The sequence below is a fragment of the Flavobacterium sp. FlaQc-48 genome (genome assembly GCF_044007335.1).
GTDB lineage: Bacteria > Bacteroidota > Bacteroidia > Flavobacteriales > Flavobacteriaceae > Flavobacterium.
The window spans coordinates 57,672-115,342 of record NZ_JBIPCR010000020.1 but is presented as its reverse complement, the minus strand read 5'-3'; the positions used below and the strand labels follow the sequence as shown (position 1 = coordinate 115,342).

At 36.7% G+C, this 57,671-nt stretch carries 49 protein-coding genes (2 of these 49 cut by a window edge); 35 read left to right on the top strand and 14 right to left on the bottom strand.

What is annotated here, in order from left to right:
- From ACHRWY_RS23625 to ACHRWY_RS23595, 7 genes are all read left to right on the top strand, one after another.
- Nucleotides 1–128, top strand: the end of a protein-coding gene (locus ACHRWY_RS23625) for a hypothetical protein (protein WP_395357847.1). It extends 850 nt beyond the left edge of the window; only the last 128 of its 978 coding nucleotides appear in the window; the start codon falls outside the window, past its left edge; it ends in the stop codon at nucleotides 126–128.
- 128 nt (nucleotides 129–256) lie between these two features.
- Entirely contained in the window at nucleotides 257–1,267 is a 1,011-nt protein-coding gene (locus tag ACHRWY_RS23620; protein ID WP_395357846.1) for a hypothetical protein, read from the top strand.
- A 127-nt stretch (nucleotides 1,268–1,394) separates the two neighbouring features.
- Nucleotides 1,395–2,363, top strand: a complete 969-nt coding sequence (locus ACHRWY_RS23615) for a hypothetical protein (protein WP_395357845.1) — start codon at nucleotides 1,395–1,397, stop codon at nucleotides 2,361–2,363.
- A 12-nt stretch (nucleotides 2,364–2,375) separates the two neighbouring features.
- The gene (locus tag ACHRWY_RS23610; RefSeq protein WP_395357844.1) at nucleotides 2,376–3,395 is read left to right on the top strand and encodes a hypothetical protein; all 1,020 of its coding nucleotides are present in this window, start codon (nucleotides 2,376–2,378) and stop codon (nucleotides 3,393–3,395) included.
- 127 nt (nucleotides 3,396–3,522) lie between these two features.
- The gene (locus ACHRWY_RS23605; protein ID WP_395357843.1) at nucleotides 3,523–4,545 is read left to right on the top strand and encodes a hypothetical protein; all 1,023 of its coding nucleotides are present in this window, start codon (nucleotides 3,523–3,525) and stop codon (nucleotides 4,543–4,545) included.
- A 247-nt stretch (nucleotides 4,546–4,792) separates the two neighbouring features.
- Nucleotides 4,793–4,936, top strand: a complete 144-nt coding sequence (locus tag ACHRWY_RS23600; protein WP_395357842.1) for an HNH/endonuclease VII fold toxin-2 domain-containing protein — start codon at nucleotides 4,793–4,795, stop codon at nucleotides 4,934–4,936.
- Between the two features lie 234 nt (nucleotides 4,937–5,170).
- Nucleotides 5,171–6,205 (top strand): WD40/YVTN/BNR-like repeat-containing protein, encoded by a 1,035-nt coding sequence (locus tag ACHRWY_RS23595; RefSeq protein ID WP_395357841.1) that lies wholly within the window; start codon nucleotides 5,171–5,173, stop codon nucleotides 6,203–6,205.
- A 743-nt stretch (nucleotides 6,206–6,948) separates the two neighbouring features.
- Here the strand turns inward: ACHRWY_RS23595 and ACHRWY_RS23590 are convergent.
- The 4 genes from ACHRWY_RS23590 to ACHRWY_RS23575 all read right to left on the bottom strand — a co-directional run bounded on the left by ACHRWY_RS23590 (nucleotide 6,949) and on the right by ACHRWY_RS23575 (nucleotide 13,852).
- Nucleotides 6,949–9,219 (bottom strand): ATP-binding protein, encoded by a 2,271-nt coding sequence (locus tag ACHRWY_RS23590; RefSeq protein ID WP_395357840.1) that lies wholly within the window; start codon nucleotides 9,217–9,219, stop codon nucleotides 6,949–6,951.
- Nucleotides 9,209–9,820, bottom strand: a complete 612-nt coding sequence (locus ACHRWY_RS23585; protein WP_395357839.1) for a biliverdin-producing heme oxygenase — start codon at nucleotides 9,818–9,820, stop codon at nucleotides 9,209–9,211. The genes ACHRWY_RS23590 and ACHRWY_RS23585 overlap by 11 nt, the downstream gene beginning before the upstream one ends.
- Nucleotides 9,821–9,967: 147 nt before the next feature.
- Nucleotides 9,968–13,333: a CheR family methyltransferase gene (locus tag ACHRWY_RS23580; protein ID WP_395357838.1), complete on the bottom strand. Its 3,366-nt coding sequence runs from the start codon at nucleotides 13,331–13,333 to the stop codon at nucleotides 9,968–9,970.
- Nucleotides 13,334–13,399: 66 nt separating this feature from the next.
- Entirely contained in the window at nucleotides 13,400–13,852 is a 453-nt protein-coding gene (locus tag ACHRWY_RS23575) for a response regulator (protein ID WP_395357837.1), read from the bottom strand.
- Nucleotides 13,853–14,255: 403 nt separating this feature from the next.
- Here ACHRWY_RS23575 and ACHRWY_RS23570 point away from each other — a divergent pair, with 403 nt between their 5' ends.
- The 4 genes from ACHRWY_RS23570 (at nucleotide 14,256) to ACHRWY_RS23555 (ending at nucleotide 17,602) form a co-directional block, all read left to right on the top strand.
- Nucleotides 14,256–15,215, top strand: coding sequence for a GlxA family transcriptional regulator (locus ACHRWY_RS23570; RefSeq protein WP_395357836.1), 960 nt, complete (start codon nucleotides 14,256–14,258; stop codon nucleotides 15,213–15,215).
- Between the two features lie 75 nt (nucleotides 15,216–15,290).
- The gene (locus tag ACHRWY_RS23565) at nucleotides 15,291–15,857 is read left to right on the top strand and encodes a cysteine hydrolase family protein (RefSeq protein WP_395357858.1); all 567 of its coding nucleotides are present in this window, start codon (nucleotides 15,291–15,293) and stop codon (nucleotides 15,855–15,857) included.
- Between the two features lie 264 nt (nucleotides 15,858–16,121).
- On the top strand, nucleotides 16,122–16,787 hold the full coding sequence (gene ribB / locus ACHRWY_RS23560) for a 3,4-dihydroxy-2-butanone-4-phosphate synthase (RefSeq protein ID WP_395357835.1): 666 nt from the start codon (nucleotides 16,122–16,124) through the stop codon (nucleotides 16,785–16,787).
- A 221-nt stretch (nucleotides 16,788–17,008) separates the two neighbouring features.
- Nucleotides 17,009–17,602: a Crp/Fnr family transcriptional regulator gene (locus tag ACHRWY_RS23555; RefSeq protein ID WP_395357834.1), complete on the top strand. Its 594-nt coding sequence runs from the start codon at nucleotides 17,009–17,011 to the stop codon at nucleotides 17,600–17,602.
- Between the two features lie 50 nt (nucleotides 17,603–17,652).
- Here ACHRWY_RS23555 and ACHRWY_RS23550 read toward each other — a convergent pair whose 3' ends face one another.
- Nucleotides 17,653–19,350, bottom strand: coding sequence for a ribonucleoside-diphosphate reductase subunit alpha (locus ACHRWY_RS23550; RefSeq protein ID WP_395357833.1), 1,698 nt, complete (start codon nucleotides 19,348–19,350; stop codon nucleotides 17,653–17,655).
- A 17-nt stretch (nucleotides 19,351–19,367) separates the two neighbouring features.
- Nucleotides 19,368–20,342 (bottom strand): ribonucleotide-diphosphate reductase subunit beta, encoded by a 975-nt coding sequence (locus ACHRWY_RS23545; RefSeq protein ID WP_395357832.1) that lies wholly within the window; start codon nucleotides 20,340–20,342, stop codon nucleotides 19,368–19,370.
- Nucleotides 20,343–20,944: 602 nt separating this feature from the next.
- Between ACHRWY_RS23545 and ACHRWY_RS23540 the strand changes: the two genes are divergently transcribed.
- The 16 genes from ACHRWY_RS23540 to ACHRWY_RS23465 all read left to right on the top strand — a co-directional run bounded on the left by ACHRWY_RS23540 (nucleotide 20,945) and on the right by ACHRWY_RS23465 (nucleotide 41,353).
- Nucleotides 20,945–21,499, top strand: coding sequence for a GNAT family N-acetyltransferase (locus ACHRWY_RS23540; RefSeq protein WP_395357831.1), 555 nt, complete (start codon nucleotides 20,945–20,947; stop codon nucleotides 21,497–21,499).
- A 523-nt stretch (nucleotides 21,500–22,022) separates the two neighbouring features.
- Nucleotides 22,023–23,585, top strand: a complete 1,563-nt coding sequence (locus tag ACHRWY_RS23535) for a sensor histidine kinase (protein WP_395357830.1) — start codon at nucleotides 22,023–22,025, stop codon at nucleotides 23,583–23,585.
- A gap of 105 nt (nucleotides 23,586–23,690) precedes the next feature.
- Entirely contained in the window at nucleotides 23,691–26,291 is a 2,601-nt protein-coding gene (locus ACHRWY_RS23530; protein WP_395357829.1) for a zinc-dependent metalloprotease, read from the top strand.
- Between the two features lie 25 nt (nucleotides 26,292–26,316).
- The gene (locus tag ACHRWY_RS23525; protein ID WP_395357828.1) at nucleotides 26,317–29,661 is read left to right on the top strand and encodes a SusC/RagA family TonB-linked outer membrane protein; all 3,345 of its coding nucleotides are present in this window, start codon (nucleotides 26,317–26,319) and stop codon (nucleotides 29,659–29,661) included.
- A gap of 11 nt (nucleotides 29,662–29,672) precedes the next feature.
- On the top strand, nucleotides 29,673–30,992 hold the full coding sequence (locus ACHRWY_RS23520) for a RagB/SusD family nutrient uptake outer membrane protein (protein WP_395357827.1): 1,320 nt from the start codon (nucleotides 29,673–29,675) through the stop codon (nucleotides 30,990–30,992).
- A 59-nt stretch (nucleotides 30,993–31,051) separates the two neighbouring features.
- A complete protein-coding gene (locus ACHRWY_RS23515) occupies nucleotides 31,052–31,810 on the top strand; it encodes a LytR/AlgR family response regulator transcription factor (RefSeq protein WP_395357826.1) in 759 nt (252 codons plus the stop codon).
- A 170-nt stretch (nucleotides 31,811–31,980) separates the two neighbouring features.
- Nucleotides 31,981–32,625 (top strand): hypothetical protein, encoded by a 645-nt coding sequence (locus tag ACHRWY_RS23510; protein ID WP_395357825.1) that lies wholly within the window; start codon nucleotides 31,981–31,983, stop codon nucleotides 32,623–32,625.
- Nucleotides 32,626–32,714: 89 nt separating this feature from the next.
- A complete protein-coding gene (locus tag ACHRWY_RS23505; RefSeq protein WP_395357824.1) occupies nucleotides 32,715–32,921 on the top strand; it encodes a hypothetical protein in 207 nt (68 codons plus the stop codon).
- Nucleotides 32,922–33,245: 324 nt separating this feature from the next.
- On the top strand, nucleotides 33,246–34,919 hold the full coding sequence (gene kaiC, locus ACHRWY_RS23500; RefSeq protein ID WP_395357823.1) for a circadian clock protein KaiC: 1,674 nt from the start codon (nucleotides 33,246–33,248) through the stop codon (nucleotides 34,917–34,919).
- A 6-nt stretch (nucleotides 34,920–34,925) separates the two neighbouring features.
- Nucleotides 34,926–35,222: a circadian clock KaiB family protein gene (locus tag ACHRWY_RS23495; protein WP_055092894.1), complete on the top strand. Its 297-nt coding sequence runs from the start codon at nucleotides 34,926–34,928 to the stop codon at nucleotides 35,220–35,222.
- 5 nt (nucleotides 35,223–35,227) lie between these two features.
- Nucleotides 35,228–35,527 (top strand): circadian clock KaiB family protein, encoded by a 300-nt coding sequence (locus ACHRWY_RS23490; RefSeq protein ID WP_395357822.1) that lies wholly within the window; start codon nucleotides 35,228–35,230, stop codon nucleotides 35,525–35,527.
- A 1-nt stretch (nucleotide 35,528) separates the two neighbouring features.
- Entirely contained in the window at nucleotides 35,529–36,785 is a 1,257-nt protein-coding gene (locus ACHRWY_RS23485; RefSeq protein ID WP_395357821.1) for an ATP-binding protein, read from the top strand.
- Nucleotide 36,786: 1 nt separating this feature from the next.
- A complete protein-coding gene (locus ACHRWY_RS23480) occupies nucleotides 36,787–37,185 on the top strand; it encodes a response regulator (RefSeq protein ID WP_395357820.1) in 399 nt (132 codons plus the stop codon).
- A gap of 534 nt (nucleotides 37,186–37,719) precedes the next feature.
- Nucleotides 37,720–37,935 carry a hypothetical protein gene (locus ACHRWY_RS23475; RefSeq protein WP_395357819.1) on the top strand — a complete coding sequence of 72 codons (216 nt, stop codon included), beginning with the start codon at nucleotides 37,720–37,722 and terminating at the stop codon, nucleotides 37,933–37,935.
- 79 nt (nucleotides 37,936–38,014) lie between these two features.
- Nucleotides 38,015–39,814, top strand: a complete 1,800-nt coding sequence (locus tag ACHRWY_RS23470) for a T9SS type A sorting domain-containing protein (protein ID WP_395357818.1) — start codon at nucleotides 38,015–38,017, stop codon at nucleotides 39,812–39,814.
- Between the two features lie 48 nt (nucleotides 39,815–39,862).
- Complete coding sequence (locus tag ACHRWY_RS23465) at nucleotides 39,863–41,353, top strand: hypothetical protein (RefSeq protein ID WP_395357817.1); 1,491 nt, start codon at nucleotides 39,863–39,865, stop codon at nucleotides 41,351–41,353.
- Nucleotides 41,354–41,459: 106 nt separating this feature from the next.
- Here the strand turns inward: ACHRWY_RS23465 and ACHRWY_RS23460 are convergent, their stop codons facing one another.
- From ACHRWY_RS23460 to ACHRWY_RS23445, 4 genes are all read right to left on the bottom strand, one after another.
- Nucleotides 41,460–41,852: a hypothetical protein gene (locus ACHRWY_RS23460; protein WP_395357816.1), complete on the bottom strand. Its 393-nt coding sequence runs from the start codon at nucleotides 41,850–41,852 to the stop codon at nucleotides 41,460–41,462.
- A 138-nt stretch (nucleotides 41,853–41,990) separates the two neighbouring features.
- The gene (locus ACHRWY_RS23455; RefSeq protein ID WP_395357815.1) at nucleotides 41,991–43,913 is read right to left on the bottom strand and encodes a tetratricopeptide repeat protein; all 1,923 of its coding nucleotides are present in this window, start codon (nucleotides 43,911–43,913) and stop codon (nucleotides 41,991–41,993) included.
- Nucleotides 43,914–43,916: 3 nt separating this feature from the next.
- Entirely contained in the window at nucleotides 43,917–44,522 is a 606-nt protein-coding gene (locus tag ACHRWY_RS23450; protein ID WP_395357814.1) for a hypothetical protein, read from the bottom strand.
- Nucleotides 44,523–44,766: 244 nt separating this feature from the next.
- Nucleotides 44,767–45,780, bottom strand: a complete 1,014-nt coding sequence (locus ACHRWY_RS23445) for a zinc-binding alcohol dehydrogenase family protein (RefSeq protein ID WP_395357813.1) — start codon at nucleotides 45,778–45,780, stop codon at nucleotides 44,767–44,769.
- A gap of 264 nt (nucleotides 45,781–46,044) precedes the next feature.
- On the opposite strand from ACHRWY_RS23445, the gene ACHRWY_RS23440 reads away from it, so the two are divergent.
- The 3 genes from ACHRWY_RS23440 to ACHRWY_RS23430 all read left to right on the top strand — a co-directional run bounded on the left by ACHRWY_RS23440 (nucleotide 46,045) and on the right by ACHRWY_RS23430 (nucleotide 48,603).
- A complete protein-coding gene (locus ACHRWY_RS23440) occupies nucleotides 46,045–46,650 on the top strand; it encodes a porin family protein (RefSeq protein WP_395357812.1) in 606 nt (201 codons plus the stop codon).
- A gap of 146 nt (nucleotides 46,651–46,796) precedes the next feature.
- A complete protein-coding gene (locus ACHRWY_RS23435) occupies nucleotides 46,797–47,858 on the top strand; it encodes a sensor histidine kinase (protein ID WP_395357811.1) in 1,062 nt (353 codons plus the stop codon).
- A complete protein-coding gene (locus tag ACHRWY_RS23430; protein WP_395357810.1) occupies nucleotides 47,839–48,603 on the top strand; it encodes a LytR/AlgR family response regulator transcription factor in 765 nt (254 codons plus the stop codon). Before ACHRWY_RS23435 ends, ACHRWY_RS23430 begins: the two co-directional genes overlap by 20 nt.
- Before the next feature lie 64 nt (nucleotides 48,604–48,667).
- On the opposite strand, the gene ACHRWY_RS23425 is transcribed toward ACHRWY_RS23430, so the two are convergent.
- A complete protein-coding gene (locus ACHRWY_RS23425; RefSeq protein WP_395357809.1) occupies nucleotides 48,668–49,546 on the bottom strand; it encodes an NAD(P)H-binding protein in 879 nt (292 codons plus the stop codon).
- A gap of 84 nt (nucleotides 49,547–49,630) precedes the next feature.
- Between ACHRWY_RS23425 and ACHRWY_RS23420 the strand changes: the two genes are divergently transcribed.
- The 4 genes from ACHRWY_RS23420 to ACHRWY_RS23405 all read left to right on the top strand — a co-directional run bounded on the left by ACHRWY_RS23420 (nucleotide 49,631) and on the right by ACHRWY_RS23405 (nucleotide 52,288).
- Nucleotides 49,631–49,999 (top strand): winged helix-turn-helix transcriptional regulator, encoded by a 369-nt coding sequence (locus ACHRWY_RS23420; protein ID WP_395357808.1) that lies wholly within the window; start codon nucleotides 49,631–49,633, stop codon nucleotides 49,997–49,999.
- A gap of 102 nt (nucleotides 50,000–50,101) precedes the next feature.
- Nucleotides 50,102–50,533: a DoxX family protein gene (locus tag ACHRWY_RS23415; protein ID WP_395357807.1), complete on the top strand. Its 432-nt coding sequence runs from the start codon at nucleotides 50,102–50,104 to the stop codon at nucleotides 50,531–50,533.
- A gap of 524 nt (nucleotides 50,534–51,057) precedes the next feature.
- The gene (locus ACHRWY_RS23410) at nucleotides 51,058–51,894 is read left to right on the top strand and encodes a sulfite exporter TauE/SafE family protein (protein WP_395357806.1); all 837 of its coding nucleotides are present in this window, start codon (nucleotides 51,058–51,060) and stop codon (nucleotides 51,892–51,894) included.
- Between the two features lie 4 nt (nucleotides 51,895–51,898).
- Nucleotides 51,899–52,288 (top strand): DUF1634 domain-containing protein, encoded by a 390-nt coding sequence (locus ACHRWY_RS23405; protein ID WP_395357805.1) that lies wholly within the window; start codon nucleotides 51,899–51,901, stop codon nucleotides 52,286–52,288.
- Nucleotides 52,289–52,543: 255 nt separating this feature from the next.
- Here the strand turns inward: ACHRWY_RS23405 and ACHRWY_RS23400 are convergent, their stop codons facing one another.
- Complete coding sequence (locus ACHRWY_RS23400) at nucleotides 52,544–53,959, bottom strand: PLP-dependent aminotransferase family protein (protein ID WP_395357804.1); 1,416 nt, start codon at nucleotides 53,957–53,959, stop codon at nucleotides 52,544–52,546.
- Nucleotides 53,960–54,014: 55 nt separating this feature from the next.
- On the bottom strand, nucleotides 54,015–54,407 hold the full coding sequence (locus tag ACHRWY_RS23395) for a hypothetical protein (RefSeq protein WP_395357803.1): 393 nt from the start codon (nucleotides 54,405–54,407) through the stop codon (nucleotides 54,015–54,017).
- A 162-nt stretch (nucleotides 54,408–54,569) separates the two neighbouring features.
- On the opposite strand from ACHRWY_RS23395, the gene ACHRWY_RS23390 reads away from it, so the two are divergent.
- Nucleotides 54,570–55,592 carry an LLM class flavin-dependent oxidoreductase gene (locus ACHRWY_RS23390; protein WP_395357857.1) on the top strand — a complete coding sequence of 341 codons (1,023 nt, stop codon included), beginning with the start codon at nucleotides 54,570–54,572 and terminating at the stop codon, nucleotides 55,590–55,592.
- Between the two features lie 139 nt (nucleotides 55,593–55,731).
- Here ACHRWY_RS23390 and ACHRWY_RS23385 read toward each other — a convergent pair whose 3' ends face one another.
- A protein-coding gene (locus ACHRWY_RS23385) for a TonB-dependent siderophore receptor (RefSeq protein WP_395357802.1) crosses the window boundary here: on the bottom strand, nucleotides 55,732–57,671 show its 3' portion. Its footprint extends 457 nt past the window's final position; only the last 1,940 of its 2,397 coding nucleotides appear in the window; its start codon lies off the right edge, out of view; the stop codon is at nucleotides 55,732–55,734.

The following is a 57,671-nucleotide window of genomic DNA, read 5'->3' as shown; positions in this document are numbered from 1 at the left end:
GCAAACCCGTACCTGCCTATGGTCATATGGATGCACATGATGGATTGTTGGTTGTTGCGGGGCCTGAGTTTGTTTATGGGTTTGATGGAAAAACCTGGAAGCTTATTGTTGCGCCTTATTTGGACTAAATATTTACACAACAATGATAGCGACTCTTCCCTCCGCTCTGCGAAGTTTCCTGACTTCGCAGAGACAATGCTGGTCAAAAAGGGCTTAATTAGTCAAAAGTTCAGAAGATAAAAAAAGAAATATTGTAATGGTTACGAAATCGGGAAACTTAACACAGCAGGGATATATGAAGCCATTTTTAGCCAAAAAAGATTGGCACCAAACTTTTTATCAAAACGTCATCATTGATTGTGCTGTCCGCGATAGAAATATTATCTATTTTGGGGTCAAGGAAAAAATACCACCTGAAAAAGCGTCATTAATGTTCGATCACGAGATTCCATCAAAAATTATTGCTGTTTATCTGGACGAGCCTGATGGTAGCAATTGGAGTTGTCAAAAATTATCCGGTATGAATTTGCCTTTAATCGGTGTTTCCCGAAGTCCTTTTTCAAGACCTTCTGGATTAATTGCTGCTAGAAATGATGATGGTGATGTTTGGCCCATGGGGAATGGTGATGGGCCTATGGAACATATTGCGAATGGACAAAGACCATTTGCAAATAGACTCAAGTGCATCAACAGCTATACCTATGCTGTATGCAGTGGTCGCAGAATTTACAAAAGAATCCAAGTTGCAAAATGGGAGCCTTTTGCCGAACTTCCAAAAGTCCCTGAACATTTGCACATGGGCTTTAACGACCTCGATGCTTTTTCCGAGAGTGATATGTACGCAGTTGGTGGCTGCGGTGACATCTGGCATTTTGACGGAAAGAATTGGAAACAGTTAGGTTTTCCATCCAACGCGCAGCTAAGCACTGTGACATGTGCTCCTGACGGAAACGTATATGTTTCAGGAGAAGGTGGTAGTTTATGGGTTGGCAGAGGTGATACTTGGAAAAGAATATACGAAGGAAGTTCTCCTGTTCTTTGGAATGATGCATTTTGGTTTGATGGAAAATTGTGGTTAGCCTCGGATTACCAATTGCGCCTATGGGATGGGAGCGAACTCAAAGTCGTAGAAGAAAATGGTAAGCCTGTGTCTGCCTATGGTCATATGGATGCATATGATGGATTACTGGTTGTTGCGGGTCCTGAATTTGTTTATGGCTTTGACGGAAAAACCTGGAAGCTTATTGTTGCGCCTTATTTGGACTAAATATTTACACAACAATGATAGCGACTGTTCCCTCCGCTCTGCGAAGTCTCCTGACTTCGCCGCGATAATACTGGTCAAAAAGAGCTTAATTAGTCAAAAGTTCAGAAGTTAAAAAAGAAATATCGAAATGGATTATTTTATTAATAAAAAAGGGTGGCTTAAATGGTTTAAAGGATGGTTAATTATAGATTGCGCTATTCGTGACAAAAATATTGTATACCTATGTCTTCGAAAGGATTTGTCTCCAGAAGCTGCTTCATCAGTGTTCGAGCATGATATCCCATCTGAACTGGTAAGTATTTTTCTGGATGAAGAGCGTTTAGATTTTCGTTATGGAGGCGTAGGCGTTACGGGATTTAATAAACCTACGCTGGGAGTTTCTAGAATTCCCAAAGGGCAGGGATTGCTCACTGCGCGTAATAGTGACGGGCAAACATATGTAGTAGGTAGTGGATCATCATGGCCTAATGAGTATATTGATAAAGATAGTTGGCCAATTATCCAACGAATTAAATGTATTAACAATTATGCCTATGCTGTAGGATTAGGACGAAAAGTATATAAACGGTCTGATATTGGAGTATGGGTGAAACATGAAAAAGGGTTTCCCAAAGTAGATTCATCTATTGAGCAAGGCTTCAAAGATATTGATGCTTTTTCAGAGACTGATATGTATGCTGTTGGTGGCCATGGCGATATTTGGCATTTTGATGGTACTCAATGGCGCGCCATAGTCTTTCCTACTAATGTGCAATTAAATACAGTGGTTTGCGCTCCTGATGGTCAAGTCTATATTGGTGCAGAGAGGGGAGATTTGTGGTCTGGGCGTAACACTAGCTGGAAGAGAGTTTATGAGGGTAACTCTTCATTACTATGGAACGATATAGTCTGGTTCTCCAATAAACTGTGGCTAAGTTCGGATTATGAGTTTTGTGTATGGGATGGCAAAAGCTTATTGCCCGTAGAGCACGATGGTCAACCTATTCCTATTACAGGTCATTTGGATGCTTACGATGGTTTGCTAATAATTGCAAACCAGACAGAAGTATGGTCGTTCAATGGTAGTGCTTGGCAAACTATTGCAGCACCTTATTAAAATAGTATAAAAATGATTTTTGATAAAAAGACATGGAATGAAATAGGTAAAGGATTTGGTATTTGTGATGCTACCTTTGGTCCTTTTGATGGGACATATGGATTCCTTCTATCCGAAGATATAAATAGCACGCATCCAGATCCATTACCTCGTAAAAGATTTTTGTTTGCAAATTTAGAAAAACCATTGGAAAGTAGGTTTTTTTTAGCAACTTTTGAGAATTTTTTATATGCAACTATTAGCGCTACACAAGTACCAAATAAAAATGAATTTGTAATAGTAGAGACTAATTGCCTTGTTTTTGGTTGTGAGATTAAAGGACATCATAATATTGAACAACCAATTAACAATTCATTATTCAATACGGACTTAGTCAGTAGCATATCAAAAGTAGTTAGAATAAATAATTCAATATATGCCATAGGAAATCCGGTTAGGGTATATAGAAGAATCCAAAAAGACACATGGGAAGATTTTTCAGGAACGATACCTATTTCTGATGATTTTATTTCAAAAAATAATTTAAATTACAGCCTTCGTGATATGGCTGGATTTTCAGAAAAAGATATCTATGCCGTGGGAGAAGCTGGGGTCGTTTGGCATTTCAATGGAAAGAATTGGCAGCAGATAGTTTTTCCAACCAATCAAGATTTATACACTGTAGTATGTGCTGAGGATGGCTACGTCTATATCACTAGCCGTAAAGGGCATGTATGGATTGGAAGGAATTCGACGTGGAATATCCTGACCGACAAAAAAATGCCGCTGAGATTCCTTGATAGTGTTTGGTTTGATGATCGGCTATGGTGCACTAATGATTATGGCGTTTGGGTGCTTGAAGATGGTGAACTGGTTAGAGCGGATAAGTTAAAACAAAAGCCGATTCCTGAATATATTCAGAAAGGATTGTGTGGCCGTATCGACGTGTCTTTTGATAAACAGAAGTTACTAATATGTGGTAATGATGGCGCAGCTCTTTATGATGGTCAAACTTGGAGCGTTCTTTTTGATCGTAAACAGTTGGAAAGTTAAGGTATAATTTTCGACGATATAACAAAGAACAAATTTTTAGATGGATATTTTATTTTTGACCGCGTGTGTGGATTTAACGAAAATAAATACGCATTTATTCTTATAGAAAATAATAATAATAATAAATATGATTTTCGACGATATAACAAAGAACAAATTTTTAGATGGATATTTTATTTTTGACGGCGTGTGTGGATTTAACGAAAATAAATACGCATTTATTCTTATAGAAAATAATAATAATAAATTACAGTACCGTGACCCAAAGCCAAAAACAAAATTCTTATTTATTAGTCTTGAGCGCCCTATAGAAAAAAGATTTTATGCTGTTACAACAGAGTATTTTGACTTTTCAACAATTGCCACGGTTATGATACCCGGAAAAGAGGACTATGTTTCTGTGGATGTCGATCTATTCGTATTTAGTTGGGACAATAACTTTGAAGATCATATTGACGGTACTCTGCCAGGAGTAAAAAGGGTCAGTACAATCTCTAAAATAGTAAGAGTTGGGCAAAATGTTTACGCATTAGGCGGAGCTTTACGAATATATAAGCGTTTAGGAAAAGACCATTGGAAAAATAATCTTTCCACATTGCCAATTCCTAATGAGATGATCAGTGGTGACTATAGCCACTCATTTCATTTTCGTGATATGGCGGGTTTTTCAGAAGCTGACATGTATGCAGTAGGAGATGTAGGCACTGTTTATCATTTTAATGGTAATGCATGGACACAAATTGTTTTCCCAACAAACATTGAATTATCAACTGTGACATGTGCTGACGATGGTAATGTGTATATTTCTGATAAGGACTGTTCTATTTGGTTAGGTCGAAATTCCACCTGGAAAAAAATAATAGAGAATTCGGAATTTTTGCCCTTTTTCGATAGCGCCTGGTTCGATGGCCGAGTGTGGTTTGCCAATGACTACGGTATCTGGGTATTGGAAAACGACCAATTGGTATTAGCCAAGGATTCCAAGCACAAGCCTATCCCCGAAGATGTCGCTGTACTTTGCGGTCGGATTGATATTTCTCCTGACAATAAACGCATGCTGGTATGTGGTCAAAGAGGCGCTGCGGTGTACGACGGCGAACGCTGGGAAACCTTGTTTACTTGTGACCTCCCTATTGAAGACGAAGCATAAAAACCAGAGACTATTGGTGGAACATCGAATCATCCCTCTCTCCCGCTCTGCGAAGTCTCCTCACTTCGCAGCGACAATGCTGGTCAAAAAGAGCTTAATTAGTCAAAAGTTCAGAAGTTAAAAAAGAAATATTGTAATGGGTACGAAATCGGGAAACTTCACACAGCGGGAAACTAATTTTCCAGAATATCTATCCGGGCAAGGTTGCTGCCCATGGCAAAGTGGGCACCATATATTGTCTGATGAGATGACGAAAGATGGTAATTGTCCTGGATATAAAAAAGGAGATGCTCCAACAGTTTGCGTTGAAGGTACTAACAACAGTAATGGTACTCATGGACTGATGCACGATAATCTGCTGAAACACATCAATGAACATCGTGCTAAATAGTTTGGCGGTAGGGACACCATAAGCTATGAGAAAGCTCGCGACTTAGGAATCAAAGGGGTTCGCACGGTATTTCCAGAATCCAACTGTAGTAAAGATTGTCTCAAAGCACGGCTTGATAATTACTACAAAACGAAATGTATCAAGGACATGCCTGCGGTTGCCGGGAAGAAGAAAAGTGGAACCACCCAAGGCGAAGGCGGCAATAAATAAGTAAAGATTAATAAGGAAGAAAAAATGTTAATTACACTGAATCAGTTTAAAGAAAAATTGCACGGTTACTCCATAACCGACTGTGCTGTGAGAAATAAACAATATTTTCATTTTTCTGCCCGCAATCAAAAAGAAAGTGAAAATGCAGGTGTGTTAAGTGAGCATACTGTCAGTAAGCGAGAGGTCGGTTTTTACTTAGATGAACCTCTAGAAAAAAGATTAGGCAGTACCAAAGTAAATAATTTTGAAAGGATGCAAATTGGTGCAACGCTAGAAGCAAAATGGAATCAGGTCGTATGCGTCGATCTTGACGGGCAAGTCTATGCCCGAGGTAACGGCGAGGATAAAGTAGAAAAACGAATACCCAAAAGCATGGAAGGCCCCATGCGCAGTGCCGTCGTAGGCATTAAAACCATTCAGGGGCGACTATATGCCGTAGGCGGCTCCAACTCGGTTTGTTATCGCGTGGGGCCGGATCAATGGCAGTCGCTGTGTCTAAACCTGCCAATGGTCAAATCAGAAAAGGAATATACCGTTGATTGGGCCAGCAAAAATACCTTCCGGGATATTGACGGGTTCTCGTTTGATGACCTATACGTCGTAGGCGGAGAAGGACATGTCTTCCATTTCGATGGTAAGCAATGGCAGCAAATTGCCTTTCCTTCCAACATGTATCTTCACGCTGTTTGTTGTGGTGGTGACGGATATGTTTATATCGGAGCACAATCTGGAGCCCTTTTCAAAGGTCGAGGCGATACCTGGAAGAAAATCGACAACGGCGGATTCTCGTTACCATATAAAGACATGGTGTGGTTCAAAAATCAGCTCTGGTGCACATCGGATTACGGTTTATGGGTATTGGATGAGAAAGGCAAGATCATTGATGCGCCAATTCCTGATGAAATCAAAATATGCTCTGGCAATCTCTCTGTTGGCGATGATGTAATGCTGATGGCTGGTTTAGGTGGTGCTGCTTACCACGATGGGCAGCAATGGCATTTAATTTTCAATGCGCTGAAGATGAGTGAGCAAGTGGAAAAGCAAAGCAAACATGGGTAACAGATGGCACACATAATTGGACCATTAATCCAGCAACATGCCCGAGAAGCTGCTTTCTATTGGTCACAAATCGACTCCAATCGATTTCCCCCTCTGCGAAGTCAGGATACTGCGCAGCAACAATGCTGGTCAAAAAGGGCTTAATTAGTCAAAAGTTCAGAAGTTAAAAAAGAAATATTATAATGGGTACGAAATCGGAAAACTTAACACAGCGGGCAAATCTTTTCCCATGCTGGCACAAGCGGGACGCCAAAAGTGTTCGAAACCTTAAAAAATAGGCTGAAAGCCTAACAAGCAATAGCGTAGTGCAACGCACTACGAACTAAATTAGGCTCTATCATTGCCCTGAAAGGGCTAAAGCAAATAGACAATAAATTCAAAAAAAGAAAAGGTAATTTTCATAGAAAATACCACTTAACATATGATAAATGTTTGAGATTAGTCTTTCGCCCCTACAGGGCTAAAACAACAATCTTTTTCTATTCATAGTGCTTCGCACCATGCTATTGCTAAGACTCTTTCAGAGCAAGAACTTTACAAAGGCAAAATATTGATTTTGATAACGTCTTTTGATTTAAAACAGTAATTCCCTCTTAAACCGGAACTACAATACGTAATTTTACCTCTGTATCTTCTTTGGCTTTTGAGAAAGTGATGCCTTTTGGTTCTTTATTATATTCTTCATCCGGCCAATACCAATTCTGGGCATAACATACATTCTTTATCTATTTTTTTAGTTTCTATCAGGTCAATGAATCCGAAGGATCACATGGGAAATAAATCGTGATTTCTGTGCCTTTATTGAGTTCTCCTACGGCGCGGATATTGCCGTTGCAGGTTTGCATTATTTTTTTGCAGAGTGCCAACCCAACGCCTGAACCATCGTATTTTTCCAGAGTGTGCAGTCTTGTAAATATTTTAAAGATCGACTCGGCGTATTCTTGTTCGAAGCCTATTCCGTTGTCTGAAAAAGTAACCCAATGGCAATAGACTTTATTCGAGTATTCGTTTATTTCGGGTGCTTTTGAACTTGTTATGGTAATAACGGGCAATCGTTCCAGCGACGCGTATTTAAGTGAATTGTGCAGGATATTAGAAAAAAGCTGTTTCATTAAAAACGGAATAGCATGCACATCCGGCAGGCTATCGCAGTCAAAAACGGCTTTGTTCTCGATGATGATTTCTTTCATTTCCTGCAAGGTTTCCTCTAAAATATAATTGAGGCTCACCTTTTGAACAGATTCTTTTGTGTGTTTTATTCGGGTGTATTTGAGAATATCGATTAGTAGATTTTGCATTCGATTGGCCGATTTGGTCACGCGCTGCAAAGAGTCAATAATCGCTACCGAGGGAATTTCGGTAGTATCTGAAAGCACTTTTGAGGTTATAAACTGAATTTTGCGCAAAGGTTCCTGTAAGTCGTGCGTGCTGATCCAGTTGATGTTTTCAAGCTCTGAATTGGTTTCTTTCAGCACTTCACTCAGACTGCGGTATTTTTCTTCTTCCTCGCTTAGCAGCAACATAATAATCTGGTTGTGCAGGGCGTGGGCATAACTTGCGGCGGCATTAATTTCGGGCTGTAGCCAGATGCTGCTTTGATTTTTTACAATCTGTTTCCATAAGTGAAACGAATTTCTGGGATGCAGCCCTTTACTGTCTTTAACAATCGCTTTCTCGGGATCTCCTGCCCAGCTTATTTCGGCCACTGTTTCAGGTTTATACCAGATAATAGTGTTGCCATTGCCCAGCGAATGGTAAATAATACCCGAAACGTCTTCGTAACCGTCTAAATCCGAAACAAAATCACTGAGTTTACTGGTGCTGAATGTTCGTGTATACTCATAAACCTTCATGCCTGAAATGATTTTTTTTATTTTTTTATCAGATGGGGTGAGTCCGCTTTTGTACAGTTTATCTCCCATGCAAATCGAAACTCCGGCGGCATTACAAAGTTTTAGTAAATCAGGGTTTTCGCAGATAATTTGAAAAGAACGCTGTTCGAGCGGAAGGTTTAAGGCCGTTAACCGTTCGAGTGCCCTGCTGGTTTTACGGGCAATTTCGTATTCGTCATTAGATTGCCGCAAATCGATCTGAGAGGTAATAAACTGCCCCTGAAGTTTGGCTGCCAGCTTAATTTCGGGCGCTATATTTTTTGGCGAATAATGGTGGCAGGCAATCAGTCCCCATAAACGATTGTGGTGAATGAGCGAAATGGTTAAAGTAGCGCCAACACCCATATTTTTTAAATATTCTACATGAATGGGCGACGTACTTCTAAGAACAGAAAGGCTTAAATCGAGGTTTTTGTTTTCCTGATCATCAATCGTAAAAATAGGAACGGGCTGATAACCAATATCAGCTATTAACCGTATCTGGTTTTTCATGTACAATTCCCTTGCCTGACTCGGAATATCCGTATGCGGATAATGAAGCCCCAGAAAAGGTTCGAGATCATCCCTTTTGTTTTCGGCATAAATTTCACCGTTGTAATCGGCATCAAATCTGTAAATCATGACACGGTCGTAGCCGGTTATGGTACGGGTTGCCTCGGCAACAAGAGCACACAGATCTTTCAGGGTTCGGGTATTGTTCATATCAGACACAAACTGAATCGTTTGCGCATATATATTGGCCAATTGCTCTTTTCCTGAGGATTGTGGTTCAGCCTCGAGAATATAAATCGTGTCACTTTTATGAATCGTTACCTGAAAATGGCGGCCCATAAGTGTTAATTCGAGAGGAAAAACAAGCGGCACTTTACTATCATTGATGTACTCATTTAATTCTTTTTGGGCATTTATTCCAAAAATGGTATCAAATTTTTCTCCAAGTATCTGATCAAATGTCAAATCCAGAAAATCTGAAATATTGGGGGTACAAAAATCAATTTTCCAATACGAGGTTATGCCAAGCAAAAAGCCATGCGGCTGAATGCTTCCCGGAATATGTATGGGTTCGTGCTCACAATTGATTAAGGTGACTACATCGCGGTTGACAATATCTTTAATTTTCATTTTTAGCCGTATTCAGAAAATGATTGTGAATACGATCAAAAGCATACACAGCGCCTTTAATAATTTCGTCTTCGACATTATGCTCCTGTTGATAATTGGTAAGTACACTTAAAAACTGTTTCCAGTAACTGCCTGTTTTATTACCATATCCTGTAAAATAAGAAATACCGCCCTGGTTACTTAAAACCGGAACGGTTTCAAGGTTTTTAAGAATAAACCTCCCGCCAAGCGAAGATCCTTCTACCACATATAAGATCCCGAGTGCAAACGGAATGGTTAGATTTTGATGGTTAAAAACGGGAGCTGACTTTGTAATTTTATGGTTCAGAAAATCGAGGTCGTTTTCGATTAAATGCATTTTTTTTCGTTCTTCCAAATCAGGGAAAATGGCTGATAATAAGGGAAAAACATGCTCCTGTGTGCTTTTATGCACCTCATACATTAGCGCCAGATAATGGCAGTAATCGTCTATTTGAAGATCAGGAGAAAGTATCGAGGCAGAAACGGATAATTGTTCCAGATTTTTGTGCGCGGCGGCGGTTTTGTTTTTTAGATTATCTAAAAAGTCAGTGGCTGTAGGAGAGCCTAAATTTGTCGTCATAATAAGAAATAATTTTATATTGGGCTATATAAACCACTTATTTGCATGAGATTACTACATGTTAAAAAACAGATCCTGTAACTTTAGGATTTCGGTTATCTCATATTCGCAATCAGTTTATTTGTTTTTTTAGTGAGCTAAAATACATTACATGGGTATTATGATATGAAATGCCGCACCAACACCTTCTTCGGCTTTTGAGAAGATAATGCCTTTATGGTTTTCTACAATTTTCTTCCCAATGGCAAGGCCTATTCCGGTTCCGGTATAAACTTCGTTGTTGTGTAATCGCTGAAAAATGGTGAAAATTTTATTCTCATATTGTTTGTTAAAGCCAATACCGTTGTCTTGTATGATAATTTCGCAATAGGTTAAAGCAGGATTTAAAGCCGGATATTTTTTTACATGGCTGATTGTCAATTTATGGCAGCTAATCCCGACTTTAGAAATCGACCCGTCATTTTTATAAAACTTAAGCGCATTGCTGATTAAATTATAAAAAAGCTGGTTCATTTGCAGGGGAATTGCGATAATAACAGGTAAATTGCCTACTGTTATTTCTACATCACGTTCTTCGATCATTAACTCAAAATCGACCAGAATATCGCCTATAATAACGTTTAAATCTGTTTTTACAAATTGCCTGTCGGGATTGTTAAGATACGAATAGGCCAGTAAATCTTTGATGAGTGTGTTCATTCTTATCGAAGATTTACTGATTTTTTGGACTAAAACCAATGCTTCGGGAGAAAAATCTTCATTCATTTCCAGAAGTCGGCTGATGAACATTAATATTTTGCGCAATGGTTCCTGCAAATCATGGCTCGCTACATACGCATATTCCTGTAGCTGAATATTGGCAAGGTTTAGATTTTTTACAGAACTTTCGAGTTCTTTGTTTGCCGTTAGTAAATCGGTAGTACGTTCGGCTACTTTTGATTCAAAGCCACTTGACAGTACCTGTAGCCTTTTTTCGATAATGATACGTTCTGTTATATCTTCAATGGCCAGTAGAATCAATTGTTCTTTGCTGTCTTCATTGGTTACCTGTCTGGCGTTAAGCAGCATGATACTTTCGCCGTAAGGCAAAAGATTGACTGAGATCTGGTAATCATCAAGTTGTGTTTTTTCGGGCAATATTTTCTCCAGCATGGAGCGCATGGGATTGTTATCGAACAGATGGTTCTGAATCTCGTAAATCAGCTTTCCTGTCGCTTCTTCCTTGGCAATATTGTATTTTTTAGAGAAAGCCCTGTTGATGTTTTTTATTCTTAAATTAGTGTCTAAAACTACAATAGGTTCTCTAAGAGTGGCTACAATGGCTTCGGTATAATTTTTTGAAATATTAATTTGTTGCTGCTTGTTTAATAGTTCCTGATTGATTTGAAGAAGCTCTTCGTTACTGGATTGTAACTCTTCTTTAGAGGTTTCGAGTTCTTCATTCAGGCTTTGCAGTTCCTCGCTCCCACTCAGTAATTCTTCATTGGCGCTTTGCAGTTCTTCATTCGATGCTTCCTGCTCTTCGCTAATCGCATTTACATCGTCGTGTATTTTGGCGAGTTCTTTTTCGAGTTGTGCAATCTTTCTCAGACTGGCATTTTCCCTAATTTCTTCTACTGTGAATTCACTTGAAACAACATCTTCTTTTCTAATGATGCTTTTATAAAAGACCACCAGAAAATAAGGCTCGGAAGTATCTTCAAGCGGACGAATTTCGATCGTAATTTCGCTAATCGTTCCTCTGTTTTTAACCTGAATTCCTTCTTTTTTTACAAGGGCATTGGCTTCTTTGGCTTTATGCCAGGTATTTCTAAGCTCAAAAGCCAGGCCTTCGCGTGCCATTTTAAGGAGATTAAATGTCGGTTTTCCGGTCGAAAGTTCAATAAATTCGGCTATCGATCCGTTAATGTGTACAATGTCCATTTGTTCGTTTACAATGACACTGGCGGGCGTATAACTGGAAAGCAAAATTGACTCGGCACTTTTTCTAAAATCTTCTTTGATAATTTCTTTTCTTTGAATGTCTGTTTTTAAACGATTTAATTTATCATTGCCTCCCATACCGGAATGTATAAACCTGCCTGAAACCTGTTTCCGGGTATAAATTTTTCCTGCTTTTTCAAAAGGCTGAAAAAGCTCTGCGGCCGGAACGGCAGTTTCTGATTTTCCTAAAAGTAAAAAACCGTTTTCTTTCAGGGCATAATGAAAAGTGGTCAGGGATTTTTTCTGCAAAAACGAGTCCATGTAAATAAATACATTTCTACAGGTAATCAGGTCCATTTTGGCAAAAGGCGGATCAGTTAAAAAATTATGTACGGCAAAAATGCATAAATCCCTTATTTGCCGCTTGATCTTGTAACCGTTTGTATTGGCTGTGAAATATTTGGTCAGGATGGTTTCAGAAACATTTCGCATTTGAGACTTTCTGTAAAACCCAATCCTGGCTTTGGCTATAGCCACTTCTGAAATATCTGAAGCAAAAATCTGAATTTCTTTTCCTTCGAGGTTTTCGCCTAAGTATTCGTGAAGTGCAATGGCGAGTGTATAGGCTTCTTCGCCGGTAGAACAGCCTGCAATCCAGATACGTATGGCATTCCCTTCGGTTATTCTGTTGGTTAATAAGGGAAAAACTCTTTCTCTCATGATCTGAAAGATCTTGGTATCTCTAAAAAATTCAGTCACGGGAATCAGTAGATCGTTGAACAAATCCCCAGGTGCCAGTTTATCGCCCTGAAGTACTTTTAGGTAATCTTTTAAACTTACAATTTTACTCAGGGCCATTCTTCTGGCAATGCGCCTGCGTATCGTAGTTTGTTTGTAATAGGTAAAATCTACCCCGCTGTGATGACGTAAAATTTTAATAATCTCCTGAAATACCACTTCATCATTTGGATCATCTTCTTCGGTAAAAGTTTCTTTTTCTTTCGAAAGCTCAATGAGTTTCTGCACGATCTCGGCTGGCGATAATACATAATCTACCACTCCGGCATTGATGGCGTTTTGTGGCATTTCGTTATTGGCAGCCTCAATGTCCTGCGCAAAAGTAACGCCTCCGTGTTTTTTGATGGCTTTAAGTCCAATAGTGCCGTCAGAACCGTTTCCGGAAAGCAATACACCATAAGCCAGATCAAGATGAACTTCGGCCAGGGAATTGAAGAAAACGTCTATGGCCTGATTTTTAGTGTCTTTTGCACGAGGGCTTAATTTTAAAACGCCATCAAAAGAAGTAAGCATTTTATTCTCGGGAATGACATAAATGGTATTGGGGGCCAAATGAATATCATCGGTAATTTCGTTTATTGGAATTTTTGCAACACGCGAAAGAAGCTCTGTCAGCATGCTGTCATGCAGTGGATGTAAATGCTGCACAATGACATACGCCATTTCAGAATCAGCAGGAATAGCTTCTATAAATTGCTTAAAAGCCTCCAGTCCTCCTGCCGAAGCACCAATACCTACAATAGGAAAATCCTGGCGTGTAGCCTTTGGTAAACTGTTTTTTTGCGTATGCATGATTTCAATTTTTAGGTATTAAGGAATAGCATTATAAACACTATTCCATATCATTTTTCTTGAAATCTATACTGTAATGATATAAGATTCAATTTTTGCATGATGTAATCTTTCTTTCCAGTCGGTCTCGATTACCTTTTTTAATAATTTTTTTAAATCACTAAAAGCAATGGGTTTTACGATATAGGCATTGGCACCTAACCCGAAAGTATTTTGCACGCCATCAATCGTTGCCGAAGTCGAATAAATAGCAATTACCGGAATATCTTTAAATTTAGCATCTTCCCGAATTTGCTGCAAAGTTTCGAAACCCGACAATATAGGCATGTTAAGGTCTAAGAAAATGATATCCGGAATCCCTAAAGCCGTATCATAAAGACGGTCGATTAATTCTACACCGCTTTTACAAAATTCAACCGGATTTTTAAGATGCAGTTCTTCTATTGCTTCAGCAAAAAACTCTCTGTCGTCTTCATCATCATCCGTAAGTAAGATCTTTATGTTCTCTTTAATATTCATTTTTGAATAGGGGTTTATCTCAAATATACACTTAAATAAGCAGGAATAAGAAAAACACAGTATTTTACTTAAAATTAAAAAAATAAGATTATTTCTTTATTTTAAAATGGGGTGCTAAGCCCCCTATTTCATTAGGAAATATAATTTTAAAACAGATTCTGAATCTTTTATGAATGTCAATTTTAAATAGTCTTTTAGCTACATAAATATCAAAAATTAGTAAGGGTTATAAATTCATCCTGAGTCTCTGTTTGTAAATAATAATCGATTGTATATATTTACCTTTTGGTCTGCTTTTTTTTTAGCAATACGACTACTACATCACTTTAGTACGATGAAAGTATTTCAGAATTTACCACCCATTGTCCATTAATTGCAACACACGTTTTAAGACAGACGAAAAATGAAAACAACAGCAACGGTTTATTTTTACATTCCGCAACAGGTGACGCTTCTTGACCTTAGCGGCGTTTTGGAGGTTTTTCAGGAAGCGATACGGTTAGGGTTTCCTTATCAGTTAAAATTTATCAGCAGTCAGTCGTCTGTTATTTGCTCTTCGGGATTAGAATTGGCGGCACTCACCCATTTTTCGAAAACAAATCCGCAGCAAAATGATCTGGTTTTTATTGCCGGTTTCAGCACCTGCCAAATTGATCTGGAATTAGAAGAGGCTTCTTTTTTTAAATGGCTTCAGAAAGTACATCTCCATCAAACCACGCTTTGCAGTATTTGTTCGGGAGCATTTCTTTTGGCGAAAGCCGGACTTTTAGACCATAAAGAATGTACGACACACTGGAAACTGGTTGAAAAACTAAAAAAAGACTTTCCGCTTGCCCTAACGCAAAACAATACTTTATTTACCCAATCGGGAAATATTTTTACCAGCGCCGGAATCATTACCGGAATCGATCTTGCTTTGCATATTATAGAAGAACGCCACGGCAAAGAAACTGCGGCTGCCATTGCCAAAGAACTGGTTGTTTATAAAAGAAGAAACGGAAATGAAGAACAGGAAAGTGTTTATTTGCAGAACAGAAACCATCATGATGAAAAGGTCCACATCATTCAGGACTGGATTATTTCTAATTTGGATAAAACCTCCACGATTGATTTTTTAGCCGAATTGGTGCACCTGGGCCCGCGAAACCTTACCCGGATTTTTAAAAAACAAACCGGAATTACCATAGCAGAATATCGTACCAAATTAAGGATCGAAAAAGCCAAAAGCCTGCTCACAAATTCAGATTATAAAATTGAACATATTGCGCATTTATGCGGTTACAAAACCTCGAAACAATTGCGGGTGGTGCTTGAAACTTATCTGGACGCTTTGCCTACAGCAATTCAAAAACGTTTGTCTTAAAACGACTATCTTTTGTCCTTTTCTGCTCCTGAATACAAAGGTATATTTGCACCTTACAATCTAATTTATAAAATGATGAAGCTTAGAGACCAAAATACAGCCTTAATTTTAATTGATGTTCAGCAAGGTTTTAATGAAGAGGATTATTGGGGTGGCCATAGAAACAATAAAGATGCTGAATCCAAAATGGCACAAATCCTGGAACAATGGCGAACGTTTAAATTACCCGTTTTTCATATCGTTCATAGTTCTTTGCAGCCCAATTCAAAATTACACCCTTCGCATCCCGGATTCGAAATCAAAAACGAAGTAAAACCCATTGCAGGTGAACCTGTTATTTCAAAAAATGTCAACAGCGCCTTTATAGGAACTGATTTAAAAGAAAGATTAGACGATGCCGGAATTCGAAAAATTGTTATTGCAGGGCTTACCACCAATCATTGTGTTTCTACAACGGCCAGAATGGCGGGGAATTTTGGGTTTGAGGTTTATTTAATTTCAGACGCTACGGCCACTTTTGACCGCATTGGCATTAACGGAGAAAAATACGATTCGGAATTAGTACACCAAATCTCGCTGGCAAGTCTGCATCACGAATTTGCTGAAGTTATGGATACTAAAACACTTCTTGAACTGGTTTAATATTTTTGTTTGCCCGGAATGGTAATAATTAATACCCATTATTTTTTATCCCGTGTTTAGACCAAGGTTACCACAAATGGTACAGATTAAAAAGATTCAAAATATTTTTCATGCGCAATCCTAAGAAAAATAATTCGTGATAATCTTTTTTTCCAAATCTGCGACTGTCTAAAAACTACTTGTTTTATTGATCTACATCAAACTTTTGCATGTTAAACAACTTTAGATTTGCTGCTTATTAATTTCAGAAAAATTCAAAGTAAAATGATCAGCACCGTACTATATCCCTTAGAAAAATTTGGTTTAACCAGCGTAAACCGTGTAGAAAAGGCTTTACAACATTTACAAAACGGAAAAGGAATTTTACTAATCGATGATGAAGACCGTGAGAATGAAGGCGACCTGATTTTTTCGGCACAACACATGAGCGTACAGGATATGGCGCTGATGATACGTGAATGCAGCGGAATTGTTTGCCTTTGCCTGACCAACGAAAAAGCCGATGAACTTGAATTGCCTTATATGGTAAAAGAAAATACCAGTAGTTTTCAGACGCCTTTTACGATTACTATTGAGGCCAAAGAGGGCGTTACAACAGGGGTTTCGGCTGCAGACCGCATTACGACTATTCAGGCTGCCTGTGCCGTAAATGCAAAACCTTCAGACCTTGCAAGACCCGGACATATTTTTCCGTTGCGGGCTAAAAACAACGGAGTTCTCGAACGCAACGGACACACCGAAGGCAGCGTTGATTTAATGAAATTAGCCGGTTTACAGCCGGAAGCCGTTTTGTGCGAGTTAATGAATGAAGACGGCAGTATGGCTAAACTTGACAAAATCATTAGCTTTGCAGTAGAACACGATTTGGTAGTGTTGTCTATAGAAGATATTGTTTATTACCGAAAATTCGTGAGAGATTATAGCGCTTAATGTTGGATAGTTGGATATTAGATGGTTAGATGTTAGATTGTTAGATGTTAGATTGTTGGATATTAGATTGTTGGATGTTTGATAGTTGGATACTAGAGCTGGATGTTAGATAATTAGATATTAGATGGTTGGATTTTGGATATTGGATAGTTGGATTTTGAATATTTGGATATTGGATAGATGTTGAATGTTAGGTTTGAGATATTAGATGTGAAATACGAATGTTAGATTTGAAATGTGAAGTGTTATACGGGCAACTTGCTGATTATATAAAAAATCGTATTGAGGTCTCTGATGAAAACCTCAATACGATTTTGTCTTATTTTAAGCCTTTAAAACAAGGTAAAAACGAACTCTTGCTTGCTGCAGGACAAACGAGTCAGAATACCTATTTTGTGGCTAAAGGCTGTTTGAGAATCTATTATATCAATGAAGAAGGAAAAGATGTTACCCGTTATATTGCTTTCGAAAACCAAATTGCCACAGCATTGGTGAGTTTTATTACCAAAATACCTTCAACAGAATATATTCAGGTGATCGAAAAATCAGAGCTTTTGTATATCAGCCATGAGGATTTTAATCACTTAATCAAAACCATACCGGAATGGATGCTGTTTTATTGTGCATACTTAGAAAGAGCTTATGTCAATAATACCAACAGACTGATGTCGTTTACCACTATGGATGCTCTCGAACGATACCAGCTCCTGCTTAAAATAAATCCGGCTATTGTAAAACGCTTACCCAACAAAATTGTGGCTTCGTATATTAATGTTTCGCAGGAAACTTTGAGCAGGCTGAAATCTAAGGTTTGACACAAAATTTTGATATAAAAAAGGCTGTCTAATCTAGACAGCCTTTACTTTTATGATTCGCAACTGCTGCAGGTAACTAAACTGGTAACCAATTCTTTAGACACACTTTGGCTGCGTTGGTAATACAAACTTTTGATGCCGAGCTGCCAGGCTTCTATTAGCAAACGGTTTACTTCTTTTATTGGTAAATCAGAAGGGATATTCAGGTTGATGCTTTGACCCTGATCTACATATTTCTGGCGGATTGAGGCTTGCTGTACAATCTCTAACTGACTGATTTCTTTAAAGGTTTTAAAGACATCTTTTTCGTTTTGGCTCAATTGGCTCATGTGTTGCACGCTTCCGCCATTGAGCATGATTTCTCTCCAGACTTCTTCGTTATCCAGTCCTTTTTCTTCTAATAAGGCTTTAAGGTATTTGTTTTTACGCATGAAGTTTCCTTTGCTCAATCCCGCTTTATAATAATTGCTGCTAAAAGGTTCAATTCCAGGTGAAGTTTGCCCTAAAATAGCTGATGATGAAGTGGTTGGCGCAATTGCCATTGTGGTGGTATTACGTCTTCCGTATCCTTTTAGTAATTCCGGTTCGCCATAAATCCGGGCCAGATCCTGAGTGGCTTTATCGGCTTTGTCACTGATATGTTTGAAAATTTCTGTGGTTTTCATTTTGGCTTCCAGACCTTCAAACGGAATCATATTTTTTTGCAAATACGAATGCCATCCTAGTACTCCAAGTCCAAGTGCACGGTGTCTTTTGGCGAAACGGTTTGCTGCTGCCAGGTAATAATTCCCCTCTGTTTTTTCGATGAATTCCTGTAAAACGGCATCCAGGAAAAAGATCGCCAATTTTACGGCTTCAGTATCTTTCCATTCTTCGTAAAGTTCCAGGTTCATTGATGAAAGACAGCAAATAAACGATTCGTCAAGGCTTGATGGCAACATGATTTCGCTGCACAAATTACTGGCATTAATACGCAGGTTTTTATCTTTATAAACTTGTGGTTTGTTCTTATTTACGTTGTCACTAAAAAAGATATAAGGCAATCCTTTTTGCTGACGGCTTTCCAGAACTTTCGCCCAAATTTGTCTTTTATCGGCATCGCCATCAATCATTTCCTGCATCCAGTAATCCGGAACACAAATTCCTGTAAACAAGTTCTGAATTGGATTTCCGATGCTTTTAATCTTCAAGAATTCCTCGATATCCGGATGATCTACATCTAAGTATGCGGCAAAAGCACCACGGCGTACCCCACCTTGCGAAATGGTATCCATTGTAGTATCAAAAAGTTTCATAAAACTTACTGCCCCGCTGCTCTTTCCGTTATCGGTTACGGCGCTTCCTCTTTCGCGCAATTCTCCAAAATAACCTGAGGTTCCTCCGCCAATTTTGGTCTGCATGATTACTTCACCTAATTTATGTGTAATTCCTTCGATTTCATCCGGAACGTGAACATTAAAACAAGAAATTGGCAAACCGCGTTCTGTTCCCATATTGGCCCAAACAGGCGAACTGATACTCATCCAGCCGCGTTCGATCATTTCTACAAAAGACTCTTTTAACTCGGGTTTGTATAATCTTTTTGCTGCAGCGGTACAGATTCTGTCTATTGCCCCTTCTACAGTTTCACCTTTTAAAAGATATCCACGATTTAAAATTTGCTCACTTTCAGAGTTTTTCCACCACATTTTATTGTCTGCTTCGCTTAGCGGAGCGCTGTTTCCTGAAATTGTATCTATTGTATTCATAATTGTAATTTGCTGTTTTAGAAAAGGTCGTTTGCCGTAATACTTTTGTCGTGTTTGGTATATTCTACCGGTCTTTTCGCAAAGAAATCATCAAGGCTGTTGGCAAAAACTTCTTCTTCAAACCATGCCATTGCTTTATAATCATCGGCAGGAACATTAAATATGGTTGGAATATTGATTTGAGTTAAACTTTCGTCTAATCTGAATTTCATAAAGTTTACCAAATCTGCTTTCTTGATTGTTTCAATTTCACCATCTTCAAAAATCCAGTCTAATATGTCTGCTTCTACGTTGATTGAGTCCTTAACTGTTTCCCTGATAAGCGTTAAAGTTTCTTCATCGAAATAATCCGGGAATTCTTCGCGTATTTTGTTTACAATATAAATTCCGCCATTAGCATGAATTTGTTCGTCGATAGAAGTCCACGCAATAATGTTGCTCACATTTTTCATGTATCCTTTAAATCTTGTAAACGACAATAAAATCGCAAACTGGCTAAAAAGCGATACATTTTCGATCAAAATACTAAACAAAATCAACGAAACCACATATTTTTTATTGTCCTGGGATTTGGTGTCTTTTAATACATTCGACAAATAATCGACACGTTTGCGGATTACCGGAATCTCCATCAGTTTTTCGAACTCATCATTATATCCCAAAACTTCCAGAAGACGCGAATAGGCTTCAGAATGTCTGAATTCACATTCTGCAAACGTACTTCCCAAACCATTGAATTCCGGTTTTGGAAAGTGCTCGTAGATGTTTCCCCAAAAACTTTTTACCGCTACCTCAATTTGTGCAATGGCCAGTAAACTATTTTTGATTGCCGTTTTTTCAGCTCCGTTCAGATGCGAATGAAAGTCCTGTGTATCAGCTGTAAAATCGACTTCGGTATGAACCCAGTACGCTTTGTTGATGGCTTCTGTAAACTGCAATACCTCTGGATACTCAAAAGGTTTATAATTGATTCTTTTATCGAAAATAGACATATATATAGTATTTAATGGTGACTTACCCCGAATAAAAATGAATTGTTTTATTGGGGGTTTAAACGTCATTTTTATTATTACAAAATTAAACCACAGTTCTTCTTTCAGCCTACTTTTGATGTTAAAAATCGATCCAATTATCAACAGTTTTGAACACGCTGAAAAGGGGTAAAAAAGTACTTTTTATTAACAGTAACATAATATTGGCTAATCCCCGATACGTCAGCTATTTATAACTTTTCTAAATAGACTTATCAACATAAAAAGGCAGCTCTGTCCGGAGCATTATCCGGATCAGTTATCAACAATAAACTTCTAAAAAATAGCTTTTATACTACAAAAAATAGAAATTTTCAAAAATATTTTGATCCGGAATGTACCCTCGGGAATGAATCTTAATTTTTCCTCTGCCTGAATTTCACAGCCCGACAAAACCAATTAAACAATTGATTTTCAATGAATTAATTTAATAATAAAAAGTATTGCATCTCATTTTATTTTATCAAAAATTCAAAAAACACCAGCTGTTTTAGCATTAAATTTCTAAAAAACGCTAATATTTAAAAGTTACTGTAATTTTGTACCATTCTAAAAGAAAAAATATGATCATTAGAAAAGCAACTTTAGACGATTCTGAATCTTTGGCCCAACTTTTATTGTTAGCAATGGAGGAAATTATCTATAAATTTATTGAGCTTAAAGATTATAAAACAGCCTATTATTTTCTGCTTCATTTTGTCGCATCAGAAAACAATCAGTACTCGTATCAAAATTGTTTTGTGGCCGAAGAGGAAAACGAAATTGTTGCAGCTGTTTCAGTTTATGACGGAGGAAAATTGCACGAGCTGCGAAAACCAATTATTGATTATGTCCGCTTAAACTTTAATCCGGATTTTGATCCTGAAGATGAAACACAAAGGGGCGAATTTTATATTGATTCATTAGGCGTAAATCCAAAATGCCAGGGAAAAGGCATTGGATCAAAACTATTGCAATTTCTTATTGAGGAATTTGTTACCAAAAATCACGAAACTTTAGGTTTATTGGTCGAAGAGGAAAATCCGGGAGCCAAAAAACTGTATTTAAAATTAGGTTTTAAAGTTGTTGGAGTGAAAACTTTGGTAGGGAAAACTTTAGAACATTTACAGGTTTCTTAAATTTGTTTGTTTCGGGTTTCAGGTTTCAGGTTTCAGGTTTGAAATGAGCTTAGAATTTCTTTGTCATTTTTTACCGCAAAGAACGCAAAGGTTTACGCAAAGTTCGCAAAGTTTAAGTTCAAAGCTTTGCGAACTTTGCGTTTTTATAAAACCTTGCTTGGTAAAAAAACTTTGCGCGCTTTGCGGTTAAATCTACGCAACCAGAAATACCAACCTTTAAACACAAAGCTTTGCGAACTTTGCGTTTTTATAAAACCTTGCTTAGTAAAAAATCTTTGCGCTCTTTGCGGTTAAATCTACGCAACCAGAAATAGCAAACTTTAAACCTGAAACCTAAAACCTGAAACAATTTTAAACACTTTTCCCTCTTAACAGGATTTTTACTAAACGACTTGCCGAAATATGTGTTAAGATTTCATAACTAAAAGTGTATCAGACAAAAAGTTCTATATTTGCACACGAAAAAAATAATACCACATTGCAATAAGGGCTGAAATATTCTCTTATTTTTTAATCATTACTTTTGAAATTTACTTTAAAAAATACCTTTTCCGGGAGGAACTTCTTTCTTTTAGGAATCATTTTTATTATTCTGACACTGCTTTCTATTTACATTTTAAGCGGGTTAATTACGCAAATAGCCGAAAAATCTAATGCAGAAAGCACACATCGCGGTTTTTTGCAAAAACAGGAAATCGTTGCCAAAGAATTTTCCCGTTTTTTAGATACCCAAAAGGAAATTGCGCGCATTATCGAAATCAGTACTTCAGAGAATTTATCGGACCACCTAAAAGTACTTAGTACAATTCATGCCAATGACAGCCTGGTTAAGAACAACTGGTTTCAGATCAACAATCAAAAAATAGAATTTACGACTTCTAAAAGTGATGCAAACTTAGAGAAATCAATAAAAGATTTAATTGCAAAAAACGGCACAAATGATCAGTTCAATACTATTGTCGAAGATCATCAGCACTTTTTTTGGCGCATTTACTTTAAATGCAGTGCTAAAAACGGAAACATCGTTCGATACGGATATGATATTGACCTGCCGTCGTTACAAGTTTATTTTTCGACTATTGATCAAAAAACATCCAATTATGTTTTTGTATTTGATAAAAAGGGAACTATAATTTATCATCCGGAAATCAAACTTTTAAAAAAGAACATTTTTAAAATTGCCAATTTTCCTGCACGCGATACGGTTTTTATTAACAACAATGGTTTTAGTAAAAGAATAGCACTTTCAGAATATTTGAAATTAGATATTGTCAGATATACCAAACGACTGAATATAAAAGGGACCACCTGGTATGTATGTGTAAACTTTGCCAGGGAAATCGCCAATGAAGACGTAAGTGCTGTAAAAAAGTACGCTTCTTTAATTTACCTTATTACAACCGCAATCCTGATTTTGTTCTTTTATTTATTTACCCTTTTTAACCGAAGGAACTTTCGTGAAAAAGAAATTTTATCTCAGGAAAAAAATAAGCTCCTTTTAGAAAATGAAAAGATCAATAAAGAAAAAGCTTTAATTCAGTTACATCAGTTAAAAGAGCAGATCAATCCGCACTTTTTGTTCAATTCCCTGAATTCACTTTATATGCTTATTGAAGGCAATACGGGCGTAGCACGCAAGTTTACGCTGAACCTTTCTAAGATTTACCGATACCTGATCAATCCTCCCGTTAATAATATCGTAACGGTTCAGGAAGAATTGCTTTTTATTGAAAAATACATCTTTTTGCAACAAACGCGTTTTACGGAAGAATTTGTCTTTACCATTACAATAGAAGACGAAAGCATACTGGCAAAAAAAGTGCCTTACCTGGCTTTTCAGATCGCAGTCGAAAATGCTATCAAGCATAACATTGCATCTGAAGAAAGTCCTTTAAAAATCACTATTGACATTAAAGAAAATGTAGTAATTATTACCAATAACTTAAACGAAAAGCAAAACTTCGGGAAAGAATCTAAGTTTGGTCACAAATACTTAGAAAGTATCTATAATTACTATAATAAAAACGATTTTAAAGCCTTCAGAAAAGAGGGAGATTTTACTTGCATTTTACCTTTAATTGGATAAAAAAAAACATTCACTCCCGAAAAAAAGCCACTCACTCCTTTTTGTTTTTTTTAACGTTACCCATGCAATATTTTTAGCCAAAAATTAACCTAAACTTAACTTTCTATGAGAGAAAAGGCATTGTTGAGGAATCTAAAAAATATCGCTTTAGCGTTGTTAGTATTGAATACCGGTACTATGATTGCTCAAAAAAAGAATAAAAAGAGTAAAGAAGACAAAACAGAACAAGTTAAAGATTCATTAAAAAATTCGAAAGGACAAAAATATGATGATCTTATAAAAAAAGGAACTTTCAAGAAAGGATTGTTCAATACGATTCAGGTAAAAACAGATTTATATTTAGAGATCAGCGATTCGCTTTTTCAGAGAGAATTTTTAGTAGTCAATAAAATTTCAAATGTCCCTTTACCGATTAATGATGCAGGTTTAAATAAAGGAATGAATTATGAAAATAAGATCATCACTTTTCATAAAGATTTAGTAGCAAAAAAAGTCTGGGTCAAATCATCCGTACCTAAAGTTTCATCTCCGGTTGGAGATGCTATTACACAATCTGTCAACAGCAATTTCTCAGAATCGATTATTGAAGTTTTTGATATCGAAACCAAAAACAACGATTCTACATCAGTCGTTATTAAAGCAAACAAGGTTTTTGACGGGAAACAAAAAAGTTTCAACGATGTTTTAAGTAACATTGGCTTTGGAGGATCTGTAAAATCTGAACTTTCGTATATAGAAAGTGTGAAAACTTTCCCTAAAAATATTGTGGTTAAATCGCAGCTTACTACTTCTGTAAGCGAAGGCGGCCCTGCCCTTTCGGTTACGCTTGGGGTAACTTCTAATATTATTTTATTGGATAAAGTGCCAATGCAGGCTCGTTTTGCTGATAAACGTATTGGGTATTTCTCTGAAAAGCACTGGTATTTCAGCGACAGCCAACACGCCATGCTGGAGAAAGAACTGATCACGCGCTGGAGATTAGAACCTAAAAAAGAAGATATCGAAAAATACAAAAAAGGGGAATTGGTAGAACCTAAAAAACCTATAGTGTATTATATCGATCCATCGACCCCAAAACAATGGCGTTCTTATATTATTGAAGGTGTTCGCGACTGGCAGGCTGCTTTTGAAAAAGCAGGTTTTAAAAATGCGGTGATTGCAAAAGAGCCTACCGAAGAAGATACTGATTTTGATATTGATGATGTACGTTACTCGGTTATTACTTATGTGGCATCTCAAAAATCGAATGCGATGGGACCTGCGGTTGTAGACCCCAGAAGTGGAGAAATTATAGAATCTGATATTATCTGGTGGCACAATGTAATGACATCATTACAAAGCTGGATGCGTATTCAGACCGGAGCAATTGATCCAAAAGCAAGAGGAAATAAATTTAGTGATGAGCATATGGGAGAAGCAATTCGTTTTGTATCATCTCACGAGGTTGGTCATACTTTTGGTCTGAAACACAATATGGGCGCTTCATTTGCTTATCCGGTAGAATCACTTCGATCTAAGGATTTTACAGCAAAAATGGGCGGCACAGCTCCGTCGATTATGGATTATGCCCGTTACAATTATATTGCACAACCGGAAGATAACGTAGAAGCCATTACGCCTAAAATTGGGGAATACGATAAATATGCTGTCGAATGGGGTTACAGATGGTATGCTGACCAAACAGAAGAACACAATGCTTTGAACGCACTGATCTCAAAACACCAGAATGATCCTGTTTATTTCTACGGGGAACAACAAGATGGCGACTCGACAATAGATCCTCGTTCGCAATCTGAAGATTTGGGGGATGATGCTATGAAAGCCAGTGAATACGGACTTAAAAACTTAAAAAGAGTTGTGGGTAAAATCCTGGAATGGACGTATGATAAAGATGCTTCTTACTACGAGACCGGTAAACTTTATATTGGCACAATTGGTCAATGGAATTTGTATAACTATCACGTATTAGCGAATGTTGGAGGTATTTACCTGAATACAACAGTTCATGGTGATAACAAACCAAGTTATGTTGCGGTTCCGGCGGCAATCCAGAAAAGAGCGGTTTCGTACTTATTAAACAATAGTATTAAACTTCCGGAGTGGTTGTTTTTTAATCCGATTTTGGATAAGACAAATCCACTGAAAGATTCTCCTCTTGGACCGTATGAGTATACACCATATACCCTTGCAAGAGAATTACAATACGGAATTCTGTACAATTTATTAAGCGATGACCGTTTGTTGCGAATTACAGAAAATGAGTTGTTTCAGCGTAATGAAGCTAAGGAAAATATATATACGGTAACACAATTATTCAAAACCATTCACCAAAGCATTTTTGCCCCTACAATCCAAAACAAATCACTTACGATCATGGAACGTATGACCCAGAAAAATTACGTAGATGTATTGATTGTTTCTACCAATAAGCTTTTTGAAAAAACAGATGTTAAGAAAACTATTCAGTTAGAAGAAACATTAAGCATGCCTCATTTATGCGATTATTTAGAGGAATCTAAAATGGCACGTAACATCAATCAGTCTTCGCTGAAAAGAGTTTCTGAAGTTACTTCTGATAAAAAAGGAGAATTAAATCAGATCCTTCAATTATTGAAAACGAAACGAAATATTGGAAATCAGGAAACCAAAAACCATTATTTCGACCTGATCCAACGTATTGAAAAAGCATTAAACAACACACTATAATTTAACACAATCCAAAAACAACCCAATGAAGAATTTATTTTACATGCTGAGTTTCCTTCTTACCCTATCCGGGTATGCGCAGGAAAGGACTATTAAAGGAAAAGTACTTGATGCCAAAGACGGACTGCCGATACCGGGAGTTACTGTTTTTGTCGAGAATACTTCTATATCCAACAACACACAACAAAAAGGCGTTATTCAAAGTGCCAGCCTTGGAACCGTAACCGATTTTGATGGTACATTTGAATTTAAAATCAACAGTAATATGAAAAGTTTAAGAGTAACTTATGTTGGTTACCAACCTTACACGATTGATATTACCTCACAAAACAACTACACCATTTCTTTAAAATCTGACGTAGCCGAATTAAAAGAAATTGTAGTTACGGGTTACCAAAAAATTGAGAAACGAAAACTGACTTCAGCTGTTGCAAAAGTTGAAATGGCAGATATCAAACAAGCGGGTGTGGCGAGTTTGGATCAAATGTTAATTGGTCAGGTTGCGGGTGTTGCCGTAACACAACAAACGGGAGCTCCGGGAACAATCTCAAAAATCAGAATTCGTGGTACTGCATCTCTTAATGGTGCACAGGATCCGTTATGGGTATTAGATGGTTTGCCACTTGAAGGAAATGATGTTCCTCAAAATTATGACAAAGACAATATTGATGTATTAAGCAACTTTTCGATCGCAGGTTTAAACCCTGAAGATATCAAAGATATTACCATATTAAAAGATGCTGCTGCAACTGCCATTTACGGGGCAAGAGCTGCAAACGGAGTTATCGTGGTAACAACTAAAAAAGGAAGAAAAGGAAGCATGAAGGTAGACTTTAACGTTAATACTTTCGTGACGCAAAAACCTGATTTTTCTAAATTAAACCTTTTAAATTCTTCTCAAAAAGTAGATTTTGAACTTTCGCTGGCTTCAAGAGAGGATTTGACTTACAGAGACACAAACGGAGAAATTTCCCGTATTCTAACTCAGGCTAATGAATTAGGAGCCTATAGATCGGGAGGTTTTTCGTCTCTAAGTCCAACAACGCAAAACTCAATCAACGCTTTAAGAAACAACAATACCAATTGGGGTGATTTATTGTACAGAAGTGCTATCAACAAACAATATACATTAAGTTTATCCGGTGGTGGAGAAAAATCAGATTACTATTTCTCTTTAGGGGCTTATAACGAAGAAGGTGCTACTATAGGAACTGGTTTTGACCGATACAACCTTACCTTAAAAAATAACTTCGATGTAACTGATAAATTGCATGTTGGAGTTGGAATTTTTGGTACGCAAAGCAAGAAATCATCTTACATTTCAGATTCAGACACTTTTACAAATCCTGCTAATTACTCGAGAAACGTAAACCCATATCTGACTCCGTTTAAGGCTGACGTAAGCTACAATTATGATAAAGATATGAGCGGATATGGAAATGGAAGTGTATATATTCCTTTTAATTACTTAGAAGAAAGAGAAAATACCAATTACGAATTGACAACAAGATCTGTAAAAGCATTACTTGATGTTGATTATGCGATTACAAAAGGATTAAAAGCAAGTACACAAATTGGTTTACAGTTTGATAATAATGCTTCTGAAAAATATGCCGGTAAAGACACTTATTTCACCCGAAAAGAAAGAGAAAAATCACGTGTATTTGTAAACGGAGCTGATACTTATTTCCTTCCTGTTGGCGGAATTATTCAAAATTCAAATACAGACTTTTTTCAGTACAACTGGAAAACGATGGTGAACTACAGTACTACTCTTGGCGGAAAACATGAGTTAGAATTTATGGTGGGTAATGAATTAAGAAAAAACAAAAGCACTGCTATCAATACAAAAGGTTTTGGTTTCGACCCTAAAACATTAACTACAACTCAAATTGTTTTTCCAACTCCAAACTCTGCTGCAAATGCAAACTGGAGAACGTATTTGAAAAATGAAAATGAGAATGCATTTGCATCCTTTTTTGCAACAGCATCTTATACCTATGACAGAAAATATACTTTCTTTGGAAGTGTTCGTTACGACGGTTCAGATTTATTTGGTGTAGACCCTAAATACAAATATTTACCTTTATGGGCTGTTTCGGGTTCCTGGGCAGTATCTGAAGAAAACTTCTTAAAAGACAGTGATGTAATTTCTAATTTAAGATTACGTGCTTCTTACGGTTTACAAGGAAATATCGATAAAAATACTTCTCCATATGTAGTTGGAATTACCCAAACAACGGTTATTTTACCGGGACAAACAGAACCTGTTATTACTATAACTTCTCCTCCAAATGATAAATTAAGATGGGAAAAGACAGCGAATACCAACTTCGGGATGGATCTTGGTTTATTCAACAATCGTATTAGCATTGTAACTGATGTTTACGGAAGAAAAAGTACTGATTTAATTGGTTTACAATCGCTTCCTGTTGAAAACGGTTTTGAGTTTACAAACGCTAACTGGGCTCAGGTAACGAATAAAGGATACGAGATTGCTTTGTCTACAAGAAACATTGATCGCCCGAACTTTAAATGGAATACGACTATTAACTTTGCTCATAATAAAAGCAATGTTGATCGTATCCAGACAAGATCTAACACTTATTTACCTTCAAGACAAGGACTTCCTGTTAATGCTGTATTTGCATTAAAAACTGCAGGAATTGATGAAAATGGTTACCCATTATTTATAAACAAAAAGGGAGAAACTGTAAACACACAAACTCTTTTTGGCCTTTTTGACCCTTATGCAGATTTTTTCCCGGGAGTTTTATCTCAGTCAAGACTTACAGATGAAGAAACAAGAGATTTGTTTAGTTATGTTGGAGATGCAGATCCTAAATTTACCGGTGGTTTTATCAATACGTTTAAAATTCAAAATTTTGATCTTACTATTGCTACTACTTTCAATATCAAACAAACTGTTGTTGAAAAACCAAATTTTAATGGTACAGCTTTAGATCGTGGTCAAAACTACACTACAGATGTTCTTAATGCCTGGTCGCCTGCTAATACTGGTTCAAACATACCTGGAATTAACGGTGAAACCTCAGGAACAGGAGATTCCTGGATGGCTTACCAATGGTTTTCTCCATCAGGAGCACCACTTAATGTCTACAATTATTTAGATACCTGGGTTCATGAAATGAGCTATATGCGTTTGAGCAGTGTTCGTTTTGGATATTCATTGCCTAAAAAAGCAACCAATACTTTGTTTATGGATAATGTCAGATTTAGTATAGAAGGAAGAAACCTATTCGTAATCAGCTCTGATTACAAAGGTTACTTTGACCCTGAAACGTACGGAAATATCTATGCACAACCAATCCCAAGATCAATTTCTTTAGGATGTAACCTAACTTTTTAATCTGATTTAAAATGAAAAATATATTAAAATACGTATTCTTTGCCGGTGTAGCCATTACGACTGTAAGCTGCGATCATTATCTTGATGTTGAGCCGGTAGGTAAAGTAATTCCGGAAACCTTAACGGACTACAGAGCCGTAATGACAAGCGCCTATTCTATAACTGCTATTCATAAAGCATTATCTGCTATTAGAGCAGACGAATTAGTTTTAGATGAATTTAATGATAATGCCACTTTCTACAGAGACCATTATATCTGGAAAGATGCCAATCCTGATAAAACTACCAACAGCTTTCCATATGCGGCTTTGTACAACAGAATTTTCTATACGAATGTGGTCATCAACGAAGCAAGCGCAAAATTAGCACCTTCTGCAGAGAAAGATCAGCTAATTGGAGAGGCTTATGCTCTAAGAGCCTTAACTTACTTTGATTTACTAAACATATTTAGTAAACCTTATAATGCTGCAACAGCTGCAACAGACAGAGGAGTCCCATTAGCTTTAAAAATAGATTTAGAGCAGGCCTATGTTCCTCAAAGTGTCGCTGTTATTTACGATCAGATTTTATCTGATAATGAAGAGGCTCGAAAACTATTAAATTTAGACACTCAGGCAGCCGGTGTTAATTACCGTTTTTCTAAAGCTGCCTTATATGCTATGGAATCCCGTATTTTCCTTTACAGAAAAGAATGGGCTAAAGCTATTGAAGCTGCAGATAAAGCCATGACATACAAAAGTGCGTTAATCAATTTAAACACTACAGCTGCTTTACCTAACCTTTATAACGGACCGGAATCTATATTAGCGCTTGAGGATCCTTTTATCAATCTTTTAAAAGGAACTTCATACGCTTCACCAACTTTAACTGGCGCCTATGATAAAACAAACGACTTGCGTTTTGCTTTGTATTATCAGGCAAGCGGAAGCAGATTCAGATTCAGAAAAGGGGGTGATATCGCTCAAAAATGTACGTTTAGAACAACTGAATTGTACCTGACGAAAGCAGAAGCATCGGCACAATTAAGCGATCTTCCAACAGCAAGAACAACTGTAATAACTTTCATTAAAAACAGATATAATGCTGCCGCTTTTAACGCATTAAGCACATCGATTGCTGCCATGACACAAACTCAGCTTCTTGATTTTATAGCTCAGGAAAGACAACGTGAGTTTGCTGTAGAAGGTCAGCGTTGGTTTGACTTAAGAAGAACTACTCAAAAGCAAATCATTCATACCTTTAATGGTCAAAACTTTACATTAATAGAAAATGATCCGCGTTATACGCTGCCATTTCCTTTAGATGCCCGTTTAAACAATCCTGAATTGTAACTAAATTAGCTCCGTTTTTAACGGAGCTTTTTTTTTAACTTTGCAGAAAATTAAACGACATGAAAATTGTTATTATTGAAGACGAACATCTCGCTTCAAGCTATCTGAAATCCATATTAGAAGGCCAAAGTATAATTGCCATCAGTACAATTACCGTACTGAAATCGGTGAAAGATTCTGTTGCTTTTTTTGCATCACATACTGTTGATCTTGCTTTTATGGATATTCACCTGGGCGATGGCAAAAGTCTTGACATTTTCGAACAAACTAGTATTTCGTGTCCTGTTATTTTTATCACCGCTTATGATTCCTATGCCGTAAAAGTCTTCAGGCATTTTACCATAGATTATCTTCTAAAACCTTACGAAGAAGAAGAATTGTTAGACGCATTGATGAAATACAAAAACATCAAAGCCACTTTTAATACTAACCAGATTGTAGAATCACTGGTTGAAATTGAAAACCAAAGCAGTATTCAGCATCACTTTTTAGTGAGTCACAGAGACAAACTTATCTCCGTAAATGACACTTCGATCACATACTTTTTTGCTACAGGAAAACATCTTTTTATTTACACCCATTCAGGCAGCAGCTATTTATACAACAGCAATTTAAAAGACCTGATCAATAAACTTAGTCCGGTACTTTTCTTTAAAATCAACAGAAAGTACATTATCAACCGCCATCATATTCAGCAAATCATAAAACATTCGAGTCAAAAAATCGAAATTCTTTTAGATGTTTCCATCCCGGATACTGAACCCATTATTTTAAGTAAAAAGGAAATTAATAATTTTAAGGCGTGGCTGGATTCTTAATACTTTGTGCTTGTTGTTTTTTTTAAACACATAGAGACATCGATTTTTATCTTAGGTGAAACGCTTTTATTCAATCCTAAAGCTATAGCTGTATCTGTTTAATTTTCTTCAATCCTAATCAAAATTTGCTGATATTTGTAAAAGCACTTCGCTCCTGCTATCCAAAACAAATGAAAAAAATAATCCTCATTTCCGTTATCACTTTAGTCTCTTTTTACCTCATACGAGAAAAAGTTTACAAGCCCTATATGTGGAAAAAAGCGATCAACAGCAAAGAACATCAACTGCAATTAGGAAGCTTTATTTTTAGTAAGGAAACAGGCATTAACGGAAGCCAGAGCTACCAAAAATATTATTTTGTATTTAAGGTTACCGAAATCGATGGCGATTATGTCCGATTGTCGGTTATCAGGCAATTGTCTCAAAAGGATCATTTGAAGGAATCTGATTTTTCTGCCACTTCAGATCAATACAAAAGTTTAAAGCAGAACATTAAAAGTCTGACTATTACACCTATTTTATCTGAAGATTTATACAAAGGAGACGGCCCGAGATTTACTTTAAACGATTATTTACTCAGTAAATATCCTGCTTTAAAACAATCGACATACTATTACGAAGATATTCCCAAAGAGTCTAAAAATAAAGGCATACCAAAAGACCCTGCAGACTTAGAAATGTATTTTAGCCTTGTTTATTCTAAAAAGGAAATCATTGAAAAAGGACAGCTTGTGCCCTGGACCATGACGAATAGTTTTAATAACCAGCCTTTACTATCCCAATACGCTAAAAATATAGATTTAATTATAAATTAAACCACGCAAAAATCCAGCGATATCAAGGGTTTTTAAAATATTTCAAAAGAAATAGATCTTTTTAAGCCACTGCTCTACAGGAAATACCATTGTCGGAATATCATCTTGAAGCCGGAATTGCATATTGGCACACACAGAAAAAGGATTCTGTTAAAAAATGGGAACATATTTTAGAATTGTATAACAACCTCATCATTTTAGAATATTCTCCTATTGTTGCCCTGACCGAACGTATGCCTTATCCAAAGTACAAGGCAAACAGGAAGCCATTGTTGAAGCTGAAAAACTTCGGCTAACTGATAATCCTTTCTAGTATTCCTTACTTGGCAATTTGTATACAGATGTCGATAATACAAAGGCCAGACAGCATTTTGAAACGGTGATGGACTTAGCTAAAACCATTTCAGATAAAAATATTATTGCAAAGAATATTGAGCAACTGCAAGATTAAAAGTTAAGGTTTTAAATTTTTATTTGTAATTCTTCCTTTTTGTTTTTTTGTGTGCCCATTTTTTCTAAAAACGCATTTAATTTAATTAAACAGCTGTTAAATCTTAATAAATTATAATTGTTAATATTCTAGGAAAACGTATATTTGAGTAAATAGAATATTAAATATCGTGCAAGAACAATCAAAATCACATAGTTTTATATTTCCCAAAACTCCCACGGGAGTCGACGGCCTGGATGAGATTACCGATGGCGGATTCCCAAAAGGACGCCCTACTTTAATCTGCGGTGGTGCCGGCTGCGGAAAAACATTGTTATCTATGCAATTCCTTATTAAAGGTATTACAGACTATAAAGAACCCGGAGTTTTCATGTCTTTTGAAGAACCCTCTGATGACCTTACCCTAAACGTAAAATCCCTTGGTTTCGACCTTGAAAAGCTCAAAGCTGATAAAAAACTTGTCGTAGATCATGTAAGAGTTGAAAGATCTGAAATTGAAGAAGCCGGAGAATACGATCTGGATGGTTTATTTATCAGATTAGGCCATGCTATTGATTCAATAAAAGCAAAACGAGTTGTGCTTGATACAATTGAATCTTTATTTTCAGGATTAGATAATCAGTCGATTCTTAGGGCTGAACTCAGAAGATTATTCCATTGGCTTAAAACCAAAGGTGTAACAGCCATTATTACAGGAGAACGCGGTGAAGCAACCCTAACACGTCAGGGATTAGAAGAATATGTTTCTGATTGTGTAATAGTACTGGATCATCGTGTTATCGAGCAGGTTTCTACCAGAAGGCTTCGAATCGTGAAATACAGAGGATCAACACATGGTACAAACGAATATCCTTTTCTTATTGATGAAGACGGAATTTCGGTATTGCCTATTACTTCACTAAAACTGGACAATGAAGTTTCGTCGGATGTAATTCCAACCGGAGTGCCCGGATTAAATGAAATGTTTGAGGGTGGCGGATTTTATCGCGGAAGCAATATACTGGTATCCGGAACCGCCGGAACCGCCAAAACTACCATTGCGTGCTACTTTGCCAACGAGCAATGCGAAAAGAAGGAGAAAACCATTTATTTTGCATTTGAAGAATCGCCACAACAATTGGTGCGAAACATGAAATCAATCAATGTAAACCTTCAAAAACATATAGACAATGGTACTTTGCAAATACATTCCTCACGCCCTTCATTAAATGGTTTGGAGCTGCATTTGCTTACCCTTCGAAAATTAATTAAAGAGTTTAAACCTACTACAATCATTATTGACCCTATTAGTAATTTAATTACTGTGGGAAGTGAACATGAAGTGCGTTCGATGCTGGTTAGGCTTATAGATATGCTAAAAGCAAACAATATTACAGCACTTTTTACGTCATTAAATAAACAAACCGATAATTTCAGGCCCGATCTTGCCGAAGAATCTGTATCCTCTTTGGTAGATACCTGGATTACAGTTCGCGATATGGAAGGAATTGGCGAGAGAAACCGTGGAATTTTTATCGTGAAAGCCAGAGGAATGGGACATTCTAACCAGGTAAGGGAATTTGTCATTACGAATGGCGGAATAGAATTACTGGATGTTGAATTAGGGCCTCAGGGTATCTTAACGGGTGCTGCAAGAAAAACATACCAGTTTAAGAAAACAATATCAGATATTAAGCTTCAAAACGAAATTAGCCGAAAAGACAGAGAAATTGAGCGTAAACGCAAAGTTCTTGAAGCCAATATAGAAGCACTTAAAAATGAATTCGAATCTGCCGAGGAAGAACTAAGCATCTTGAGGGCTACAGAGGAATTACAGGAAAAGCTGTCTTCTAAAAAAAAATGAAATGAGATGAAAAAAGAAGCTGTAGCCGAATGGCAATTACGGTTATATATTGCCGGTCAAACGCCAAAATCAATAACGGCACTTGAAAACATAAAGAAATATGCCGAAGAGCATCTGAAAGGAATTTATAGTATTGAAATTGTAGATTTGCTTAAGAATCCGCAATTGGCAGAAGGTGACCAGATTTTTGCTGTACCTACATTAGTCAGAAAATTTCCAGAACCTATCCGCAAGATCATTGGTGATCTTTCGAATGAGGAACGAGTACTTGTTGGGCTTAATATAAAACCCTTAAACTCTTAAAAAAAATGGACGATTCATCTGATGGCTCAAGTACAACCAAACATAAATTTATGCTTTTTGTCTCGGGTATGTCTGTTAAATCAGGTCATGCTATCGAAAACCTGCGTAAAATCTGCGATCAATACCTCAAAAATAATTACGAACTGGAAATTATAGATATTAGCCGCGATACAGAACAAGCAGTGATACATCAAATAGTAGCAATACCTACTCTGATAAAAACAGATCCTGCACCAAGACGAATAATTTTGGGCGATCTCTCAGACAAAGAAAAGGTATTAAGAATCCTAAACATACGCGAATAATTTGAAGGACAATAATACAAATATAGAATCACTACAAGCCGAAATAGCTGCCTTAAAAGAACAACTTTCTGAATCTAATAGCATTGTTAATGCTATTAAACAAGGAGATGTCGATGCTCTTGTGGTAAATACAAACGGAACTCCGCAACTTTATTCGCTGGAAACTGCCGATTATACCTTTAGGCTTCTTATTGAGAAATTCGGACAAGGTGCATTGAGTATTTCAAGAAATGGGCTCATATTATATTGTAATGACTATTTCTCAAAACTTATAGGCATACCCGCCGAAAAAATAATTGGAAACTACATTTATGAGTATTTTAATAGCCAGGACAATTTTGTACCCATTATTGAAGCTTTAAAATATGGTATTACCACCCATGAAATTGTTTTTAAAACAGAGACTTACAGAAAGACTTTTCCTGCCTACATAGCCGTGACAGATCTTGAACCTGCTGTTCAGGGAATTGGGATTGTTATTACAGACCTAACTGAAAAGAAAAAACACGAAGATGCGTTAATACAACACCATAAAGAACTTGAGGAAAAAATTAACGAATTAAACCGGATCAATGCCAATCTGGAAGAGTTTATTCATGTAATATCCCACGATCTTAAAGAGCCGCTTAGAAAAATTGTCATGTATAATGGCAGGATAGATGCCAGTTATCTTTCAGAAGCCGACGCTAAATCGATGAACGTTATGAAATTGTCTGCATTGCGCCTCAATTCGCTTGTGGATGATTTGGTGAGTTATTCCTCTCACACTGCTCAGGAAGAACGCATAGACGTTAGTTTAGCAGACGTGATTTCTGAAGTCACGGATGATTTAGAAATCATAATCTCCGATAAAAAAGCTAAGATTATCGTTGAAAAACTACCCACATTACGCGTTTCAAAAGTACAAATGCGCCAACTCTTTGCAAATCTTATCTCAAACGCTATCAAGTACAGCAAAACAGATAATCCGCCCATTATACACATATCTCAAATGGATCATTTTGAATCTGAAATTCCAAACCAATCAGAGCAATTTATTAAAATTCAGATAAAAGATAACGGTATTGGAATGGAGAAAAGCCATCTGATCAAAATTTTTACTATTTTTCAACGTTTACATGCTAAGACTGAATATTCCGGAAACGGTATTGGTCTTGCCATTTGTAAAAAAATTATGGAAAATCATTCAGGAAATATTACGGTAGAAAGTACACTGAATGAAGGAACCATATTTAACCTTTATTTCCCCATATCATAAAATGCCAAAATTATATAACTTACATATTATTATTGCCGAAGATGATCTTGATGATGCAGATATTATTTGCGAAAGCTTTAATAAAAATCCCGATTTTGTTAAGGTAAGCCTTGTGCCCAATGGCGAAGAGCTTTTAAATTACTTAAAAGACAATTCAAATGAAACTCCGGACGTAATTCTTACTGATATCAATATGCCCATATTGGATGGCATTGAAGCACTGAACGAAATTTTAAATAACAACGATTTAAAAACCATTCCCTGCTTTGTGTATTCCACCAGTATCAATCCGGTATATAAAGAAAAATGCGATTTGCTTGGCGTAAAAGGATACCTTATTAAACCTTATTCTATTGAAGATTTTGATAAAATCCCCAAAAGCATTCTTTCGATGATATAAAAGGAAAGTAATGAATCTTATTGTTTTAAAATAATAAAACTACCATACGAACCCAAAAGAGCTGATGTAACCATCAGCTCTTTTTTTTGCCTTAATTGTATCAATCTTTTTTTTTATTAGAAATGTTAATTCACTTCATTTTCTGTATGGACCAGATTTTTTAAAATTTACTATGCTAACATAGGAAATTACTTTAATTATTCTGGTTTATTTTTAAAAATATAGGATTTTTTTCAATATATTTAGTAAAACATCTGACTTATATTACAAAGTTAAATTGTTAAAAAAATAAGAAAAATGCAATTATCACCTGTCAGGTAAGATGTTTTTTACAAGATTGCTTTATCATTTAACAGATTGTCCTATTATTATTTCGAAGCCAAAAAAACACATACTTCACTCGTTTTCAATAAAATACAATTTTACTATACGCCTGCTCTTACTTTTATAAAATTATTCTTACTGCTCATTTTTGAGTGTTGTACAATAATTTCCATTCAATGAATTTTATCCACCCAAATCTAAAATTATCATATGAAAATCAGAAAGTTAAAGTTGCTATTAGCCCTCTTTGTTTTATTATCCTTCAAAAGTTATGCTATTCCTGCTCCTCCGGTTCCGCAACCACAGTCTATTCCTCCTCCCGTAGGTGCTCCTGTACCCATAGACAGCGAAATCTGGACATTATTTTTAGGCGGTATTTTATTAGGAATCTTTTTTATCCTAAAGAAACCAAAACCTATGTTTTAATCCCATTCAGGAAAGATGAAGAAAATTAAAAAATACACTGAAATCCCAAATTATTAGCCCCTTAAAAAAAGTAAACGTTATGAAGAAATACACCTTACTTATTTTGATACTGATCTCGAAACCCTGTATCTCACAAATTTATTTTAGTGCAAACGCAAGCATGTATGTAAAAAATGAAGTTTTATTTGTACAACAAGATATAAATTTAGCCTCGACCTCAAATTTATATTTACGAAACAATGCACAATTGTTACAAGGAACTACCGGAGTTTCTTCTAACACCGGAGCTGGCATATTGTCGCTTTATCAGGAAGGCAGCTCAGATAATTTTGATTATAATTATTGGTGTTCTCCTGTTGGAAATGCTTCTGCTACTTCCGGAAATGAAAACTTTGGCGTTACGATGTTAGGACGTCCAACGACTTCAATTACATCGGTTGCTCCTACTATATTGCCAGTAAGCAATTATGACGGAATCTCAAATCCGCTGGCAATAGCTTCTGCCTGGATTTACAAATTAATCAATGCCAATAATTATTCGCAATGGATTTTTGTTGGCGGAGCCACGACATTGGCTCCCGGTGAAGGATTTTCTATGAAAGGAACCGCCGGAACAGATCCTACAGATCCGGAAGGAACCGGAATAACAAATAATCCCGGAGGTGCGCAGCGATATGATTTTAGAGGAAAACCCAATGATGGCAATATTACCATTACTCTGGGGATCAATAATGCCACATTAACCGGGAATCCCTATCCTTCGGCTTTACATTTAAATGCTTTTCTATTAGACGGGTCAAACCTTGCAACGGCAGGTATTGCCTACTTTTGGCAACAGGATAAAACAGTCAATTCACACACATTGATTAATTACAGAGGCGGCTACGGATCCTATTCTCCGGTAGATCTGACCTCCTCCGGTGTTTATGTTCCCGCAACTTTTAATTCTTATAATGGAGATGGTTCATTAAACACCACAGGGTTATCATCAGCCCCATCAATAGACAGAAGATATATTCCTATTGGACAGGGTTTCGTAATTAGTGCCAATGCCAGCGGAACTGCTACATTTAAAAATAGTCACAGGGTTTTTGTTAAAGAAGGCACAAGTTCATCTCAATTTGAAAGAAACGCCACAAAAGAAAAGACTGCCCAAAAAGAAGATGATAGTCCGGAAATCACTGAAATAGTTTCGCACCTAAGATTAAACACCATTATTAACAATCAGTTTACAAGACAATTAGCATTGGCTTTTATACCTGAAGCAACGGACGGAGTCGATATTGGTATTGACGCCTTAAACATGGATGATGCGCTGCCAAACGACGTAACTTTCTGGCTGGAAAATGGCAGCTACGTCATTCAGGGCGTTAACTTTGATGAAAACAGGAAAATTGACCTTAGCGTAAAAGTAACGACCAACAGCACTTTTAAATTTTACATTCCTGAAGTGGTCAATTTCGATCCGTCACAGGTTATTTATATTTATGATGCTCTTGACACCTCTTATCATGATATAAAAAACGGTACTTATGAAGTTACAGTTGCACCCGGCGAATACAATGATCGATTCAAGATTACTTTCAAAAAAGAAACCACGCTGGGTATTGGCGACCAAACTGTTAAAAAGTTTTTTATCTCTCAGGATAACGTTAATAGCACGCTAACGGGCACTAATCCCAATAATCTTGCCATAAAATCATTTAAACTTTATGATGTGCCGGGTAAAATAGTATTATCTAAAAAAGAGCCTGGAACGGAGCCCTATTACATTTTTTCTACCAGCGGATTAAGTAGTGGTATTTACTTCGCAGAGTTCTTAACCACCGATAATGAACGTTTTAATGAAAAAATTATCATTTCAAATTCAGGCAAATAATCATATCAGAAAATATAAAATCCTATAAATTAATTAATCTCGAAAATTATGACCCATAAACCTACTCTTCAAAATCATAAAACATTATTAGTGTTGTTTTTTCTTCTTTTTACCTTAGTAGGAAATGCACAAATCGGAATTGGAACCATAACTCCAAACACCAGTTCAGTCCTGGATATTACTTCTACCTCAAAAGGAATGTTAGCCCCCAGAATGACCACCCTACAGCGAAATGCGATCACTACTCCGGCAGATGGATTACTGGTTTACGATACTGACTTAAAAGTTTTTTATTATTATTCTACAGGTACGGCGACCTGGCTGCCAATAGTTAGTGGTGTACCGGGAAGGATTAACTTTAAGCGGATAAAATCTACAGATGTTCTGGCTACCGTTTTAGCCACTGAACTTGCTGCCGGAGGAGGAAGTAAATATGTATTAAATTCGAATACTTTATATGAAATTAATGGTACTGTACCCTTTAACTTTCCTATCGATCTGAACAATGCTTATGTACAAGGACTGGATGCAAATGATGATGTAATCGTTAGATCTACAGGAAACATTTTCGAAGGCGCAAACGGAGGAAGCATTAGAGGTGTAACGCTTATTGCAACTGCCGGCAATGTATTTAACCTAAGCGGTGCGGCAACCCAAAATTTAATCTTCAGAGATTGTATTGTTGCCAATTCTAATACAGTGGGCACAGTTTCAGGTTTTGGACTGGTCTTTTTAAGCATTATTCAGTTCTCCGGAAATACTAACGGAATCACTTATAATAACATTACCCAATTGTTACTTAGCAATTTAGGATGGTTTGGTAATAACACCGGAACTTATGAAAAACTAACCGGAGCTTTTGCTCTTGTAGAAAAACAAGGTGGTTTTAGCCAGGTTGATGGCTCTGCGATAGGTTTTGATGTATCCGGAAACCCAACTATAAGTGGAGATGCTGTATTAGAGTCGGTTGTATTTACAGGTGCAAATACAACAGGATATGTAAAACCCTATACAGTTGGAACTTATAGTGGCTACAATTTTAACAACAACTGGACCGTAAGATCTGCCGGTTTACCTACCGAGGCCGATGCAAATGCAGCAGGTGACTTTGCCATGGATTACCCCGTTGGTTCCGGAGCTGCCACCACATTCAACGCCTCAAATCCTAGTAATACAGTAAAGGTTCTTGGAAATTCAACATCTTACAATTTGTTCCGGTTTGCACTGGATGTGTCTCCAAATAATAACAACAGACTACGTTATATGGGTAAAAAGAAAAGAATTTTTCAAATTGCCGGATCTATTTCTTTTCAGGTTCCGGGAGTAGCAGTCTATATTATTTACATTGCAAAAAATGGTACTCCTTTAACACAATACAAAATTTATGGAAGAGGAGCTATTTTAAATGATATCGTAGTACTCCCAATAAATGGATCTGTTGAATTAACAAACAATGATTTTATAGAAATATATGCACAACGATATTCCGGAGTCTCCGGTGATATAATAACACCAAATATGGCGATTACCCTAAAATAAGTTTCATACAACAATCACTAAAACGCATTATTTATCAAATCAAAAGGGAATAGACATAAATCTATTCCCTTTATTTATTCAAAATACTAAAAGAGGAAAATGTTTTCTATAAAAGCGCTTCTACATAATTGGCAATCTGAGAATCGGTTTGAGAATTGAAAGAAGACTGAACCAGTTGTACGGTCAGGAACAAAGTATCCTCTTTTAATTCCATTTTTACATCGTCGTTATTTTCTGAGTTGGTAAAATGAATGGTGTTCAGTTTTTCTTTCAGTGCTTCTTTTCCCATATCATCAGAGCATATTTTTTTTACGAATGATGCTACATCATCAAAAACAATGTCTAAGCGAGATAATGGATATTCATCATAAGCTGTAAAAGTATTCCAGTCAATATCGACTTTAATATCGTAACCTGCTCTTTCTTTTAATTTTGCCTCAAAAGCCGGAAGTTTTTCAACTTTAATCGATTCAGCTAAACGTTTTTCTGCTAATCCCATGTGTATTTGTTTTAGTTAATTATAATGAACAAATTTATCCAGGAGCGCAATATCAGACATCACTATAAATAGTGATTTTCAATTTGCGGTTCATTATTACAATATCCTTTTCACCTTTTACATTTCACTTTTAGCGTCCTAATGATTAATTAAATCAATTTTCCCCTTATTCGCTAAAATTTCTGTAAGCATCGCCGATTCATACCCTAATCTTTTTGCCCGGCTGGCTACTTTAAGTGCCTTTACGGGATCTTTTAACTTATAATACATTTCGCTGAGATTACATACATAAGTCGGTTCTTTCGGGTTTATTTCTATCGCTTTTTCAAAGTAAGGCAAAGATTCTTCATAACGAAGTTCAAGATCTAAAATACATCCGAAACTATTGTAAATATGGGCCAGGGCTGTGGGCTCATGGGCTGTTTTGGCAATAAAATAATCTCTTTTGGCGTAACAGGCTTCGAAACCTTTAGTATACCATAATAATCGGGCTTCTAAGAAATAAGCAAATCCATAATCAGGATCCATAGCCAGTAAAGTATCGCAGTTTTTTTGTGCCGATCTATAATCTTTACTAAACACAAAATCCCAGGCCTCTTTTAGGAGTGCACGTTTTGTATCGTCTTCTCTTTTTTCTAACTGCTGTTCGTCGATTTCTTTTTTGTGGCGTTCGTCTATTGCAATTTCCCAATCGGTAAAAATGATTTTCTTCTCATTGGTTATAATCTCAAAAACCAATTCTTCTCCGGAATCCTTTTTAAAATCAAGCGAAAACAAAACTTTATTCCCCTCGTTATTCCTTGTATTTGCTTCAATAACCTTATTTAATTTCTGAAAATCAATATATAAATTCAACCATGGTAACAAATAAGAACCTCTGTAAACCAGTGTTACTTTTTTAGGCAAGTGGCGCAAAGCCAATTCATCAATTGCTGCTCTTTCAATTCTGTAACTTTCGAAAGAAGCGTCTGTAATTTCTATAAAATTTCGTTCATCAATACCAGAGAAAGCCATATTCCACAACATTAATTTATATTGCAATTCATAACGTTCCTGTATTCCGTTAGAGGTCCTAAGTCTTTCTATCAATTGAGAAAAGTGTTTTTCGTCGCTGTAGTATTGATGTGAAGAACGATTCTTTTTTATTTTTTCGTTCCGCTCTTCCGGAGTAATTTCAGCCGGAGTAGTATTCAAACAATTAAGCAGTACCACTTCACCATGATAAAGCTTAAATCCGCCATTTTGATAAAGATGTAAAAACATTCGCAGGGACTTTTTTCCTCTCAGACTTCGGGGTTCATTCAACGGATATTTCTCTTCTTCAATAAGGACCTGCTCGCACGGAAAAGGTACATTCACTTTATAATACTGATCTTCAACAACAGAATACCAAGACATTATAAACTGATCTGTATCAAACGGAATATGAATTAAACCCGAAAAAACCAAATTTTGAAGGTTATAATATTTTGACGAAGTTTCCATCTCAGCCAGTTCCTTATCAGAATAAAAACAAGTATTATTTTCTAATTTAATATCAGAAATACGTTTTTTCGAAGAATTAATAAATGCAATAGTATCGATATGGGTTAGCAATTCCCGATCGTGATAGACACCAAAAGAAGCCTTAAAATAAGTATCGGCCAGATTTTTTCTTTTGTAATAATCAGATCCAAAATAGTGTATATAATAAACCAAAGGTACTCCAAGCAGGATAATGAGCCAAACAGAGAAATATAAACCGTTAAATCTTTCTGTTTTCTGGTAAGTAACTAATGCGTAAACGCCGTAATCGACAAACAACAATACCGCTACAACCAAAATCACACCTGCCAAGAACTCAAGAGAGAGATTTGAACTTGATTTTCCGTAATAATGAAAATAAAAATAACCGCACCAGGCTATCATAACATTAAAAGCTATCGCTAAGCCAAGTCCAAAGAAATACAACAATCCATAACTAATACAGGCAGCTGCAAATAATAAACCAATAGGAAAAAAAATTTCTCCACTAAAATAAACGGGTTCAGCTCTTTTATACGAACGGTAATTTTCAATCATTATTTACTCTTTTATTTCAATTAAAATATCCAAATCTGCAACATGCTCAACTAACGACACCGGTATATAGGAGCCTTGCAATGCCGGACCAGGTTTTCCAGTAATTTTGTTAAGAGTGTATTTTCCGTACGAATATTCATTTTCACAATCTATAAAGTAATCTTCCTTTCCTTCCCGAATTGTATTTTCAAAATCACCGGAAAAATAGCCAAACTTTTCCTGTACAAATGCAATTGCTTCCTGATCAGCCTTTGTTGGAGTATAAAACGTGCTATTAAAAACGCCATCAAAAGGTAAAATTTCATGAGTCTTTAAATTGACCGTAATATCAAAATCAATTCGTTTTTTTGAAAAAAACCGTAGCGGAATATATCTGATGATCCTTCGAAACTTCACAACAATTTCTTTACTGTTTTTCCAGACTGTAATTTCAAAATCCTCCGGCTTAATAGTCACTTGTGGCTGTTTTTCCTGAAGTAAAACAAAACCCATTTCAATTAATTCCCTTTTATTTGTATGTTCTGATTCTTCCATTTTTAAGTGCTGCGCAACCAATATCATCCCATTAAAAAATAAAATAACGGATAATAAATAGTAATTCATTTTCATAACCCCCTGATTTCGAGCAAAAATAAGGGATACTAAATCGATAACAGTCACTATAAATAGTGATTTTCAAAAACATAAAAAAAAGCCCCAACAATAATTAGGACTTTAATCAAAACATAATAAAACGCTTTAAACTCTATTCTTGACTCTCTATTCTTGACTCTTTACTCTTTAATCTTTAATCTTTAATCTTTCCTCTTTAATCTTGACTCTTTACTCTTCCCTCTTCCCTCTTCCTACAATCTTAAAACTTAACAGCAATTTTCCCGATCGTTTTGCCGGATTCCAGTAATTCATGTGCTTTTTTAAAATTATCAGCTGTTAGTCCGACAAGAGTTTCCTTTAAAGTTGATTGTAGGGTTCCGTTGTCCAAAAGATCCGCAATTTTATCTAATATAACGTGTTGTTGTTGCATATCATCTGTTTCAAACATCGAGCGGGTATACATTAGTTCCCATGAAAACGATGCGCTTTTATTCTTTAATTTATTTAAGGCCACAGGATCACTGCTTCCGGTTATAGAAGCGATATGCCCTTGTGGTTTTATCAATTCGGCCATACTATCCCAATAGAAATTAGTGTCGACAAAATCTAAGATAAAATCAACAGTTTGAAACCCGGCTTCATGAACTGAAGCGATTAAATCTTTATGGTCTACCACAAAATCAGCACCTTGCTGTTTACACCAATCAATAGTTTCAGGACGGGAAGCTGTTGCGATAACAGTTAAACCCGCAATTTTTTTCGCCAGCTGAATGGCGATTGATCCTACTCCGCCCGCACCGCCAATAATTAAAATCGATTTGCCTTTATCCTTTTCAGGATGAATCCGAATACGGTCAAACAGAATTTCCCAGGCGGTTAAGCCTGTCAAAGGCATTACGGCAGCTTCTTCGATAGTAAGTGATTTTGGTTTTCTGCCTGCAATGCGTTCATCAATACACTGATATTCGGCATTGCTTCCTGGTTTAGTAATATCGCCTGCATAATATACTTCATCGCCTGTCTTAAACAAACTCACTTTTTCGCCAACAGCTTCCACAATTCCTACTGCATCCCAGCCAATAATTTTTGGAGTTTCCAAAACAGTATCTTTTGCACTATTCTGACGAATTTTAAAGTCAACCGGATTGACGGATACTGCACTAATTTTTACCAGTAAATCACGTTCACCAGGAACAGGTTTTGGAGTTTCAAATGCTATAAAGCTCTCTTGGTCAGTTATGGGTAATGAAGTTTTAAATCCTATAGCTTTCATATTTTTAATTTTTTACGTTGTAATGGTACTACAAATATAGTAGCATACAGAATTTTAATACTGGTATATCCTGATGGTATATCAGTATATCTTTATCAGGCTTAAAGATCATTTATTTTACGGAAAATCCTCAAATTAAGATTAGAAATCCGTTTCAGCTTAGATTTTGTCCGTCTCCCCCCAATTTATCAGTTACTGTGGGTGAAGTCATTATACTTTTGGCCGTATAAAACAATAATTAGTATAAAACAAAATCTTTAAATTATGAAAATCGTCAAAAATTTATTCATTGGTTGTATTCTTCTTGCTTCAACAAGTGGTTTTAGCCAAAGCTTTTTTAAGAATATAGGCGAACGTCTTTATTTTGGTGTAAAAGCCGGAGCCAATTATAGCAACTTTACCAATGCCAGTTTTGATACTGAAGGGTTAACAGGGTTTCATGCAGGTGCCCTTGTAGGATATAAATTCAACGATCACTTTGCAGTACAGGAAGAGTTTTTATACTCGACACAGGGAGCAAAGATCAAAGGCGGACTTATGGATGGCGAAGACATCAAACTTTCATATGTTACGGTTCCGATTCTGTTAAAGTACAAAACCAATTTTGGATTATATCTTGAAGCGGGTCCGCAAATTGGAATTTTGGTCGATGAGGATTTTACCTCTCTTGGAATTCCTTCCAGCACCAAATTTGCCGAAAAAATTGATGGCGGGGTTGCTGCCGGACTTGGGTATCAGTTTCAAAACGGACTTGGAATCGGAGCGCGATATTATTTTTCGTTTACCGATGTGAGTAAAGTAAAAACTACTGGTATCAATACTGATTTCCAAAATAATACAGCACAAGTAAGCTTATTTTATCTTTTTTAATGGCCTAAAAAGCCGATACTGAAATTCCGACTACAAAAAGTGGCCGGAATTTTAGTATAGAATAATTTCTGATTTTATATTCAGATATTCGTACATTTCATATTATAAATAAAAACAGAAACATCTCGTTTAGATACTCTATTTCTATGATAAACAATATCAAAAGATCCATAACTCCCTACAATATCAGAGAAATACGGAGACTGAATATGTTATTGGTAAGTCTTGCCTTTCCGTTTACTTTTTTATTGCTCTTTTTATTCGAAGAAATTCTGTCTTCCTTGTTTGTCCTGGCTATTAAAACGGCCTGTTATATGTTTATTACAAGTAATTTACTAGTCTCGATTTTAAAATTCAGTGCAAAAAAATTCCCGGACGATATATTTAAATTTCAACTTTGCAGATTAAGTCTTAGTTATGCTTCCGGTATTACCATCTATCTCACACTTTGGCCGATTTTTGCGTATCTGGCTAAAATTCCGAGTCATTTGGAGAATTATAAACTACTGGCTGCTTTTATAGCCATTTCGACGGTACTGACCACTATTATTTTATTTCTTCATGACTTTGTAATATTCCGTCAGAATAAAATTCAGACAGAACTCGAAAATTCACGTTTACAGCTTCGCAGTACCCAGGCAGAAAATCTATTATTGAAACAGCAAATCCATCCTCATTTTTTATTCAATTCTTTAAACACCTTAAAAGCTTTATATAAAAAAGATCCTAAACTTGGTGAAATCTATTTGCTTCAACTGGCTGATTTTCTTCGTTCTGCGGTATCTTTAAATAATAGTCCTGCCACAACACTTGAAGAAGAATTAGAGATTTGCAAAAACTATATGGAAATGCAGAAAATACGTTTTGCTGAGGCCTTAGAGTGGAATTTAAACATCGGAAATCCCGAAATGCTAAAAGGGTTTGTTCCTTCGTTCTCTCTACAACCTCTGCTCGAAAATGCCATTAAGCACAATATCTTTACCAAAGAAAGCCCTTTGAAATTACTAATAGAACAACGAGAAGATTACATAATCGTGTCTAACGCCATAAATCCGAGAAATGCAGGCGAAACCTCGACAAAAAGCGGCTTAAGCAATCTGGCAGAGCGTTACCAGTTATGGTCCGGAGAAGAAATTATAATTAAGAACGATGGAAAATCTTTTTCTGTAAGCTTTAAAATCATGCCTCATGAGAATCGTAATAATTGAAGATGAACTGCTTGTTGCCGAAGATCTGGTCAGCAATCTCAAACAAATAAAACCTGACGTTGAAATTGTAAGTGTTCTTAGTTCAGTTAAGGAAGCTGTTGCTTATTTTTCGGAAAATCCACAACCTGATCTTATTTTTAGCGATATACAATTGGGCGATGGATTAAGTTTTGAAATTGCAAAAGTCATAACCATTGAAGTTCCCGTAATTTTCTGTACCGCCTTTGATGAATATGCCTTAGAAGCCTTTAGGGCAAACGGAATTGAATATATTCTGAAACCTTTTAGTGTTGAATCGCTGGAAAAAGCGCTTCTTAAATTTCAAAACATGCAAAAAGTAATGGCCGGAAGTATTGCTTTAAAATATGAAGCTGCGATGGCAACTTTAGAAGCTAAAAATAAAAACAGCAGCAGTACGATCATGGTCAGGTACAGAGATCGGTTGTTGCCTTTTACGCTTGATAAAATCGCTTTGTTTTGTCTGGATAATGAAATAACCTATATGCACGCCCATTCCGGAAAAACCTATGCCATGACAGAGAGCCTTGAAGAACTCGAACATAAAACAGGATTAACTTTTTTTAGAATGAACAGGCAATTTCTCGTCAATCGCAATGCGATTATTGATGCAACAGATTATTTTCCCAGAAAACTCAAAATCAATTTGTCTTTTCCCTTCGATAAAGAGATTATGGTCAGCAGAGAAAAAAGAAGCAAACTATTAACCTGGCTCACCGAAAACTAGACGATATTGAAATAAAAATACTTTACAAAAAAAGAGCCGATACCATCGGCTCTTTCTGTTCAAATTAAAAATTAGAAGCAAATTCTTTTGCAAAATCTTCCAGTTTAGTTTTTCCGTCGACGGCAATTTTATTGCTCAAAAAATCCTCCTGAATTTTGCCGCTTCTTAAACCTGATCCCATTTCAGCATACAAATTGGCCATTTCTTCCGGTAATCCTGCTTCTTTCATTCCGCCAAGAGCTTGTTCGTCCGTAAACTCGACCCAGGGCAGTTCCGGTTTATCGAGGGCAAGACCTAAAACGGCGGCAACCTCATTTGACGTGCGCACATCACTCACAATATAACGGATATTCTTTCCTGTCGGTGTTTTTTGCAATTCTTCGGCAACAGCATTGGCAATATCTTCCGGATGAACAAAAGGAATTATGGTTGTTGCTGCATAATTAGATCCCAAAATACCTGCTCCTTTTATCATCGGGACATCATTATACAAATTGGTATAAAAAAATCCGGCACGAAGAAAAGTCAGAGATACATTTTCTAATGTTTCATAAATTTTTTCAATATTATAAAGTCCTGCAATTGGTCCGTTTCCATTAGGTAAATCGGCGCCAATACTGCTTAGCATAACAACACGCTTTACTCCTGTTGCTGCAATAGCTGCCGCCAGCGCTTTACCTGCAGCTGTTGTGTTCACAATAATATCAGATCCTCCCATATTTGGCGGGGTCATGGCAAAAACGGCATCGGCTTCTGCAAAAGCATTTTTTAAAAAAGCAGCATCATTTACAGAGCCTACCGCAGCTTTTGCACCCAAAGCTTCAATAGCTTCAACTCTGTCTTTATTACTGCTAATCACGGTTACTTCATGTCCTGAAGCAATCAGTTTGGTGGTTAAAGGTTTTCCTATGTTTCCTAATGAACCTGAAATTGTAATTTTCATATCTTAATTATTTTTTTTTTTAGCTTCAACAAAGGTATATTTGTACTTACTTTTATACAAGTACTTACCCTAAAGTATGCACAAATGACAGCAATCAAAGAATCGTCGACAATTCAGGAAAATAAGCAATATGCCTTAGAACAATGCCCTGTAACTTATGTAATGGAAAAAATTGGCGGATATTGGAAACCCATAATTATCTACCATCTTTCTGGCGGAAGTAAACGTTACAGCGAATTAAAAAGGGCCATTCCGGCAGTAACCGAGAAAATGCTCATTCAGCATCTCAAACAACTCGAAGCAGATAATCTCGTCATCAGAGAAGCAAAACCAGTCGTTCCTCCTTTTGTAACCTACCGGCTTAGTAATGCAGGAAACGGTTTAATGCCCGTAATTGAGGCAATGGCAACCTGGGCTTTTAAGGATAAAGAAGACGGATTTGATCGTTCTTAAAGATAAAAAATTCCGGAAAAAGCATCCGGGCTGTAGTAAATTTAAAAACTGGTATATCGGCGTGCAGAACTTCCTGGTATTTTTACCTGAAAAATTATCTAAATGAAAAACATATCAATACCACAAGCAGGTTTAATTTTACGAATCGTTTTAGGAATCACAATGCTTTCAGCAGTGGCAGACCGTTTCGGGCTTTGGGGAGCGCCGGGTTCTCCAGGAGTAGCCTGGGGAAACTGGGAAAATTTTATAGCCTACACCCAAACCTTAAACTCCTTTGCCAGTAAAGCTGTAGCCGGCATATTAGGCGCTTTGGCAACAGTATTCGAAATCGTATTGGGTTTATCCTTAATCATCGGATTCAAAACCAGAATTGCGGCTTTAGGGACCTCAGGATTAATGTTGCTTTTTGCCATTAGTATGGCGGTTTCGGTTTCTGTAAAAGCACCTTTTGATTATTCCGTTTTAACCAGTGCTGCCGCGGCTTTATTACTTTCTACGATTGGCAAAACCTCTTTTTCGATAGACAATAAATAAGTTTAGGATAATTTTCCATTCCTTAATTTGAAGCTAATCCAGCCATCCACTGTATCTTTTCCTCCCTAAAGAAGGGAGAAAAAGGATGCCGTTCCTGTCTGGGCTAAGGCACTCGTTTTCATGAAACATCTATATAATAACATAATATTTAAAAATCTGCCTTTTCGCGACAGCGAATCCGTATCATCCGTATATTGTTAAAGTAAAGCAACCCCAATTTTGTCATTTCAGCCAAAGGGAGACCCGACTTCTGGTAAATAGACGAAGTAAATCACACTAGAAATGCTGCAAAGAAAATACTTATTCTTCGTCGAGTTACGCGTATGATTTTTCCCTTTGGCTGAAATGACAAAATTGTGCTTCTGTTAGAATATTTCAAAATACAAAAACGCATATAAAGCTGATTTAAAACAAATTAACCCACAACAAATAAAAACCCTTTCATTTTTAAGGTTTATTTAAGTTCCCAAATTCTTCCCGAATAAATATCAATTCGTAAATTAGCGCCAACAAAATTTATCCGAATGACAGTACTTACATTTACCCTGATTATGATTCTTGGTGCTTTTTTAGCAGGTTTTATTGGTTCATTATCAGGTTTAGGTGGAGGAATTATCATAATTCCCCTTTTAACAGTCATTCTTGGCGTTGATATACATTATGCAATTGGTGCAGCTTTGGTTTCTGTAATTGCAACTTCTTCCGGCTCTGCCGCAGCTTATGTCAGAGAAGGAATTACCAATATGCGACTGGGAATTTTTCTGGAAATTGCCACAACCATTGGGGCCGTTTGCGGAGCTTTACTTTCTACCATCGCTCCTACTTCATTCATCGCAGTCTTATTCGGGCTTACCCTGATTTTCTCAGCTGTAAATTCACTTCGTAAAAAAGAAGAGCATATTGTTTTAGAATCCAGTCCACTGGCCAAAAAATTACGATTAGAAGGAACTTATCCTTCACATGATGGAGAAGTAATTCATTACGGAACCAAAAACGTTGTCGGGGGTTTTGGTATGATGGGAATTGCCGGAATGATGTCGGGATTATTAGGCATTGGTTCCGGAGCTTTTAAGGTAATTGCGATGGACAATATTATGCGAATCCCATTTAAGGTTTCGACTACAACCAGTAATTTCATGATGGGAGTTACCGCAATGGCCAGTTCTGTTATCTATATCCAAAAAGGATATATCGAACCGGGAATTTGTATGCCGGTTGTCATTGGCGTTTTGTTTGGTGCTATGGCAGGAGCCAAAATATTGGTCCGAACAAATCCTAAAAAACTAAGAATCTTTTTTGCCTGCCTGATTTTTGTGCTTGCAGTAAACATGATATACAACGGACTTAATGGAAAAATCTAAGGTTATGCAACACGAAAAATTTGGAGAAAAAGATTTTCAATCCATCATAGGAAACTTATTGCGATACGGGGTATGGATTTCCTTATCAGTAGCTTTTATTGGAGGAATTGTGTACTTAATGGGACACAGTACAGATATTGAAAATTATTCTGTATTTCACGAAAACGACCGCAACATTTTTGAAGTCATTTCATCAATTTACGATGGTGCTATTCAGGGAAATGGAGAATCTTTAATATTTGTTGGAATCATTTTACTTTTCCTGACGCCGGTACTGCGTGTTTTACTTTCCTTGTTTTCTTTTCTTTTAGAGAAAGATTATTTGTATGTAAGCATCACGCTAATTGTGATTTTGATCATTCTGATCAGTGTTTCATTTGGATTTTCACATTAAATAAAAAGTAAATCAGAGATACAAATTTCACTTTTCAATAAACGGTTTACAAAATAATTAAATGTGTTGCATTCATTAGTAAACACATAGAAACATAGTTTTTTTATGTGTCCGGAGCATGCAAAAACAAACGTATTTTCTTTTATAGCCCAAACTATGTGGGGTTTCAATAAGTAAAACGTCTTTTTGAATTTACTAAACTTATGTTTCTATGCGTTAAAATAAATTTTGGAAGTCCAATTTTAATACCAGACCTCAAAGACTGTTTTTTATTAACTGTCCTAATCGTTTTAGGTCAAGTTCTACCTTTTCCTTCCATTCCAGACCAAAATTAAGGCGCATACAATTGTTGTATTGGTCGTGTTGCGTAAAAATTCTGCCCGGGGCAAAACCTATTTTTTGCTGGATTGCTGTATCATAGAGAACAGCCGTATCGATCTTTTTATCTAATTCGAGCCAAAGAAAAGAACCTCCCTGTGGTTGTGAAATTTTAGTATTCTCCGGAAAATGGTCTTCAATGGTTCGCTGAAAATGAAGCGAATTGGTATATAGTGTATTTCTAAAAGTCCTTAAATGATGATCGTATCTGCCATGCTCCAGAAAATCAGCAATTACTTCCTGATATAACGAGGGCATACAAACTGTCTGAGCCATTTTTTGCCTGATGATTTTATCTTTAAATTTCCCGGGTGCCACCCAGCCTACCCGATATCCGGGCGCCAAAGTTTTAGAAACAGATCCGCACCACATTACAATTCCTGCCTCATCATAATATTTGCAGGGTTTTGGGCGGATGGTTCCAAAAAACAAATTACCGTACAAATCATCTTCAATTAAAGGAATGTTATGATGCGTAAGCATTTTTACCAGTTCTTTCTTATTTTCATCAGGCATCAGGCTTCCCAGAGGGTTACTGAAATTGCTCATAAAACAGCAAACATCAACTTTATGGATGACCTTTTTTAAAGCCTCCAAATCTACTCCTGTGACGGGATGAGTAGGCAATTCGATAATATTAAGTCCCATATTTTGTGCTACCTGAATAATCCCAAAATAAACCGGGCTTTCAATGGCAATGGTATCGCCACGTTTGGTCACCGCCATTAAACAATTAAAAATAGCATTCATTGCTCCCGAAGTGGTAACAAAATCGTCTTCTGTCAGTTTTCCTTCCAGTACAATTGCCCATTTGGCCACATTTCGTCTCAAATTGGCACTCCCCTGAACAGGTTCATAACCTGTACCGCTTTCTTCTAAATTGCGCATTACTTTGACAAGGCCTTTATTAAGTTTAGCAATAGGCAGCAAACTCTGGTCCGGAACTCCAATAGAAAAGCGGGTAATGTTTTTATCGCTTAAGCTATCAAAAACCTTTGTGATTAAATCTTCAGAAGTCGTTTTTTCTTCTGATAATTTAAGTCTGTTCATTGAAGGCATGGACAGCTTTCTATTGGAAGTTTTACTAATATAAAAACCTGACTTTGGTCTGGATTCTATCAGCGATTTACTTTCTAATTCTAAAAACGACTGCTTAATAGTATTCAGGCTTACATCGTGCAATTTTTGCAACGCACGAATAGACGGAAGCTTATCTCCTATTTTTAAAGTTTCAGAGAAAATCTGCTCCTCAATGATATTTGCAATTTTTAAATATAAAATCTCTTTTGCCATTTTTTCAATCTGTATCCGGTAAATTTACAAAAATTACATCTGTAACCTTTTAATATTAGTTACAACTATTTAGCCAATTCAATAACCTTTCAGTCGCATTTTGAATTTTAATCCTGCGTGTTTCCGGGTCCTTAAACATCGAATCAAAGGTTTTTTCGGCGTGAAATTTCAAATCCTGCTCTGCTTCAACACTATAAAATTCTTTTTCCCAATATGAATTAATTTCAGTTTTACCTGTTTTAGTGAAGATTACAAAAGCATAACCAATTACCCGGTTTTCGAAAGAAGCAATGCTCAAAGGAAGACCAAAATGGTTTGTAATCAACGGCAGTTTTGTTTCAAAATGCTCATCATCATTCCTTTTATTTTGATAAATATTGACTACAGATTTTAAGGATGATAAATTGATCTGATCAAATTGAATGTGGGCGGTAGTCGTGGTATCCATTGCTATAGTTATTAAATTACTATTCAAAATTACCACTCAAAAAGAGCCGGATACAGATACAAAAACCATTTAATTTAAGGGTACAGATGATTATTTTTTCGCCGTTTTAAAAACAAATTTATGATCCTGAAAAAATAAAAATTTAATATCTTTACTATTATGATAGAGATAGGAATAGATAGTTTTGCTTCGGCCATGTACGGAGACAACAACACTTTAAGTAGTGTCGATGCAATGGAACAATTACTCCAAAGAATCGAGCTGGCAGATCAGGCCGGACTTGACGTTTTTGGAATTGGCGAGCATCATAAAAAAGAATTTTTAGATTCGGCTACAGCCGTGATATTGAGTGCCGCTGCTGCCCGAACCAAACGAATTCGGCTGGCAAGTGCCGTTTCTGTTTTAAGTGCTGCTGATCCTGTTCGGCTGTATCAGAGTTTTGCAACTTTAGACTTAATTTCAAAAGGAAGGGCCGAAATTGTTGTAGGCCGTGGATCTGCAATTGAAGCATATCCCCTTTTCGGATTTAGTCTAAACGATTACGATGCACTTTTTAAAGAGAAATTAGATTTATTACTTCAAATTAGGGATAATGAATTTGTAACCTGGTCGGGGAAATTTCGTCCTGCTTTGAACAATCTTCCTGTTTACCCGAGAGCATTACAAAAAGAACTACCCATTTGGCTGGGTGTTGGAGGAACTCCTGAATCTTTTATACGTGCAGGATCCTTAGGTTTACCCCTGATGGTTGCGGTTATTGGCGGACAAACACATCGTTTTAAACCCTTAGTCGATTTGTACCGTGAAGCCGGAAAAGCTGCCGGTTACAAACCCGAAGAGCTAAAAGTAGGATTGCATTCACCAGGTTTTGTGGGAAGCACTACTGCAAAGGCCATAGAAGAATATTATCCGGGCTATGCTGAACTTTGGACCAAATTAGGAAGAGAACGCGGTTGGCCACCCGTAACAAAAGATAAATTTGACGGACTTATTGATGATCTAGGCGTTTTAGTCGTTGGAGATCCTGAACGTATTGCCGAGAAAATTTTGCGTCATAGTGAATCACTAGGCGGAATTTCAAGATTTACATTCCAAATGGATAATGCCGGACTAACCCATACTCAATTAATGAGTGCTATAGAACTTATAGGATCTAAGGTTATTCCGTTAATTCAAAAAGGATAAATTATTTTTTTTGCCCAAAGATGTCACATGAAACAGATTTAATTTATCAGAACCCGAGGGCTAAAACTTTCCAAAAAAGAAAAAGCATCCGCCTATCGACGGATGCTTTTTTTATTTAAACTCTCAATGAGAAATATTCTTAGAATTTATACGTTACACCAACTCTAAAATTAATTGGCTGCTCTGTTTGCCAGTAATAAGCTTTAAGGTATTCATTGTAAGAACCACTGTAAAGGTATTCGTTTAAGATATTGAATACGTTTGCCGTAATTTTAAACTTCTTAGTATCATAAGACAAACCTCCATCCAGTTTAAAATAATTTGGAAGCTTTTCAAGACCTACACCCCAGGTATCTGTTTGACGACCTGCAAGGTAAGTTCCACCAATAGAAGCTCCAAGACCTTTAAATGTTCCGTTTTGAATACTGTAATTTAACCATGCATTTGCAGTGTGTTTAGCATATCCGGGAATCACATCCCCAACATTGATACCCGGAATAGTACCGTTTAGTTTAAGAACAGTAGATTCGGTGAAAGCATAATTGGCAATCACATTAAAACCGTCAAAAATCTTTCCTCTCAAATCAAATTCAGCACCTCGTGCTCTTTTTTCTCCCAAAACCACACTGTACATTTCCCCTGGTTTATTCAAAGGATCAGATGTAAGTTCATTTTGTTTTAAGATACTGTAAGCAGATAATGTAGTACTCCAGGTTCCGTCGAACCAGTCTTTTTTAATACCAAATTCTGTATTACTACCTGTAAGCGGCTTTACTTTATCTCCACTTTTTATAATCCCGGCTTGCGGAATAAAAGCCTGGTCATATAGCCCGTAAACGGCTAAACTTTCAGTTACAGAATAACTTAAACCTGCACGAGGCGTAATATGACTGTCAGCAATTGCATCTCCACCCCAGCTTGCCTGACTAATCCAGGTATATCTGGCAGCAAGAGTCAGTCGTAGTCTGTTTTCAAGAAAACCAAGTTCATCCTGAATATATCCGGCAGCATAATCTGTGCTTATTAAACCGCCAGCAGCTTTTGCTCTTACAGAAAGTGGCGTTGTATGATCAAAATCCGGCATACCATTAGAGGGCGGGCCATAATTTGGATGCAGCAAATTAAAAGGATTATCTTTTGTATCAAGATCATGAGATTGTCCCCAATCAGCCATATAATCTTTACTTCCTAAATCTACTCCTGTTAATATTTTATGGGTAACAGCTCCTGTATTAAATTTTCCGTTTAAAAATATCTGGCCCAAATACATATTACTTTCTGCGTCCCAAATACCAACGTTTCTAATCAGTTCATTTTTTGCAAGATCTGCTGTTGGTCCCACAGAACTTGGCCAGGAACTATATCCTTGTTGTATGTATTTAAAATAAGAGGTCTGTGCGGTCAGTTTCCAGCTATCGTCAAACTTATGCTCAAACATTAAATATCCACTGTGATCCTGGATATTTGTATCCGGTAATCCGGGTTGTGTCATCGTGAATCCAACTGGTAAAGTAGCATATCCGTCAGAGCCCGGGCCAAACACATAGTAAGAACCAATTTCAGTCATATTGGCGTACTGAAAATTATATTCGGCCGTAAATTTTGTTTTATCATCTACCTGATACGTAATTACCGGAGCAATTACATAACGGTCGTTGTGTTCAAATGGACGGTGAGAACCTTTTTTTTGCGCTGCCGCATTAAAACGGTACAATAATTTTCCTTTTTTATCTAACTTTCCGTCAAGGTCAACACTTGCTCTGTAAAAATCGTAACTTCCTGCCATTACAGTAGCTTCCCCTTTAGTAATTCCGGTTGGTTTTTTAGTGACCACATTATAAAGTCCGCTTGGATCACCGCTCGAAAGCATAAATCCTGCAGGTCCTTTTACAAATTCGATATGGTCAACAAAACTCATATCTTCTGTAAGTGGGCCCCAAAAAGAAGATACCACATTGAATCCGTTACGGAAAGCCTGAATTTGAGAGCCACGCATCGTAATATTAGTATACAAATCACCCCAGTGCTCTAAACGCACAGCTCCACTCACATTACGAATAACCCCGTCACTCATACTGA

Coding starts and splice junctions, on each gene's coding strand:
- ACHRWY_RS23470 (WP_395357818.1), top strand. CDS start 38,015: ATGAAGAAATACACCTTACTTATTTTGATACTGATCTCGAAACCCTGT.
- ACHRWY_RS23410 (WP_395357806.1), top strand. CDS start 51,058: ATGACAGTACTTACATTTACCCTGATTATGATTCTTGGTGCTTTTTTA.
- ACHRWY_RS23590 (WP_395357840.1), bottom strand. CDS start 9,219: ATGAAAATTAAAGATATTGTCAACCGCGATGTAGTCACCTTAATCAAT.
- ACHRWY_RS23455 (WP_395357815.1), bottom strand. CDS start 43,913: ATGATTGAAAATTACCGTTCGTATAAAAGAGCTGAACCCGTTTATTTT.
- ACHRWY_RS23605 (WP_395357843.1), top strand. CDS start 3,523: ATGATTTTCGACGATATAACAAAGAACAAATTTTTAGATGGATATTTT.
- ACHRWY_RS23400 (WP_395357804.1), bottom strand. CDS start 53,959: ATGGCAAAAGAGATTTTATATTTAAAAATTGCAAATATCATTGAGGAG.
- ACHRWY_RS23555 (WP_395357834.1), top strand. CDS start 17,009: ATGTTAGATTTGAAATGTGAAGTGTTATACGGGCAACTTGCTGATTAT.
- ribB (WP_395357835.1), top strand. CDS start 16,122: ATGATCAGCACCGTACTATATCCCTTAGAAAAATTTGGTTTAACCAGC.
- ACHRWY_RS23460 (WP_395357816.1), bottom strand. CDS start 41,852: ATGGGATTAGCAGAAAAACGTTTAGCTGAATCGATTAAAGTTGAAAAA.
- ACHRWY_RS23395 (WP_395357803.1), bottom strand. CDS start 54,407: ATGGATACCACGACTACCGCCCACATTCAATTTGATCAGATCAATTTA.
- ACHRWY_RS23570 (WP_395357836.1), top strand. CDS start 14,256: ATGAAAACAACAGCAACGGTTTATTTTTACATTCCGCAACAGGTGACG.
- ACHRWY_RS23545 (WP_395357832.1), bottom strand. CDS start 20,342: ATGTCTATTTTCGATAAAAGAATCAATTATAAACCTTTTGAGTATCCA.
- ACHRWY_RS23475 (WP_395357819.1), top strand. CDS start 37,720: ATGAAAATCAGAAAGTTAAAGTTGCTATTAGCCCTCTTTGTTTTATTA.
- ACHRWY_RS23575 (WP_395357837.1), bottom strand. CDS start 13,852: ATGAATATTAAAGAGAACATAAAGATCTTACTTACGGATGATGATGAA.
- ACHRWY_RS23445 (WP_395357813.1), bottom strand. CDS start 45,780: ATGAAAGCTATAGGATTTAAAACTTCATTACCCATAACTGACCAAGAG.
- ACHRWY_RS23510 (WP_395357825.1), top strand. CDS start 31,981: ATGAAAAAAATAATCCTCATTTCCGTTATCACTTTAGTCTCTTTTTAC.
- ACHRWY_RS23450 (WP_395357814.1), bottom strand. CDS start 44,522: ATGAAAATGAATTACTATTTATTATCCGTTATTTTATTTTTTAATGGG.
- ACHRWY_RS23550 (WP_395357833.1), bottom strand. CDS start 19,350: ATGAATACAATAGATACAATTTCAGGAAACAGCGCTCCGCTAAGCGAA.
- ACHRWY_RS23430 (WP_395357810.1), top strand. CDS start 47,839: ATGAGAATCGTAATAATTGAAGATGAACTGCTTGTTGCCGAAGATCTG.
- ACHRWY_RS23615 (WP_395357845.1), top strand. CDS start 1,395: ATGGATTATTTTATTAATAAAAAAGGGTGGCTTAAATGGTTTAAAGGA.
- ACHRWY_RS23565 (WP_395357858.1), top strand. CDS start 15,291: ATGAAGCTTAGAGACCAAAATACAGCCTTAATTTTAATTGATGTTCAG.
- ACHRWY_RS23420 (WP_395357808.1), top strand. CDS start 49,631: ATGACAGCAATCAAAGAATCGTCGACAATTCAGGAAAATAAGCAATAT.
- ACHRWY_RS23465 (WP_395357817.1), top strand. CDS start 39,863: ATGACCCATAAACCTACTCTTCAAAATCATAAAACATTATTAGTGTTG.
- ACHRWY_RS23520 (WP_395357827.1), top strand. CDS start 29,673: ATGAAAAATATATTAAAATACGTATTCTTTGCCGGTGTAGCCATTACG.
- ACHRWY_RS23495 (WP_055092894.1), top strand. CDS start 34,926: ATGAAAAAAGAAGCTGTAGCCGAATGGCAATTACGGTTATATATTGCC.
- ACHRWY_RS23425 (WP_395357809.1), bottom strand. CDS start 49,546: ATGAAAATTACAATTTCAGGTTCATTAGGAAACATAGGAAAACCTTTA.
- ACHRWY_RS23595 (WP_395357841.1), top strand. CDS start 5,171: ATGTTAATTACACTGAATCAGTTTAAAGAAAAATTGCACGGTTACTCC.
- ACHRWY_RS23415 (WP_395357807.1), top strand. CDS start 50,102: ATGAAAAACATATCAATACCACAAGCAGGTTTAATTTTACGAATCGTT.
- ACHRWY_RS23620 (WP_395357846.1), top strand. CDS start 257: ATGGTTACGAAATCGGGAAACTTAACACAGCAGGGATATATGAAGCCA.
- ACHRWY_RS23490 (WP_395357822.1), top strand. CDS start 35,228: ATGGACGATTCATCTGATGGCTCAAGTACAACCAAACATAAATTTATG.
- ACHRWY_RS23585 (WP_395357839.1), bottom strand. CDS start 9,820: ATGACGACAAATTTAGGCTCTCCTACAGCCACTGACTTTTTAGATAAT.
- ACHRWY_RS23610 (WP_395357844.1), top strand. CDS start 2,376: ATGATTTTTGATAAAAAGACATGGAATGAAATAGGTAAAGGATTTGGT.
- ACHRWY_RS23405 (WP_395357805.1), top strand. CDS start 51,899: ATGCAACACGAAAAATTTGGAGAAAAAGATTTTCAATCCATCATAGGA.
- ACHRWY_RS23525 (WP_395357828.1), top strand. CDS start 26,317: ATGAAGAATTTATTTTACATGCTGAGTTTCCTTCTTACCCTATCCGGG.
- ACHRWY_RS23580 (WP_395357838.1), bottom strand. CDS start 13,333: ATGCATACGCAAAAAAACAGTTTACCAAAGGCTACACGCCAGGATTTT.
- ACHRWY_RS23435 (WP_395357811.1), top strand. CDS start 46,797: ATGATAAACAATATCAAAAGATCCATAACTCCCTACAATATCAGAGAA.
- ACHRWY_RS23515 (WP_395357826.1), top strand. CDS start 31,052: ATGAAAATTGTTATTATTGAAGACGAACATCTCGCTTCAAGCTATCTG.
- ACHRWY_RS23600 (WP_395357842.1), top strand. CDS start 4,793: ATGACGAAAGATGGTAATTGTCCTGGATATAAAAAAGGAGATGCTCCA.
- ACHRWY_RS23440 (WP_395357812.1), top strand. CDS start 46,045: ATGAAAATCGTCAAAAATTTATTCATTGGTTGTATTCTTCTTGCTTCA.
- ACHRWY_RS23480 (WP_395357820.1), top strand. CDS start 36,787: ATGCCAAAATTATATAACTTACATATTATTATTGCCGAAGATGATCTT.
- ACHRWY_RS23530 (WP_395357829.1), top strand. CDS start 23,691: ATGAGAGAAAAGGCATTGTTGAGGAATCTAAAAAATATCGCTTTAGCG.
- ACHRWY_RS23540 (WP_395357831.1), top strand. CDS start 20,945: ATGATCATTAGAAAAGCAACTTTAGACGATTCTGAATCTTTGGCCCAA.